This window comes from Serratia sp. Je.1.23.a (assembly GCF_051129805.1).
In the GTDB taxonomy this organism is placed as follows: domain Bacteria; phylum Pseudomonadota; class Gammaproteobacteria; order Enterobacterales; family Enterobacteriaceae; genus Serratia; species Serratia liquefaciens.
In genome coordinates, this window is the sequence record NZ_JBCPSR010000004.1 from 1 (window position 1) to 56,208 (window position 56,208).

The 56,208-nt window shown below is 49.0% G+C and carries 57 protein-coding genes and 3 pseudogenes (1 of these 60 only partly in view); 36 read left to right on the top strand and 24 right to left on the bottom strand.

Features of this window, described 5'->3' with window-relative positions; translation table 11 throughout:
- Positions 1-112: 112 nt before the first annotated feature.
- Both AAZT04_RS15525 and AAZT04_RS15530 read left to right on the top strand, forming a co-directional pair.
- Positions 113-1,702 (top strand): annotated as a pseudogene (locus AAZT04_RS15525) (conjugative transfer ATPase); the annotation flags it as partial.
- Positions 1,699-2,103: an acetyltransferase gene (locus AAZT04_RS15530; RefSeq protein WP_434680817.1), complete on the top strand. Its 405-nt coding sequence runs from the start codon at positions 1,699-1,701 to the stop codon at positions 2,101-2,103. The pseudogene AAZT04_RS15525 and the gene AAZT04_RS15530, both read left to right, overlap by 4 nt.
- Positions 2,104-3,321: 1,218 nt before the next feature.
- Here AAZT04_RS15530 and AAZT04_RS15535 read toward each other — a convergent pair.
- Positions 3,322-3,828, bottom strand: coding sequence for a CinA family protein (locus AAZT04_RS15535; protein WP_434680819.1), 507 nt, complete (start codon positions 3,826-3,828; stop codon positions 3,322-3,324).
- Between the two features lie 141 nt (positions 3,829-3,969).
- Here AAZT04_RS15535 and AAZT04_RS15540 point away from each other — a divergent pair, with 141 nt between their 5' ends.
- Complete coding sequence (locus AAZT04_RS15540; protein ID WP_434680821.1) at positions 3,970-5,304, top strand: cation:proton antiporter; 1,335 nt, start codon at positions 3,970-3,972, stop codon at positions 5,302-5,304.
- A 134-nt stretch (positions 5,305-5,438) separates the two neighbouring features.
- Here the strand turns inward: AAZT04_RS15540 and AAZT04_RS15545 are convergent, their stop codons facing one another.
- The 4 genes from AAZT04_RS15545 to AAZT04_RS15560 form a co-directional block, all read right to left on the bottom strand.
- The gene (locus AAZT04_RS15545; protein WP_434680823.1) at positions 5,439-5,624 is read right to left on the bottom strand and encodes a hypothetical protein; all 186 of its coding nucleotides are present in this window, start codon (positions 5,622-5,624) and stop codon (positions 5,439-5,441) included.
- Positions 5,596-6,774, bottom strand: coding sequence for a YbdK family carboxylate-amine ligase (locus AAZT04_RS15550; RefSeq protein WP_434680825.1), 1,179 nt, complete (start codon positions 6,772-6,774; stop codon positions 5,596-5,598). Before AAZT04_RS15550 ends, AAZT04_RS15545 begins: the two co-directional genes overlap by 29 nt.
- Positions 6,775-7,595: 821 nt before the next feature.
- Complete coding sequence (locus AAZT04_RS15555; RefSeq protein WP_434680827.1) at positions 7,596-7,796, bottom strand: hypothetical protein; 201 nt, start codon at positions 7,794-7,796, stop codon at positions 7,596-7,598.
- Positions 7,797-7,881: 85 nt separating this feature from the next.
- Positions 7,882-8,049: a general stress protein gene (locus AAZT04_RS15560; RefSeq protein ID WP_198642667.1), complete on the bottom strand. Its 168-nt coding sequence runs from the start codon at positions 8,047-8,049 to the stop codon at positions 7,882-7,884.
- A 435-nt stretch (positions 8,050-8,484) separates the two neighbouring features.
- Between AAZT04_RS15560 and katE the strand changes: the two genes are divergently transcribed.
- The 5 genes from katE (at position 8,485) to AAZT04_RS15585 (ending at position 13,424) form a co-directional block, all read left to right on the top strand.
- On the top strand, positions 8,485-10,761 hold the full coding sequence (katE, locus tag AAZT04_RS15565; protein WP_434680829.1) for a catalase HPII: 2,277 nt from the start codon (positions 8,485-8,487) through the stop codon (positions 10,759-10,761).
- A 129-nt stretch (positions 10,762-10,890) separates the two neighbouring features.
- Positions 10,891-11,373, top strand: coding sequence for a ferritin-like domain-containing protein (locus tag AAZT04_RS15570; RefSeq protein WP_434680831.1), 483 nt, complete (start codon positions 10,891-10,893; stop codon positions 11,371-11,373).
- Positions 11,374-11,458: 85 nt separating this feature from the next.
- Positions 11,459-11,746 carry a hypothetical protein gene (locus AAZT04_RS15575; protein ID WP_330761230.1) on the top strand — a complete coding sequence of 96 codons (288 nt, stop codon included), beginning with the start codon at positions 11,459-11,461 and terminating at the stop codon, positions 11,744-11,746.
- A gap of 48 nt (positions 11,747-11,794) precedes the next feature.
- Positions 11,795-12,649 (top strand): SDR family oxidoreductase, encoded by an 855-nt coding sequence (locus AAZT04_RS15580; protein ID WP_434680833.1) that lies wholly within the window; start codon positions 11,795-11,797, stop codon positions 12,647-12,649.
- A gap of 82 nt (positions 12,650-12,731) precedes the next feature.
- Positions 12,732-13,424 (top strand): DUF421 domain-containing protein, encoded by a 693-nt coding sequence (locus AAZT04_RS15585; protein ID WP_434680835.1) that lies wholly within the window; start codon positions 12,732-12,734, stop codon positions 13,422-13,424.
- Positions 13,425-13,651: 227 nt separating this feature from the next.
- Here the strand turns inward: AAZT04_RS15585 and AAZT04_RS15590 are convergent, their stop codons facing one another.
- From AAZT04_RS15590 to AAZT04_RS15600, 3 genes are all read right to left on the bottom strand, one after another.
- Positions 13,652-14,143, bottom strand: a complete 492-nt coding sequence (locus AAZT04_RS15590) for a ferritin-like domain-containing protein (protein ID WP_434680837.1) — start codon at positions 14,141-14,143, stop codon at positions 13,652-13,654.
- Positions 14,144-14,312: 169 nt separating this feature from the next.
- Entirely contained in the window at positions 14,313-14,765 is a 453-nt protein-coding gene (locus AAZT04_RS15595) for a DUF421 domain-containing protein (RefSeq protein WP_434680839.1), read from the bottom strand.
- Positions 14,766-14,775: 10 nt separating this feature from the next.
- Positions 14,776-15,294: a hypothetical protein gene (locus AAZT04_RS15600; RefSeq protein WP_434680841.1), complete on the bottom strand. Its 519-nt coding sequence runs from the start codon at positions 15,292-15,294 to the stop codon at positions 14,776-14,778.
- A gap of 615 nt (positions 15,295-15,909) precedes the next feature.
- Between AAZT04_RS15600 and AAZT04_RS15605 the strand changes: the two genes are divergently transcribed.
- From AAZT04_RS15605 to AAZT04_RS15625, 5 genes are read left to right on the top strand one after another with little or no spacing between them, the layout of a single operon-like run.
- A complete protein-coding gene (locus AAZT04_RS15605; RefSeq protein WP_434680843.1) occupies positions 15,910-16,314 on the top strand; it encodes a TIGR03757 family integrating conjugative element protein in 405 nt (134 codons plus the stop codon).
- 1 nt (position 16,315) lies between these two features.
- Positions 16,316-17,323, top strand: a complete 1,008-nt coding sequence (locus tag AAZT04_RS15610; protein WP_434680845.1) for a TIGR03756 family integrating conjugative element protein — start codon at positions 16,316-16,318, stop codon at positions 17,321-17,323.
- A gap of 10 nt (positions 17,324-17,333) precedes the next feature.
- Positions 17,334-18,818: an integrating conjugative element protein gene (locus AAZT04_RS15615; RefSeq protein ID WP_434680847.1), complete on the top strand. Its 1,485-nt coding sequence runs from the start codon at positions 17,334-17,336 to the stop codon at positions 18,816-18,818.
- 17 nt (positions 18,819-18,835) lie between these two features.
- Positions 18,836-19,207 carry a hypothetical protein gene (locus AAZT04_RS15620; RefSeq protein WP_434680849.1) on the top strand — a complete coding sequence of 124 codons (372 nt, stop codon included), beginning with the start codon at positions 18,836-18,838 and terminating at the stop codon, positions 19,205-19,207.
- Positions 19,204-20,715 (top strand): conjugal transfer protein TraG N-terminal domain-containing protein, encoded by a 1,512-nt coding sequence (locus AAZT04_RS15625; RefSeq protein WP_434680851.1) that lies wholly within the window; start codon positions 19,204-19,206, stop codon positions 20,713-20,715. Before AAZT04_RS15620 ends, AAZT04_RS15625 begins: the two co-directional genes overlap by 4 nt.
- Before the next feature lie 55 nt (positions 20,716-20,770).
- On the opposite strand, the gene AAZT04_RS15630 is transcribed toward AAZT04_RS15625, so the two are convergent.
- Complete coding sequence (locus tag AAZT04_RS15630) at positions 20,771-21,154, bottom strand: hypothetical protein (RefSeq protein WP_434680853.1); 384 nt, start codon at positions 21,152-21,154, stop codon at positions 20,771-20,773.
- 60 nt (positions 21,155-21,214) lie between these two features.
- Positions 21,215-21,374, bottom strand: a pseudogene (locus AAZT04_RS15635) (DNA polymerase III subunit theta); the annotation flags it as partial.
- A 223-nt stretch (positions 21,375-21,597) separates the two neighbouring features.
- On the opposite strand from AAZT04_RS15635, the gene AAZT04_RS15640 reads away from it, so the two are divergent.
- The 7 genes from AAZT04_RS15640 to hxlB all read left to right on the top strand — a co-directional run bounded on the left by AAZT04_RS15640 (position 21,598) and on the right by hxlB (position 27,132).
- Positions 21,598-22,566, top strand: a complete 969-nt coding sequence (locus AAZT04_RS15640; RefSeq protein WP_015697025.1) for a sugar-binding transcriptional regulator — start codon at positions 21,598-21,600, stop codon at positions 22,564-22,566.
- A 419-nt stretch (positions 22,567-22,985) separates the two neighbouring features.
- A complete protein-coding gene (gatA, locus tag AAZT04_RS15645) occupies positions 22,986-23,435 on the top strand; it encodes a PTS galactitol transporter subunit IIA (protein WP_434680855.1) in 450 nt (149 codons plus the stop codon).
- A gap of 18 nt (positions 23,436-23,453) precedes the next feature.
- Complete coding sequence (locus AAZT04_RS15650) at positions 23,454-23,747, top strand: PTS sugar transporter subunit IIB (protein WP_434681075.1); 294 nt, start codon at positions 23,454-23,456, stop codon at positions 23,745-23,747.
- A 24-nt stretch (positions 23,748-23,771) separates the two neighbouring features.
- Positions 23,772-25,025, top strand: coding sequence for a PTS transporter subunit IIC (locus tag AAZT04_RS15655; RefSeq protein WP_020439340.1), 1,254 nt, complete (start codon positions 23,772-23,774; stop codon positions 25,023-25,025).
- 24 nt (positions 25,026-25,049) lie between these two features.
- Complete coding sequence (gene rpe, locus AAZT04_RS15660; protein WP_038423125.1) at positions 25,050-25,694, top strand: ribulose-phosphate 3-epimerase; 645 nt, start codon at positions 25,050-25,052, stop codon at positions 25,692-25,694.
- 109 nt (positions 25,695-25,803) lie between these two features.
- Entirely contained in the window at positions 25,804-26,556 is a 753-nt protein-coding gene (locus AAZT04_RS15665; RefSeq protein WP_064387412.1) for an SDR family NAD(P)-dependent oxidoreductase, read from the top strand.
- A gap of 15 nt (positions 26,557-26,571) precedes the next feature.
- Positions 26,572-27,132: a 6-phospho-3-hexuloisomerase gene (gene hxlB, locus AAZT04_RS15670; protein WP_434680857.1), complete on the top strand. Its 561-nt coding sequence runs from the start codon at positions 26,572-26,574 to the stop codon at positions 27,130-27,132.
- 51 nt (positions 27,133-27,183) lie between these two features.
- On the opposite strand, the gene AAZT04_RS15675 is transcribed toward hxlB, so the two are convergent.
- The 5 genes from AAZT04_RS15675 to xylB form a co-directional block, all read right to left on the bottom strand.
- Entirely contained in the window at positions 27,184-27,468 is a 285-nt protein-coding gene (locus AAZT04_RS15675; RefSeq protein ID WP_434680859.1) for a DUF3892 domain-containing protein, read from the bottom strand.
- A 260-nt stretch (positions 27,469-27,728) separates the two neighbouring features.
- A complete protein-coding gene (locus AAZT04_RS15680) occupies positions 27,729-29,237 on the bottom strand; it encodes a sugar ABC transporter ATP-binding protein (RefSeq protein WP_020439335.1) in 1,509 nt (502 codons plus the stop codon).
- A 22-nt stretch (positions 29,238-29,259) separates the two neighbouring features.
- A complete protein-coding gene (locus AAZT04_RS15685) occupies positions 29,260-30,147 on the bottom strand; it encodes a substrate-binding domain-containing protein (RefSeq protein WP_434679681.1) in 888 nt (295 codons plus the stop codon).
- 134 nt (positions 30,148-30,281) lie between these two features.
- A complete protein-coding gene (locus tag AAZT04_RS15690) occupies positions 30,282-31,307 on the bottom strand; it encodes an ABC transporter permease (RefSeq protein ID WP_020439333.1) in 1,026 nt (341 codons plus the stop codon).
- The gene (gene xylB, locus AAZT04_RS15695; RefSeq protein WP_434680862.1) at positions 31,304-32,752 is read right to left on the bottom strand and encodes a xylulokinase; all 1,449 of its coding nucleotides are present in this window, start codon (positions 32,750-32,752) and stop codon (positions 31,304-31,306) included. The genes AAZT04_RS15690 and xylB overlap by 4 nt, the downstream gene beginning before the upstream one ends.
- Positions 32,753-33,411: 659 nt before the next feature.
- Here xylB and AAZT04_RS15700 point away from each other — a divergent pair.
- The 3 genes from AAZT04_RS15700 (at position 33,412) to AAZT04_RS15710 (ending at position 35,078) form a co-directional block, all read left to right on the top strand.
- Positions 33,412-33,969, top strand: a complete 558-nt coding sequence (locus AAZT04_RS15700) for an OsmC family protein (protein WP_290016629.1) — start codon at positions 33,412-33,414, stop codon at positions 33,967-33,969.
- A 184-nt stretch (positions 33,970-34,153) separates the two neighbouring features.
- A complete protein-coding gene (locus tag AAZT04_RS15705; protein ID WP_434680865.1) occupies positions 34,154-34,723 on the top strand; it encodes a TetR/AcrR family transcriptional regulator in 570 nt (189 codons plus the stop codon).
- A 16-nt stretch (positions 34,724-34,739) separates the two neighbouring features.
- Positions 34,740-35,078, top strand: coding sequence for a carboxymuconolactone decarboxylase family protein (locus tag AAZT04_RS15710; protein WP_007374386.1), 339 nt, complete (start codon positions 34,740-34,742; stop codon positions 35,076-35,078).
- A gap of 130 nt (positions 35,079-35,208) precedes the next feature.
- On the opposite strand, the gene AAZT04_RS15715 is transcribed toward AAZT04_RS15710, so the two are convergent.
- Positions 35,209-36,111 (bottom strand): LysR substrate-binding domain-containing protein, encoded by a 903-nt coding sequence (locus AAZT04_RS15715; RefSeq protein ID WP_434680868.1) that lies wholly within the window; start codon positions 36,109-36,111, stop codon positions 35,209-35,211.
- Positions 36,112-36,251: 140 nt separating this feature from the next.
- Between AAZT04_RS15715 and AAZT04_RS15720 the strand changes: the two genes are divergently transcribed.
- The gene (locus AAZT04_RS15720; protein WP_434680870.1) at positions 36,252-37,571 is read left to right on the top strand and encodes a 6-phospho-beta-glucosidase; all 1,320 of its coding nucleotides are present in this window, start codon (positions 36,252-36,254) and stop codon (positions 37,569-37,571) included.
- A 121-nt stretch (positions 37,572-37,692) separates the two neighbouring features.
- Here the strand turns inward: AAZT04_RS15720 and AAZT04_RS15725 are convergent, their stop codons facing one another.
- Positions 37,693-38,022: a thioredoxin family protein gene (locus tag AAZT04_RS15725; protein ID WP_434680872.1), complete on the bottom strand. Its 330-nt coding sequence runs from the start codon at positions 38,020-38,022 to the stop codon at positions 37,693-37,695.
- Between the two features lie 288 nt (positions 38,023-38,310).
- On the opposite strand from AAZT04_RS15725, the gene AAZT04_RS15730 reads away from it, so the two are divergent.
- Positions 38,311-39,156, top strand: a complete 846-nt coding sequence (locus AAZT04_RS15730) for a helix-turn-helix transcriptional regulator (RefSeq protein WP_434680874.1) — start codon at positions 38,311-38,313, stop codon at positions 39,154-39,156.
- Here AAZT04_RS15730 and AAZT04_RS15735 read toward each other — a convergent pair.
- On the bottom strand, positions 39,140-39,703 hold the full coding sequence (locus AAZT04_RS15735; protein WP_434680876.1) for a YbhB/YbcL family Raf kinase inhibitor-like protein: 564 nt from the start codon (positions 39,701-39,703) through the stop codon (positions 39,140-39,142). The two genes, AAZT04_RS15730 and AAZT04_RS15735, sit on opposite strands and share 17 nt — an antisense overlap.
- 367 nt (positions 39,704-40,070) lie before the next feature.
- On the opposite strand from AAZT04_RS15735, the gene AAZT04_RS15740 reads away from it, so the two are divergent.
- The 3 genes from AAZT04_RS15740 (at position 40,071) to AAZT04_RS15750 (ending at position 42,804) form a co-directional block, all read left to right on the top strand.
- Positions 40,071-41,177, top strand: coding sequence for an alkene reductase (locus AAZT04_RS15740; RefSeq protein WP_281160801.1), 1,107 nt, complete (start codon positions 40,071-40,073; stop codon positions 41,175-41,177).
- A gap of 88 nt (positions 41,178-41,265) precedes the next feature.
- The gene (locus tag AAZT04_RS15745; RefSeq protein ID WP_281160802.1) at positions 41,266-41,967 is read left to right on the top strand and encodes a DsbA family oxidoreductase; all 702 of its coding nucleotides are present in this window, start codon (positions 41,266-41,268) and stop codon (positions 41,965-41,967) included.
- A 63-nt stretch (positions 41,968-42,030) separates the two neighbouring features.
- Positions 42,031-42,804 (top strand): SDR family NAD(P)-dependent oxidoreductase, encoded by a 774-nt coding sequence (locus tag AAZT04_RS15750; protein ID WP_212558192.1) that lies wholly within the window; start codon positions 42,031-42,033, stop codon positions 42,802-42,804.
- A gap of 106 nt (positions 42,805-42,910) precedes the next feature.
- Here AAZT04_RS15750 and metC read toward each other — a convergent pair whose 3' ends face one another.
- On the bottom strand, positions 42,911-44,092 hold the full coding sequence (metC, locus tag AAZT04_RS15755) for a cystathionine beta-lyase (RefSeq protein ID WP_212558193.1): 1,182 nt from the start codon (positions 44,090-44,092) through the stop codon (positions 42,911-42,913).
- Between the two features lie 35 nt (positions 44,093-44,127).
- Positions 44,128-45,414: an amino acid permease gene (locus AAZT04_RS15760; protein ID WP_434680880.1), complete on the bottom strand. Its 1,287-nt coding sequence runs from the start codon at positions 45,412-45,414 to the stop codon at positions 44,128-44,130.
- A gap of 248 nt (positions 45,415-45,662) precedes the next feature.
- On the opposite strand from AAZT04_RS15760, the gene AAZT04_RS15765 reads away from it, so the two are divergent.
- Positions 45,663-46,634, top strand: a complete 972-nt coding sequence (locus AAZT04_RS15765; RefSeq protein WP_434680882.1) for a LysR family transcriptional regulator — start codon at positions 45,663-45,665, stop codon at positions 46,632-46,634.
- 37 nt (positions 46,635-46,671) lie between these two features.
- Here the strand turns inward: AAZT04_RS15765 and AAZT04_RS15770 are convergent.
- Both AAZT04_RS15770 and bhsA read right to left on the bottom strand, forming a co-directional pair.
- A pseudogene (locus AAZT04_RS15770) lies at positions 46,672-47,229 on the bottom strand (DUF2238 domain-containing protein).
- A 221-nt stretch (positions 47,230-47,450) separates the two neighbouring features.
- Entirely contained in the window at positions 47,451-47,708 is a 258-nt protein-coding gene (gene bhsA, locus AAZT04_RS15775; RefSeq protein WP_212558196.1) for a multiple stress resistance protein BhsA, read from the bottom strand.
- A 311-nt stretch (positions 47,709-48,019) separates the two neighbouring features.
- On the opposite strand from bhsA, the gene AAZT04_RS15780 reads away from it, so the two are divergent.
- The 3 genes from AAZT04_RS15780 to AAZT04_RS15790 all read left to right on the top strand — a co-directional run bounded on the left by AAZT04_RS15780 (position 48,020) and on the right by AAZT04_RS15790 (position 50,172).
- On the top strand, positions 48,020-48,667 hold the full coding sequence (locus AAZT04_RS15780) for a TetR/AcrR family transcriptional regulator (RefSeq protein ID WP_212558197.1): 648 nt from the start codon (positions 48,020-48,022) through the stop codon (positions 48,665-48,667).
- 105 nt (positions 48,668-48,772) lie between these two features.
- Positions 48,773-49,525: an alpha/beta hydrolase family protein gene (locus tag AAZT04_RS15785; RefSeq protein ID WP_212558198.1), complete on the top strand. Its 753-nt coding sequence runs from the start codon at positions 48,773-48,775 to the stop codon at positions 49,523-49,525.
- Between the two features lie 386 nt (positions 49,526-49,911).
- On the top strand, positions 49,912-50,172 hold the full coding sequence (locus AAZT04_RS15790; RefSeq protein ID WP_434680885.1) for a helix-turn-helix domain-containing protein: 261 nt from the start codon (positions 49,912-49,914) through the stop codon (positions 50,170-50,172).
- Positions 50,173-50,271: 99 nt separating this feature from the next.
- Here the strand turns inward: AAZT04_RS15790 and AAZT04_RS15795 are convergent, their stop codons facing one another.
- Complete coding sequence (locus AAZT04_RS15795) at positions 50,272-50,766, bottom strand: thioredoxin family protein (protein ID WP_434680887.1); 495 nt, start codon at positions 50,764-50,766, stop codon at positions 50,272-50,274.
- Positions 50,767-50,952: 186 nt separating this feature from the next.
- On the opposite strand from AAZT04_RS15795, the gene AAZT04_RS15800 reads away from it, so the two are divergent.
- The 4 genes from AAZT04_RS15800 (at position 50,953) to dsbG (ending at position 55,395) form a co-directional block, all read left to right on the top strand.
- Positions 50,953-51,801: a DMT family transporter gene (locus tag AAZT04_RS15800; protein ID WP_434680889.1), complete on the top strand. Its 849-nt coding sequence runs from the start codon at positions 50,953-50,955 to the stop codon at positions 51,799-51,801.
- 131 nt (positions 51,802-51,932) lie between these two features.
- A complete protein-coding gene (locus AAZT04_RS15805; protein WP_434680891.1) occupies positions 51,933-53,156 on the top strand; it encodes a MalY/PatB family protein in 1,224 nt (407 codons plus the stop codon).
- Between the two features lie 34 nt (positions 53,157-53,190).
- Positions 53,191-54,543 (top strand): glutathione-disulfide reductase, encoded by a 1,353-nt coding sequence (gene gorA / locus AAZT04_RS15810; RefSeq protein ID WP_434680893.1) that lies wholly within the window; start codon positions 53,191-53,193, stop codon positions 54,541-54,543.
- Positions 54,544-54,633: 90 nt separating this feature from the next.
- The gene (dsbG, locus tag AAZT04_RS15815) at positions 54,634-55,395 is read left to right on the top strand and encodes a thiol:disulfide interchange protein DsbG (RefSeq protein WP_434680895.1); all 762 of its coding nucleotides are present in this window, start codon (positions 54,634-54,636) and stop codon (positions 55,393-55,395) included.
- 466 nt (positions 55,396-55,861) lie between these two features.
- Here dsbG and AAZT04_RS15820 read toward each other — a convergent pair whose 3' ends face one another.
- Positions 55,862-56,208 carry the 3' portion of a hypothetical protein gene (locus AAZT04_RS15820; RefSeq protein ID WP_290016613.1) on the bottom strand. It continues 46 nt past the right edge of the window, so only the last 347 of its 393 coding nucleotides appear in the window; the start codon falls outside the window, past its right edge — the gene reads right to left on this strand; its stop codon occupies positions 55,862-55,864.

Here is a 56,208-nt window from a genome sequence, read left to right on the forward strand (position 1 = left end):
TACCCCTGCGGGAATCACATAGGAATGAAGACGACGTCTGGCAACATGTTGTAGCATCTAAAAAATGACTACGAAGACGACAAAGACCCCATCTGATCCAGATATTGACTGATTAGACGACAAACGTGTCGATCTGACCAACGTGCTGCTGGGCGCCGGCCTGCAGCCGATACGGCCGGAGTTTGATGTGGCGCCGCTCAATACCTACCTGCGGGCGTTACCGATGTGTTTTAACCCGGAGACCGACAAGAAACACTGGTATACACGCCTGACCTGGGTGCAGCATCTGGCAGGGTTGTTGCCGGTGACCGGCCGTGAGACCGGAACCGGTAATCCCGGTATGAGTTTCTTCAATCGTGGCGGGGATACGCTGACGGTTGACCCGCTTAACAAGCATGACCGCAGCCAAAATGCACACATGCTGTATTTTGGCCCGACCGGCGCGGGGAAATCGGCGACGCTGTGTGCAACCTTATCCCAGTTGATGGCGATACACCGGCCGCGGTTGTTTATCGCAGAAGCGGGTAACTCGTTTGGGTTGCTGGCCGATTACTTCGAGAGCCAGGGGCTCAGCGTCAACAAGGTGAGCATCAAGCCGGGCAGTGGTGTCTCGCTGCCGCCGTTCTCCTATGCGCACAAGCTGGTCGAAGATGCATTAACGACGTTGGCTCTGGATGAAAATGACCTGCCGGACATCGATGCCGATGGCGACGACGATGATGACAAGCGCGATTACCTGGGTGAAATGGAAATCTCGGCGCGCATGATGATCACCGGCGGTGATGCGAAGGAAGAGCACGAGTTGAAGCGTGCCGACCGGGCGATGATCCGTGAAGCCTTGTTGATGGCGGCGCGTCAGACCTACGACGAAGGGCGGCAGATGTTGCCGGCAGACCTGCAGAAGGCGCTGTACACCCTATCGAAAGACGAAGGGAGTGATATCCGTAATGAGCAGCGCCGGGCCAAGGCGGCTGAAATGGCCGAGTCGCTCGGGATGTTTACCCAGGCCGGCAGCTTCGAGGCGGAGCTGTTTAACCGCGAGGGTAGCCTGTGGCCAGAAGCGGATGTCACCCTTATTGACCTGGGACATCTGGCGCGTGAGGGGTATGAGGCGCAGATGGCGCTGACGATGGTGAGCCTGACCAACACCATCAACAACATTGCCGAACGAGACCAATACTCGGAGCGGGACATTGTGTTTGCGGTGGATGAAGCGCATATCGTGACGGTGAACCCGCTGTTGGCACCCTATATGACCAAAATCGTCAAAATGTGGCGCAAGCTCGGCGCCTGGCTGTGGCTGGCGACACAGAACCTGAAGGACTTCCCGGACATTGCCGAGAAGATGCTGAACATGGCGGAGTGGTGGGTCTGTCTGACGATGCCGCCGGAGGAGGTCAACGATATTGCCCGTTTCAAGGCGCTGACCGAGGAGCAAAAGGCAGTGCTGCTGTCAGCCAGCAAGCTGTCCGGGTGCTATACCGAAGGCGTGGTGCTGTCGAAAAAACTCGAGGCGCTGTTCCGTGCGGTACCGCCAAGCCTGTATCTGGCGCTGGGGATGACCGAGAAAGAAGAGAAGGCCGAGCGCCGCGCACTGATGCAGGAGTTTGGTTGCAGCGAGCTCGAAGCGGCCCGCAAGGTGGCGCAAAAGCTTGACCGCCTGCGCGGCCTGGCGGCGAACGGGGAGGATCGGGCTGCATGATGACCCTGAAATACCCGGAACCTGTTGTACGACCGCACGGCCAGGTCTGTCGTGAACCGTCGTTGTTTACCCTCCCTCCGCAGGGTGTGGCCACTCTGAGCGAAACGGATGCGCTGGCGCTTGAGACGTTCTGTGTGGCTATCCGCGATCGGCTATGGGGACCGGTCACACTGACCGCCCACCCGCATCGCATCGGGAGCCGTACCAGCGTGGCGTTGCATCTTGAGGGCCGGCTGGGGCGCTGCATCGATGTGCTGATCACGGTGACTGGTAGTACGCTATGGCCCCTGCCGGAGGAGTACGATCACCCGCGCTGGTATGTCACCGTACCGGACGCGGCCGATGTGGTGTATCTGTTGCTTCATCTGAGCGAGCTGTGCGAACGGCTCCGGGTTAATTAGTTTGAACGGCTATTACTCTGTGACCGGCCAACTGGCCGGTTTTTGTGGAGTCATACAATTTAAAAACGTATACAGCCCTCTGAAAAAGAGGGGCGGGTGGCGGCATAGGCGATGCCTTTGGTTCTGATGTTCAGCATATGATTGTCCGACATATGCTATGAGTTCAACGAGGTGAGGCAATGCTATCTTTAAACGATGTTGTTCCGACCGGAAAGCGGTTTGCCCTGAACTTGATGCATTTGCACGCTACGTGGGTGTACCGGGGAGGATCAAATTGCTAGGTTTCATTGTTACGTATGGCCTTTTTTCTGGTCAACCAGTTCAGGCCTCCGGAATGCACGGCACCATTCGATAGACTCACACTTAATTTTGACTTAAAACTTTGGTGGAATGAAATCGGCGATTGAAGCCCGGTCATAGAGAAAAAAAAACCGACTTATTAGCCGGACTTGCAATGCAAGAGGGAAATCGGGATATGTCGCCGCTAGCGCCTTACGTTAGGGGGCCCTAGTCCATGGGCCATGACATGGGTAACAAGAGACACTAGCTTGTCGCTATACGACATTAATAGTTTAGGACAAACTTAACAAATTATGCAAAATATAGGAATATTCCTAATGGCCATTCATTGGTTTTTTTACATCAAAAACATGGTTGTTATTTCTCATTTTTAGCATAACAAAAACCCGAACAGCCATTATAATTTCTATGTTAATGAACCGAAAGGAAACTCAATGAAGATAGAATAACTCATGATTGTGCTTTGATTTTTTTTAGGAAAAAACCTTTTATAATTATCACTCATTCCGTAGGAACTGCATTTAAACGAGATATTAACAGCATTGCAAAGAAACCACTTGATATAAACTTGCATTGCTAATCATCATTGGTGGTGTTACATATTATTGCACTCTTTAATATATTAACACTAAATTTCACATAAAAACTCACCCATAGACTATCATTAAGTTGATTCTATAAAAGGTAAGTGTTATGAAATAACTGGCCTCTAGAGCTATCAGAAAAGCACAACTTTTAATGTAATTTCTGCGGGCTTTCTTAGTGCCTTCTGCTATTTGGTGGAAAAGCAGTATACTCTGGGGCATTATTATCAACATTTACGCAAATACTGTGGGTCACTTTGCGGGATACACTGCGGCGAGAACCGATGAAACTGCTGAACAAAAGGTGAAAACAGCATAAATTAGAACCAGTCGTTCATACATTTGAAGGGGGTGAATTTTTTATCAAAAAGGTCAGTCTCTCCAACGCATAATATGCCGCCTGATAAATAATATCTTCGTCATTTCCGGAAAACTGCTTTGATTTGGTTTCGATAATATTACCCAAAATCGCCCAAGCGAACCAGACGGTACCGACCGGCGTTCCATCAGGTCCCCCTTCAGGGCCCGCATAGCCGCTGATGGATAAACTTACGTCTTCTTCTGCCACTGTGAGTGCACCCAATGCCATTTCGCAAACTGTATTTTGGCTAACAGCGGTATAAGTATCTAAAGTTTCTTCTCGCACAGATAATATTTTTTGCTTCGCTCTATTTGTATAGGTTACAAAACCACTGGTGTAAAAGTCGCCGCTATCTTTGCACGCGCAAAGTGCCATGCTGACCAGCCCACCGGTACAAGATTCTGCCGTAGCCAGTCGCCACTCTCTTTCCTTCAGTACTACACTCAAACGCTCTGCAATAACAACTAATTCGTGACGCATGGTTTTCTCTCCAAGTTAAGCGCTATGCTTTAATTATAGTCCATTGTCATTACGTTAATTGAATATCAATTATGTCATTGATGAAAAAATCATAACTTCCCCTGGCACTGAACAGGGCTTGCTATATTAAAAGGAGCGCATATGCAATTTTTGGGTTGGATCGCAGCAGCAGGAGCACTATTCCTCAGTATGTCATTGGCTTCCGCATGGTTCCGACGCGGGCCAGTTACTTCATTCAGTTTATATTTACTCACAGGCATCCTCTGTGGACCCTGGATAGCCGATGTCATACGGATAGACATCGTTATTCATGCCGAATGGGTTAGACGAATTACAGATATCGCTATGGCCGCATCGTTGTTCATTACCGGCTTAAAGCTTCGGCAATCGTTGACGGCCCAGCCTTGGCGAATAGGTGGATTGTTGGCCTTTCCAGCGATGGTGATGACTGTGTTTTCAATGGCGATAGTCGCTCATTACCTTGCTGGGCTTCCCTGGGTAATCTCGCTAGCATTTGGCGCAATTGTTGCCCCTACCGATCCCGTTCTTGCCAGCCTGATAACAGTGAATAATGCTCGTGATGATGATTCATTGCGCTCAACCCTTTCCGTTGAGGCTGGCCTCAATGATGGCTCCGCCTTGCCTTTCTTGATGTTAGCTTTGCTTTTATATGGCAACCCCCAAGAATTGATGTCATGGACATTTTTTCCAAAATGGGGGTTGATTCATGTGTTATGGGCACTAAGTGCCGGTTTAATCGTGGGGTACCTTTTGGGATTGGGCATTGGTATGTTGGCGACACGCATGCGGCATATTTATCAAGACATTGCCCCTAACGATCTCATCGCGCTGTCCTTGATTGCGTTAAGCTATGCTGTAGCGCAATATATTGACGCTTCAGGTTTTCTTTCCGCTTTCGCCGCAGGAGTGGGCCTTCGGCGTGCAGAAAAAAATATTATTTCCCAGAATCCTCGCGATGAAAGTAAAGGTGATGAAAGAACACCGCCAGCCGAAGAGTTAGTCAATCCAAATACGCGGCATAACCTCGAAAGCAACGGGCCCGTCAAGTCTGTCGGGTTAGTTGTCGGTGACGCAATATCTTTTGGTAGTACCCTAGAGCGACTTTTCGCTGCCGCCATCGTTATAATGCTGGGCATTACCCTGTCTCAACATTGGGATCCTCGTGGTATTTATTTGGGATTAATTCTTTTTTTACTTGTTCGTCCCGTAACCGTGTATTGCATGACTTTTTGCACACAACTCCCCCGCACACGGCGTGTTTTACTCGGCTGGTTTGGCATCAAAGGTATTGGCAGTATTAATTATATTGCGTATGCCTATGTACATGGACTCCATGGTAGCGCCAGTGCTGAAATGATTAACATCGCGATAACTTTGGTCGTTACGAGTGTCATCATCCATGGGATAACAGTGGCCCCTGTATTACAATCGCGAAAATTGACAGGTCGGGACTAACAATAATGGGCTATGAAGGCAAAACCCTACGCAATGAATGACAGTTTTGCCTTCATAATATGGTGCCGTGGCAAGCTGCATCACTTGAATGAGTCACCTTCATACACGTGCTCGCAAAGAAGCGTGATGCCGGTTTAATGGCAATGTTCCTCCAGACTAATCATCTGCGCTTCACAAAGTACCGACCCGGTGATCTGAGGCTCGGCCAAACGTTTAAAACACTTAGTTGCCATGGATGCCAATTGTTGTCGAGCGTGTGCCTCATTTTCCGCCACCATGTAGAGTGAATATTTACCCACCAATACTTCGTATAGTTTCATGAGTGAGCCTCCTGAATGGATGAATGTCGGTATAAGACAGATGTTCAGCAGGCACGAGTAAGTTCATCATTGTTTTGATGATGCTTGATTCACTCATCCCGGCATGTGCCATTCTACGCAATTGTTCTGAGTCGTTAATGCCTTGCTTAAGGTAGGCCTCCATATAACGTAATACCCTGATATCATTATCATCTGCTAATTTTTTTAAAGTCTCAATCGTTTGCTGAATATGCACATTTAATTTGATCTTGGCGTTGCTGGACGTATCTATGTAGTCTGCCGTAAAACCGTAACGCTGAGCGTTAAATGTGTTTGAATGCGTTACAGAATCATATACTTTCGCAATCGGTTTCTTTCTTTTTAATAAATATTTTACCAGTAACTGCGCATAACCGCCCAGCATGGCAGCATGAAAAAGTGTTAATGGGGTATCGCAAACGCGTATTTCAATAGTACCAAACTCCGGCTTGGGTCGTATTTCCCAGTAGATATCTTTAAGGCACTGTATAACCTCCAGATTGACCCCTGCCTCAACATATTCTATAAAGTCACGCCAGGTGGTAATGTCATGTTCTATATAACCAAAAGTATGAAATGAATTTAGGGCACTGAAACGCGAACTGGCGAAAAAGGTATCTACTGATTGATAATAAGGCGAGGACGCACTCAGTGCGATAAAATGCGGCAGATAAGGAATTAACGCATGACTGAGGTAAATGGCATCATCGCCACTTTGCACACCGATATGAATATGCTGTCCAAAAACACAGGATAATTTTGCAAGGAATCCCAAGTGATGATGCACTTCTTGATAGCGGTCCGTGGGCGTGATTGTCTGATCTTTCCAGTTACTACTGAAATGCCGTCCGCCACCACATACCCCACAATTTTTGCAGGCGGCGATATCTGCCAGCTTACGTGCAATGACATTCAATTCTTCATACAGGGTAAAAGGTGTGGCGTGAACAGACGAGTTAAGTTCAATAGTGGACAGCGTTAATTCTTTTTTTACATGACGCGCATCATTATATAGACCGATGATTTCCATAGCTTTATCAGACAGTTCGTTACTTACTAAATCAATTAATTGCAATTCAAGTTCCACGCCAATGCTGTTTGTCGGTGATGTGGTAAAAGGTAGATCTAACATATACTAACCTCATAAATGAAATGAAAAGGCTAAAAAGTAGAGGTGGCATACTAAAATAACCAACAAGGAAGCCCCCTCAGTTAATATTCACTTAAAGAAAAATACTCGACACTTTCAACTTGATGGCTCATTATCACTAACCTAAGCTTTAGTATATTATTGCTTTGCATACCCTCTTTATTAATCTCCATTTTTTATATAAATGACAATAATTTCTTTCCACGGTGAAACCCAATATCCCTGGCCCATCACGCCCTTGCAACAAAGGCAGCAAAATCAAACTGCCATGTGAGGTACTTTCATTGATGGCGGCGTAAATCAGACCAATATAACGTCGTCCTGAAATCAACGTAATGGAAATTATTTCATTCATTTCCATGCTATTATAAAGCATATTGCCAACCCCATCCGCCTTGGTGAACTCTTGATATAAATGTACCCGGGTAGTATTGCTCAAGTTTTTTTTGGCGAAATGGTAGTATGAAAAATGCACAGTAACAAAGAGAATAACAGCATGGTTAACAAGGGAACCTGAAAATGAAAGAATGTCAAATTCATAAAATCGCTGTGTAAGCTCAGTTTCCCGATAATCTCATCAATGCTAGAAAATTGATTTAAAATCGAAGAAATAATAAATAAAAGCAACCAAATAAGTATAACGAGATTAAACCCCTGAAAAACAAAAGCACTCCCATAGAGAGCAACCAGGAAGTAGACTTCCCAGCCAGATGTTCTTTTTAATCGAAGGCGTGACTTACCATCTCGAGTGGCATACCAGTAACCACACACCAACAGAACCATAAAGATAGTCGTTCCCATTGCTAATAACGGCTCAGAGCTTGTATATGACGGGCGAATACACGCTGGAATTCTTCATCATCAACGTTAATAAATGCATTCCCATTATCATCGATATGGGTTGTCTCTCTACCCCCTCCACTTTTAGCATGATTTTTTTCATGTCGCGGTGCGATAAAACTATCAGGTCCAGCGATAGTTAACAGTTTCAATAGGTTAAGCATAATAAATCCTCCTGTCGGCCGATTCATTTTGAATCGGCCTTAGGTGCTACATGGTTATTGACAATATTTACCCTTTTTCAGAGAGCTAATCATTGTCATGACTATGTTGCCCGCCCTTTTTTCCGGCTTCGGAGGCGCGCTCGGGGTCATTCTTAAAATTCCCCCCACTTTCTTTACCGCCTTTCTTTCCTGCTTCGGAAGCACGCTCTTTATCTTCTGCAAAATTACCAGAACCGCCACGATGTTCGGCCATGATATCCTCCTCACATAATAAGTTAATAAAAACAATAAAGAAGTAAGGATATTTATCTCACTATATTAATGAAATTCAAACCTTACAATTAAAACTGTAGACTCTATGATTTTATTTACCAGAAAAAACCCAGTTCTTTAATATAAAAAAACCATTGAACACATCTTGAAATACATAGGTAACCTGTGGTTAACAACAAAAATTAAATAATTATCATACGAATGCATCCAGTTAAATTAAAAAGGAAAAACTAAAGTATTGGTGGTAGTCCTATAAGTAAACCTCACAAACCATGCCCGATTAAATGGAGGAAATGTTCAATAAAAACAAAAAAATATAATCATTGTTGTTGGTATATATCATATGGTCTACTCTTTAAACTTACGCTTTATTACTTGGCATGTTACCAACTTGCTATTATCTGAGGTTATATAGATGATTGGTAAAAATAAATCTTCTAAGCACCCCCTCGAAAAAGAGACATTCCCAGGCTCGGGTTCGATGTCAGCAAAGCAAAGCCTGCATCTCCAAGATACTGCGCCGTCGGACAACTCTCATTTGCCAGCCAGAGAACCGACCTCACCGGGAAAACAACCCACAGGGCCCGGTAATATGAAGGAAACCGGTGCACAAAGTGAAAAGCTCCAACAGTTGGAACATTATCGCAAAAGTGGCAATAACGACCCCCTTACTACCAACCAAGGTACTAAGGTGTCCGATGATCAAAACTCATTAAAAATGGGCGTACGAGGGCCAACGTTACTAGAAGACTTCATCATGCGTGAGAAAATTACGCATTTCGACCATGAGCGCATACCGGAACGCATCGTTCATGCCCGCGGTTCGGCAGCACACGGCTACTTTGAGCTGTATAAGAGCCTGGCTTCGGTCACGAAAGCAGACTTTTTGCAACACGAGGGCCAACAGACGCCGGTGTTCGTGCGTTTCTCGACCGTGCAAGGTTCACGTGGCTCCGCCGATACGGTACGTGACATTCGCGGCTGGGCCACCAAATTTTACACCGACGAAGGCATTTTCGATCTCGTCGGCAACAATACCCCGGTATTTTTCATTCAGGATGCGATCAAATTTCCTGATTTTGTCCATGCGGTAAAACCGGAACCACACAACGAGATACCGCAGGGGGCTAGCGCCCACGACAGTTTTTGGGATTATGTTTCCCTTCAGCCGGAAACCTTGCACAACGTCATTTGGGCGATGTCTGACCGTGGGATCCCACGCAGCTATCGAACGATGGAAGGCTTCGGCATACATACGTTTCGGTTGATCAATGCCCAAGGTAAAGCCACCTTTGTGCGTTTTCATTGGAAGCCGGTTGCAGGAAAAGCCTCTCTGCTCTGGGACGAGGCGCAGAAACTGGCGGGTAAAGACGCAGATTTCCATCGCCGGGATCTCTGGGAAGCGATAGAGGCTGGAGATTACCCGGAATATCAGCTCGGTCTGCAATTGATACCGGAAGAAGACGAGTTCAAATTCGATTTTGATTTATTGGATCCGACGAAGCTCATTCCCGAAGAATTGGTGCCCGTGCAACTGGTCGGGAAACTGGTGCTCAATCGCAATCCGGATAATTTCTTTGCCGAAACCGAGCAGGTGGCCTTTCATCCGGGGCATATCGTCCCCGGTATCGATTTCACCAACGATCCACTCTTACAGGGGCGGCTGTTTTCCTACACGGATACGCAAATCAGTCGTCTGGGCGGCCCGAACTTCCATGAAATCCCCATCAACCGCCCAACCTGCCCTTATCACAACCTGCAGCGTGACGGCATGCACCGCGTCGAGATAGATACCAATCCGGCCAACTATAGCCCCAACTCGCTCAACAATAATTGGCCCAGAGAGACGCCTGCAGCGGCCAGCGGTGGTGGTTTCTCCAGCTACGCAGAGCGCGTGGATGCCCATAAAATCCGCGAAAGAAGCGAGTCTTTCCTCGAGCATTACGCCCATCCAAGGCTGTTTTGGTTGAGCCAAACGCCGGTCGAACAACAGCATATCGTGGACGCCTTCTCTTTCGAACTCGGTAAAGTGGCGCGCCCCTATATTCGCGAACGGGTGGTGGAACAACTGGCGCATATCGATACCACCCTGGCCGGCCAGGTTGCCGCCAACCTGGGTATCACCTTGTCTGCCGAGGTATTGAATACCTTGCCGCCCAAACCGGTTAACGGACTGGAGCGCGATGCAAGTCTTAGCCTGTACGCTTTGCCGGGGGGGAGCGTCAAAGGTCGCATTGTCGCGATTCTGCTGGCGGATAAGGTTATGTCGACAGATGTATTGACGATATTGAAGGATCTAAAAAAGCGCGGCGTTCATGCCAAATTGCTGGCACAAACCCAGGGCCGAATAACGGCAAACGATGGTTCGACGATCCCGGTTGACGCGACCTTCGCCGGCACGCCATCAATAACGCTTGATGCCGTCATCGTGCCGGGCGGGGTAGCTGAGGCCTTATTAGACAGCGGTGAAGCGAAGCACTACCTGCTGGAAGCGTACAAACACCTGAAGGTCATTGGGCTCAGCGGCGATGCGAGTCGTTTAAAAAAACTGTGGCAGAACGAATCCGCCGCCGAGGAAGGGATTATCGAATCGCCAACGGTGAAAGGCGAAATGATGGAGCGTTTTATCGAAGCCCTGGCCGGCCACCGTATTTGGAGCCGAAGTGAGAAAGTTGCGGCCGTACCGGCATAGGGCCACTATCGAGTTTCGCTATCAGGGGGATGCGTTGTCCCCCGGGAGTAGGGAGCGGTCACCGTCATCATCAATGTAGGGAAAAGGTATTTTCGAAAAGACCTGACACTAACAGAAGAGGAGTAAAATATGAGCGACTTCAGAGAGCACTTTATTGACTGGCTGCGCGACGCGCATGCCATGGAAGAACAAGCGGAAACCATGCTGAATGGGATGAAGGATCGCACAGAAGATTATCCGCAATTGCAAACGCGAATAATACAGCACCTGGAAGAGACCAGACAGCAGCAAGTGCAGCTCAAGGCGTGCATAAAAAGATTAGACGCCTCAACCTCCGGTATAAAAGACTTTGCCGGTAAAGCCGTTGCCCTGGGGCAAAGCTTAAGCGGTATGTTTGTCGAAGATGAAATTGTTAAGGGCGTAATCAGTGCTTATGTATTTGAACACATGGAAATCGCTTCCTATAAAACGCTGATAGCGGCCGCCGGGCGAGTAGGGGATGCCGAAACACAACATGTGCTGGAAGGTATTCTGCAGCAGGAACAGATGATGGCCGACTGGCTGATGGAAAATATGCCGACTATCACCCTGGCATATTTAAATAAAAAATAATGTCGTCTTTTCCTGCAATGTCTCTCATTCAGGAGAATGTTTTAGTTCATGCGTTCAACTCATTGCGTTAGACAGAGGAATGATCATGGCTGACATAGTGAAGTACCAGAACAATGTGGTGAAAGGAGCCGAACTGATACCGCCACCTCATCCCATGGACGGCAGTTGCAAAAGCAGCATCCTGATATATTGCGATCGGGAGCCTGAACTCAGCAAGACTTTGCAAGCGCTTGGCGAATGGGAAGAGATCGTTTTCGACGTCAATGGCGAAAAAGTACGTTGTCAGGTGGAGAAATTCGATCGGCAACGCAATGTCATCATGCTGAAAACCGAGCAAGAGCAAAGCGGTGCTGATATTCCGTATCAACAGTAAACCTATATTCGGTAATGAATGTACCTTTGATATTTAAACGGAGGAAACATGGAACAGACGCAACAACCAGCGCAACATCAGGATCGACAACCTGGCCTGGAAAGTGACATGACCCCCGCACCTAAATACGACGATCCGCTTTATCGGCCCGGCGGGAAACTCACCGGCAAAGTGGCGATTGTCACTGGCGGCGATAGCGGTATCGGGCGTGCCGTTACTCTGGCGTTTGTCAAGGAAGGCGCAAAAGTCGTGGTCGTTTACCTCGACGAGGATCATGACGCTAAAGAGACGCAAAAAAATGCGGAGAAATACGGCGGGGAGGTCCTGTTGCTGAGGGGGGACATCGGAGATAACGCTTTTGTTCGTGAAATCATGAATAAAACCCTGGAAACTTTCGGCCGCCTGGATATTTTGGTGAACAACGCTGGGGAACAACATCCGGTCGAAGAACCGGAGATGATCACCGAACGACAATTGGAAAAGACTTTCCAAACCAATTTTTTCAGCATGGTCGCGCTGTCGCTGGCAGCACTGGAACATTTGCCGGCGGAGGGGGCCATCATCAACACTTCATCGGTTACCGCTTATCACGGTAACCCGGCCTTGATCGATTACTCCTCAACTAAAGGGGCAATCGCTGCCTTTACACGTTCTTTGGCCATTAAACTCAGTGAACGGAAAATTCGGGTTAACGCCGTGGCGCCTGGTCCTATCTGGACACCGTTGATCCCCTCTACGTTCAGCGCTGAAAAAGTCGCGGCATTCGGCAAGGACACGCCGATGAAACGGCCGGGGCAACCTTGCGAACTGGCTGCTGCCTATGTTTATCTGGCATGTAATGATTCGTCGTATATGACAGGTCAAACCTTGCATATCAATGGTGGCATAATTGTGAATGGCTAACACTTTACCCATGGCCTGAGAAATTATTCTCAGGCCATTCCTACCTTCTGATGAGAAAACTCTTTTATTTGGTGGATTCACAATGCAAGTTTTCGACATAGATCGAATTTTAATTAACTCATATCCATTCTCTTATCTCCTGGAGGTAGCATTTCGTTCGGCCTTTACTTTCTTTATAGTTTATATCTTCCTGCGTCTTATTGGACGTCGGGGCGTTAAGCAGATGACCCTTTTTGAAATCGTTATCATCCTCACTTTGGGCTCTGCTGCTGGTGATGTAGCATTAAATCAAGACTCTCCCTTGTTACCCGTAATAGTTACTTTTGTCATTATCGTCGGGCTTTATCGTGTCTTTACGTATTTAATTAACAAAAAAACCTACTTACAGTTTCGTCTTGAGGGAAAACCGATTGTTTTGATAAAAAAAGGACAGTTACATTTCGATAATGCATCAAAACAAAGTTTTGCTTATGAAGAGTTCGTCATGGAACTCAGGGAGAAAGGCGTGGAACATTTTGGTCAAGTTAAACTGGCATTGTTAGAAATTGATGGCAATCTTAGCGTTTACTTTTTCAGTGATGAGGAGGTAAAACCTGGCCTCTCGATACTTCCCACCTCAATGATAAAAACGTGTAATAAAATCGCAAGCTCAGATATTTATTCATGTATAAAATGCAGTTATACCTTGCATATTGATACATGTGATGTATTTATATGTCCCGTTTGTGGCGGGAACTCGTGGGCAGTATCTAGCACAAACCGCCGAATAACATGATTTATTTATTGAAAGCCATTACCAATACATAATACTGTAAAAAATAAGAATGATAAGGATAATCAAAGCAAGGACATAACCTTGATAAGGTCTCAAGCCCTTGAATCCACTTTTTGAAGCTGAATTTCTCGTCGACTTACTCTTTTTGTCAAACATGGGTTACCTCGTTAACGAAGTTAAAAAAGGCCGGTGTAATCCGGCCAAAAAATGACGCCCAAGGTATACCGTTACGCTGCCTGCGTATTTACTTTTTTCTCAGCAATCAGCGTGAGTTTTTTATCGGTACTTTTTTCTTCTTCTAACGTTTCACCCAACAGTTTTTTAGCTGTTGTGTAGCCTAACTTTTCGGCTAAAGCGCACAACGTGCCATACGTGGCAATTTCATAATGCTCAACTTTTTGCGCAGCAGCTATCAACCCGGCATCTCGCACTGGTCCGGGGACAATACTGTCGATGACTTCCTGGCCTTCCTCAACCAGACCTTCCATAGCCAAACATTTAACTCGTTTGATCCGAACGTCCGGGGTGTTTTCGACCAGTTCATCCAGCCGTTCGATCTGACCTTGTGTTTCTTCCAGGTGAGTCTTAAAAGCATTAACCAGATCTTCCTGATCGGCAGCTCGAGCTAATTTGGGTAATGCTTTGGTCAGTTGTTTTTCAGCACTATAAACGTCGGAAAGTGCATGGATAAAAAGATCGTTTAACGTCTTAATTGACATAGTGTCACTCCTGTATAAAATTCGGTGTTATTCTATGTAATGAACACAGGTGTGTGTTCAATTTATAATTATAGACTATAAAATAAGATTCCGCATAATTGTGGTGATGGTACAATGACATTAGGAATATTCCTAATTACATTTATGCAATAACACTATTGCGTTATCATCAATCCTTGCTGGGATTCTTTATAATTGAAATGTCACCATTTTTTTCCATTATGGCAAATTTAATCTGACTTATACACTCTATCCCTTGCTTGGTTCTGGCTATCTCCATAATATCGTCCTGAGTTAAATGCACTTTTTTCATACGCCAGGACAGTAACCTTCCATATTCAATCAGGATAATAGGGGAACCATCGAAAATTTTATCCGCAAGAGGGATGTTATTTTTTATCAAAGAAAAAATGATATCAATACAAAACAGCGTAACAATGGCAATAATTGCTGACGTGACGGATAAATCATCTGGCAACATAGCCTGCTGTGTAGCCTCACTGACGATAAGAAGTAAAATGAAATCAAAGGATGTCATCCTTAATAACGTGCGATTACCGGCAATCTTTAATACGATGTATAACGCAAAGTAGATGGCTGCGGTACGGATAACTATGTCCATCTGAACCTCCTTATGGATAGATCCACTGATTGATTGTGACAGGCTTACCATCCGCTCCTGTTATCCTGGCTTGAAATTCCCCCCATTCTTTTGAGCGTAAAATAAAGGTAAAAGTATGCCACTGCTGACTTGCATTCTTCGGACTGGTAAAGTATAGATTATTATCTTGGTGACTGACTTGTAATGATTGTGGTACAACACTTTCAATCATATAAAAATTGTCAAGCTGATCAGAAATAATGACTGTGATATATTTATTTTCGTCGTTTTTCATTCTTATTTTCAGTTCTGTTTGGGTGCCGTTTCTCACAAATTTTTCATAATTTATTTTTAGCGTTTTACTTTCATTAAATTTCTCTTTATCGCTTAATATACCATTTGAAAAAAAACCAAGTAACGCTAAAAATACCACGGTAAATATAACAAAGTATCCTAATTTTTCCAGGTGCCACGAGACTCGCAATAAGGGGAGATGCTCAATTACCGGAACGTTGCGGCTTTTTTTCTCATCGTCACGATCTTTTTTCATAATTACCTCAAGCACTTATAATGAACTGAGATGGAAGTTCATAATGCCTTGTTAACGGTTTTCTAGGAAACATAATTATAGACTATCTATACGAAACACTCGCATCAAATAGAGGTTTGTATATCTCTATTCTCGCATCGCTCCTGGATATGAAACAAATAAACATGTGAGGACAGATTGCTTTGGTGACTTTACACTCGGATTTATCTTCTTGTTTTGTTGGTAACAATTCAAAGATAATGCATTTTTTCTCAGGCTTTTGTTTAAAACTATACTAATAATCGAAAATCCATCTTTGGTATGGGCATTTCAAGTTTGCTGGCAACGGACATCTGAACTTAGCTTTGACATGGTTGTTCCGAATATTAGCGAATATGTAAAATATTAACTATCGACAATGCTGCTTGTCCCCAAAAACCAGCCGTATCAGACCGGTTTTTTATGCCACCAAGAACAACTTCAAGCCGCGACTAATGCAGATGACGAAAGTGATGATCTAGATCGGTTGCAGTATCAACGACTAAAATTATCATAATCCAATAAAGACTTCTTTGCTGCCTTTCTGAGCTGCCCGTAGCACCCTATGTGGATTCAATCCATGCAGGAGTTCAGGCCATGAAAATCAGCATGTTGCTGACGTTATTTCCTCTGCTGATGCCGGTATCGGTGTTTGCCGGCACGGTACTTTATACCGATTCTCACCATCCCCCGAGTAACGTCGATGCCTCGGTATCCGTTATTTATCTTGACGGTCCTGAACAGCTGCAGGCGCAGACGTTTGGAGAGCTGTCGTCGAACCCGGATGAAGCCGAGCGCCAGGCTAAAGCCGTGCTGCAGTCACCGCAATGGCAGGCTCATGAACAGGAACTGGCCACGGTCTACCGTGCGGTGGTGCGCGCCTGGGAACTGGGCGTGACAAAAGTACCGGCCGTCGTGTTTGACGGTAGGGACGTGGTGTATGGCACGGCTGATGTCGCCCAGGCTATGGCGCTGCGCACCCAGTCACAAGGGAGGCAGTGATATGCAGCGAACCCCTTTGCATGGGATGCCCCCGGAGCAACCCCGCCTTACCCTCAAATCCCTCAGTGTGGCCATGATGTTGTCCGCGGCCAGCGTGCCGGCAGCGAACGCTGCGCTCAACAGCGCGCAGATTGTCGCGAGTGCGGTATCGCAGGTCTGCATCAGCTGGCGCGTCAGCGGAATTTGTTATTGGCTGTTGTGCACGCCGTTTGGCTGCAAGGTGCGGACCTCCGTCAAAGTCACCCACTTTATCCCGGAAGCCGTGGTGTCGACGTACAACTCGCAGGGGAGTAATCCCTGGAGTGAAATGTCGATGGTAAGTCAGGCTGCCGGCGGGCTGGAAAGCAGTATCACCAGCGCACTGAGTGGCGTGTCTGCCGGCGGCGGCAATAACGAGCTGAAAACCCCCGGGGAACGTAAAACCAACCTCCACTTCAAGTATGCCGATGCCATTGGTCATCCGGCAACGTCCCTGATTGGCGGCAGCATTGCCGGCTATTCGTGCCGCAGCGCGGCGACCCCCTTTGTGCCGTATTTCCTCAGCACGCTGGACAGCCTGGCATGGCGTACCGGTATTCCCGAATCCCTCTACCCGGAGGCATTGGTGCCGGGGATGCGTGAGGTTGGCAGTCAGGCGGCCGCGAATATGTGGGGCAATGTCTATCCCCGCTCGGGGTTTGTGACCCAGGTCGATGACGACAAGGCCGGTGCCCTGGTGGCGCAGCGAGTGGCGGACATCATCACCCGTTCTGGCCAGCCCCACGTCTATCAACCCCTGATGGGCCAGCGCTCTGAGGGGTACTGGCCTCCAGGCGCGGTGACGGAGAACACCGGTACCAACAACCACAAGTGGCAACGTCTGGCGCCGCAGCTCAGCCAGTCTTGCGCCGTGTTCCCGGACGGCGACCATCCGCCGGCAGCGGATGCGAACGCTGCCTTTGCCCTGTGGCAACCCTACAGCTGCTGCCAGCGCCGCGGGCAGCGTTTCCTCTCCAGCACGGACTTTTGAGGCATGAACGATGAATAACACGATGAATAAACGCACTTTCCGAGGCCGGCGCAGCCTGCTGTCTCTGTGGGTTGTCAGCAGTCTGATGCTGGTCGGCATGAACGCGCACGCTGACGACAATGATGATAACGGTACTTTGTTTGGCATTTCGTTGCCCCAGGTGAATGACAGCAATATCGGTTACGGGAAGAGCGCCAGCGGCGCGGTCTCGGACAAGCTGTTTTATTCCCTGGGCGGTGGCTCGGTGATCTCACAGCCGGCGACACGCGGCAACATGCAACGCCTGGGCATGAACCTGGGCTGGAGCTCGGATTTGATGTGCGGCAACTTCGATCTGAAAACGACGATCGGTAATCAGCTTAATGGTGTCACCGACGGCTTCAAGAACCTGATGGGCAGCGTTATCCAGGGCGCCACCGGCGCGGTGGCCAGCCTGCCGGCGATGGCTATCCAGCGTGCCAACCCGGGACTGTATGAAATGCTGACCAACGGGGTGCTACAGGGCGGCGTCGCGTTCGATAAAGCGCAGCTGAACTGTCAGAACCTCTCGAAGCGCATGATGGACATGGCGGATACCGGCGGCTGGAGCCAGGCGGCAGCGATGGAGGAAGCCAAGAGTCTGGTCAATAACGGGGACGCGGATGCGGTGCGTTCAATGAACGCGACGGAGAAGGTGACCGGGCAATCGGGGCAGACCTGGATCGGCGGTCAGAAGCGAGGTGGCTCCGGTCAGCCGGCCATCAAACCGACGCACGACCTGGCGGCCGCCGGCTACAACATGATGAATGCGCTGCCCGTCACCAGTACCTCCAGCGTGTCTGGCAGCAACTGCACTGGCGGCGCCTGTGCCAAATATGCCAGTAGCGAAGAAGCGGCAGCAGCAGTAGTGAAGGTGCTGGGCGATACCTCACTGCGTACCTGTAAAGATGCGGCGCAATGTACCAGTGGAGAAGGGAGCGAACAGCCCGGCAGTACCGTGGCCGGCACCGGTTTTGCGCCGATGCTGGAAGAGGCGACAAAAGCAAATAACGAGCAGTTGGCCAAACTGGTCAACGGGGCAGAGAAACCCACCACGGGCAACCTGGCCAAGCTCAAAACGGGCAGCCTGGCGGTGACCGCCGGGGTTATCAAGGCGCTGCAGCGTGACCCGGATAATGCTGCTCTGGTCGGCCGTCTGGCCAGCGAACTGGCGATGGCGGATACCATTGAAACGGCCTTCATTATGCGTCGCATGATCACTACCGGGATGTCCGAGCCCAATGCCTCCGCACAGAAAGTGGCGATGGAAGAGGGGGATCGTCGTATCGAGGCGCTGGATCGTGAGATCACTGCGCTGAAGAATGAAATGGAAATGAAGCGCGAGATTTCCCGTAACGCGGTACTGACCATTATCGATCGCGAGAACAACCGCGCGGAAACCAACCCGCAGCGTCAGTCGGTTGACAGCCCGGATACCAAGTTTAACCAGCTGGCCGTACCGGAAAGCGACCAGTAACCGTGGGGGATGCATTAATGACTGGAACAGAGAAACAAGGCTTGTCGCCCCGCAGGGGCGGCCGGCTCGGTCACCGGGCAAAGCGTGCCCTGCAGATGCTGGGCATGCTTGTGATTGCGATGATAGTGGCGCTGGGCATGGCCCACTGGGGTGTCAATCACCCAGGAGAGAGTGTCGCGCTGCGTGACTGGGTGCACAGCACCCGTTATGGCTGGCTGAGCTGGCGTCTGGCGCTATACGCTATGCTGACCTGGGGATTCTGGAAGATCTGGCATGCGCCGGGGTGCAAACCAGAATACCGGCAACCGCTCAAACGCATGGCCATCGCCTGCGCGGTATTTGCCCTGGCGTGTGAATACAGCCTCTTTGGCGGAGGGCTGACCTTATGATGACCAACAGCTATCTGGAGTATTTCCTGACGCTGCTCGGCTGGCTGATTAACAACGGCCTGTGGGAGCTGCTGGTCAGTACGGGGCTGTTTGTGCTGCCGCTGCTGTTCAAGGTAGCGGCCATCTGGCTGAAGGTCCGGGAGGAAGGTGAGGATGAGGGCAACAAAGGGATGCTGTCCCTGCCGCGCATCGAGAACCTGCTTTATGGTGCGTTCTTCGTGATGCTTGCCTGCTGCCTGCCGCTGATGAATGTCAGCCTGGATACCATCAAATATGACAGCAGTCGGGCGGCAACCTGCGGTACCTGGACACCCAAAAAACCGGATGAAACCGGGTACGCCAATATCATGTCGAGTATGAACGGCCAAACGGCGAAGGTGCCGGTGTGGTGGTTGGTAGTGCATAAGCTGTCGAAGGGGATCACGTCGGCGGCCGTGGCCACCATTCCGTGCCGGCCGGATCTGCGGCAGGTCCGCTTTGAGGTCCAGCACAGTCGGGTCAACAACCCGGCGCTGGCGAAGGAGCTGCAGGACTTCACCAACGACTGCTACGCGCTGGCGCTGTATACCTGGCAGAACCGCGACCAGGGGCAGACGACGGACAAGGCCACGCTGCGTGATATCGAGTGGTTGGGGTCGAAAACCTTCCTGAACGGCGGCTACTACAACAACCTGCAGTCGAAAACGCCGCGCGCCAGTTTCCCGTGGAATGAAGGGCGGGACAGCGGTCGGCCAAACACCGGACGGGGTGGGTACCCGACCTGCAGCGAGTGGTGGTCAGCCGGCGATACGGGCCTGGAGGCCAGGGTAGTGAAGCAGGTCGACCCGGGCGTGATGCTGCGGATGTCCGCCGCGCTGAAGATGATGGGACAATCTGACTCGGACTATAAAGAAGCGGTGGTGCGTCGTCTGGTCAGCCCGGATAACCTGACGGTATCTCAGGGTGGACGGGCGTATGCCGGCTATGGCGGCAACGCTGACTTCACCCTGGACAACTCGGTTAACCGTATTGCCTCGATGGGCGGGACCGCACTGGGGAGCCTGGCGGCGTATCCGGCATTTGATGCGATGCGTCAGGCATTGCCGATGGTGCAGGCGGTACTGTTGATGGCGGTGTACATCATGGTGCCACTTATCCTGGCATTCGCAGCCTACGAGTATAAGACGGTGATCACCGTGACGTTCGTGGTGTTCGCGCTGAACTTTTTGACCTTCTGGTGGGAGCTGGCGCGCTGGCTGGACAGCTGGCTGCTGGAAGCGCTATACGGCTCGGATACACATAGCCGATGGAACGTGGCCGGTTTTCAGAACAGTTCTGATGACCTCATTATGAATTTGGTGATGGGGTGTATGTTCTTGGTGCTGCCTGCTGTGTGGCTTGGGGCATTATCATGGGCAGGGATTAGTGTCGGTCAAGCCGTTGGTAGCGCACTAAGAACTGGCGTTTCTAAAGCTCAAGAGACTGGTGGTGATGCAGTTAATACGCTTAAAAAATCGGTAAAATTATAATATCTATGGGTACGGGGGAAGCTGCAAAAATGCTCCCCCTAACTCTTGTTTTTGCTCAGTCTAATCGCTCTGAAGTGAGGTCATCAGAACTAGTGTAGTAGCCGTACCCGTCATTACCATGCCTGATTGATGGCCCAGAACCCCTATCATCATCAAATACATTCTCATTAGAGGTGTTTACATTCTGAAGAATGATAGCTATAGCCCAAATGAAAAGCAGGCTGCCTGCAATGATGATGCCACCAAACAGGGCGGCGGCGGCTGAACCTAGAAACGCAACAGCAATGGGTACATGCCCAATCCAGCCAGGAAGCTTGTGCTTACGAGCTTTAGACACACAGAATGTATCCCATCTCAAAATCGTGCCTTTAAGACGCTTCCACATACGTGCTATCCGAATACCCCGTTGGTAGGCTTGCTGCTTTCGAGTTTGGCTCATAATGCCACCCTATATCTTGTTAGGCCTTTCCGCCACTATAGCCTAGATAACAACCAGTGGCTATTTGCTGGGCTCTGTAGGCGACAGTCGCCCAAGTTTGTCTTTCTGAGCACGATGATGCAGCCAACCGCTCTCTGAGGTATGCTCGCAAATGCGCTGGTTGCTCCACTTCGACATGTTCCAGGATCACCGGCATGTTGTAGCGCTCTTTGAATATGACGGCACTTACAGAAAGATAGTGTCAGTTTGGAGAGAGGGAAAGACCTGACACATAGCCCCTCTTGTTTTACTTCAAAACAGAACAGGGTCAGTCCACTCAGCCAAAAGATAAAACTCATTTGCTCATGTCAAAAGAGCAGGTAAAAGTGTACTCTTATGAGTAAATTGCAGGGGTAACAGTTTAACTCAGCTGATATTGTCTTTGGATGAAGATGGAATGCTCTATGCCTAAACGTATAAAAAACAGCCGCTGGTCAGGTTACGATCCCCGCTATATCTATTCTCTCGTCGTCCGACGTTACTTTGTTGAGATGAAGACCAAAACTGAGATTGCTGAAGAACTCGAGATTTCGAGATTTAAAGCGGCGCGTCTTATCGATGAGGCAATTAAGGAAGAGTATGTGAAGTTTCTCTTTCCAAAGCAGCAACTGCTTGACGAAGAGATCGCACTTAATCTCTGCGGAAAGTATGGTCTGCAGAAGGCAATCGTGCTTTCCGTGTCCGAATCCTGGTCCAATCAGGAAGAACTGAATGAGAAGCTGGGTGGTATCACTGCAAGTTATCTCAACAATAATCTCGCTGAGGGAATGAAGGTTGGTATTGCATGGGGACGCGTTTTATCCAGCACAGTGAGTCAACTCACCAGCTTGCCGGCATTAGATGTTGTTCAGCTATCTGGCGTTCATCCCGGCATTGAATTTAGCCAGGGCCCGATCGACCTTATCCACAGACTGTCGACTATCTCTCAGGGCAAGGCTCATCCTATGTATGTGCCGATGTGGGTGGATGATGAAAGCCTGGCCCAAAAACTGGCCAGTGATCCGGCTGTGGTGGATACCCAACAATATTATTCTCAGCTGGATGTTGTCATCACCGGTATTGGCGCCTGGAAAACGGGCTCATCCAGTTTGTGTGATATTTTTCCCGAGTCGTGGCAAAAAAATCTGTTTGAGAAAGATATCGCTGCGGATGTCTGCATTACTCTCGTTAACAGTAAAGGCGAGATCCTTGATAGCCCGATGAGCCGTCTTGGGTTTGGTATTTCAACCGAACAATTGCGTAACACGAAAACCGTGATTGGTGTGGCGGGGGGAGAACAGAAGTATGAAGGCATCGTCGCTTCCCTGAAGTCAGGCCTTTTAGATGTGTTAATCACTGACTTCGATACTGCGGTGAAGCTTGTCAATTCCTGATTGAAATAGATCCCGGAACATCAGCAACAGGGGCGTAGCCCGCGCCCTTGATCACCTTCCTCTCAGGCATGCATTAGGCACTGCTATCAGTCATTCTGTAAACCCTCATGACTTAGATCAGAGCATGGCCAAATCCTCTGACATAGGTCAGTTCGCATATATAAACCTTCAAAAAATCTATTATCCGTCTGATTTATAATAAAAATTTTACTTCCCCTCTCCGGTTGACTTGATTGTTCTAAAAGATGAATTACTCGATATTGCTCATATGAGCAATTATATGTGTGCACTTATGCATTTATTTTGTGATCAGCTTATAACTTTTGCATGTTTTCTGTTTGCGCGGAAAATTGGTATGCTATAACTGCTCATATGATCAATTATGTTTGCTCTAATGAGCAATAAAGCGAGGTGAAAAGGTGAGTACAGTCGCTATTAATGTTGCAGATGGTGCAGCATTCAAAAATTACGATGAGGTGCTGCAGCACATCCATGAAAAGCTGTATTCAGAAGGGATAGTGAAAAAGACCTATCTGGCAGCACTGCGCGAACGCGAAGTCATGTATCCAACCGGTATTTTGCTTGATGGTTATTCTGTGGCGATCCCACATTGCGATAGCAACCAGGCCAACAGCCCGTCGATTTATATTATTCGCTTACCTGAACCGGTTCAGGTTGATCAGGCTGATGGCGACGATAAATTGTGGGTCAAACTCATTATCAATTTGGTCGTTACCGATCCGGCTAATCAGTTGCAACTGCTGAAGGCCCTTTTTAGTAATCTTCAAATGGAAGACTTTTATCAAAATTTACTTGAGCTTCCTTCCGAGAAAGCGCAGGCACTTTTTATTTCTACCGTCATGCAATAAGAGTTCAGGAGCATAATGATGATTAATATCCTCGTAGCCTGCGGGAGCGGTGTCGCAACGTCAACTATCGCTGCTGATGAAGTGAAATCCGTGTGTACAGAATATGGTATTACTCAGTTCAAAATAAATAAATGCAGCATGTCAGAACTTCCTTCTGAATTACAGAGTGCTGATGTGATTTTAACCACGAATAACTACAAAGGTGATATCGGAAAACCGCATATGAGTGTGGCCGGGTTTATCACCGGGATTAATGAAGCCGTGTTACGAAAAAAACTAGGGGATTTATTAACAGAGCTGGCTAAAAACTAATAAGAAAACACAGGGGATGACAAGATGGACATGTTAAAAAACATAATGCTAACGATAACAAGCATGGGGGCAACGGCAATCCTACCACTTGTCATCTTCATTTTGGGTTTGGTTTTCCGCATGAAAGTCGGTGCTGCCATTAAGTCTGGTATCACCGTGGGTATCGGTTTCATTGGTTTAGGTTTGGTTGTTAATCTGTTGAGTACATCCCTGCAGCCGGCAATTGCCTACTATTCAAAACTGGGAAGCGGATTCACTGTGGCTGATATTGGATGGCCTGCGGTGGGAGCGGCCGCATGGGTGGCACCCTTTGCCGCTTTAGTTGTTCCAGTGGGTATTATTCTTAATTTGCTACTTGTTCGTCTTAAATTAACCAAAACGCTGAACGTTGATATCTGGAATTATATGCACTTCCTGGTTCCCGGCGCGCTGGCCTATTTCGTGTTTGACAGCTTCTTTATCGGTTTTGGCGTGGCAGTCGCACTTAGCGTTATCGCTCTGTTTATTGGCGATTTAATTGCTCCCCGTTGGCAGAAATATTATGGCCTGGAAGGGACGACCTGTACCACCATGATCCACATAGGCTGGACATTACCTTTTGCACTGCTGGTCAATAAAATTATCGACCTGATCCCCGGACTGAACAAGCTCGACGTTGATTTGGAGAGCGTACAGAAACGTCTGGGTGTGTTTGGTGAACCCGCTATCATCGGTGTCATTGTAGGTTGTCTGCTTGGACTGCTGACGAAACAGCCTGTGACCACTATTGTCCCGATGGCAATGGGGGTGGCTGCGGTAATGGTGCTCCTGCCTAAAGTGGTGGGTGTCCTGATGGAAGGACTGTCTCCAATTGGGAAAAGTGCCAAAGAGATTATGCAAAAGCAGATGGGTAAAGACGCCGAACTGAACATCGGTATGGACTGTGCCCTAGCACTGGGCGACCCAGCGACCATCACCGTCACCGTTATCACCATTCCGTTGACCATGCTTTGCGCACTGATTTTACCGGGGATCATGATTTTCCCCATCGGCGTTCTGATGTCAATCATCTATATGACAACCATGACCGTAATGGCCAGCAACGGAAACGTCATCCGCTCAATTATTTCAACCTTACTGTTCAGTATTGTCGTGATGTATTTAGGAGGATATGTGGCTCCGGGTGCAACCCAATTCCTGCATGGCGCAGGCGTCGGCTTGCAGGGGCAGGGTACTGACTTTGTACTGACCGGCCCGTGGGAAGTATTGACGTATTGGTTGAGCACTGTATTCCATTGATTTTAAAAATGAGGTTTGCTTACCATGGCACAGATTTTACCATCAATTTTTGGCGCGAATATCTTAAGTCTGCAAGATGAGCTCCGTTTTTTAGAAGAGGAGAACACTGAAATATTGCATGTTGATTTAATGGATGGAACCTTTGTAAATAATATTGCCTTTGGGCCGAATCAAATTTCTGCAATGAAAAAAGCCAGCAAAATGACTTTCGACGTACACATGATGCTGGCTAATCCTGAAAGACATATTGATGATGTTATTAATACCGGCGCAGAAATGATCTCAGTGCATTATGAATCAACGCCGCATGTGCATTTTATTTTACAGAAAATAAAAAAGGCCGGGCGAAAAGCCGGTGTGGTCATCAATCCGGGTACGCCTGAAAGTGTTCTGGAATATTTGTTGGACGATATTGATTACATCCTGATTATGACCATTAACCCGGGGCAACCCGGGCAGACTTTCATCGAGAAAAGCCTGGAGAAAATCAGGAAAACCAGAGAAATGATTGCTGGCCGGCACATTAAAATTGAAGTCGACGGTGGCGTTAATCTGGAAATAGCGAAAAAAGTACAGGAGGCGGGTGCTGATTTAATTGTTGTCGGTGGCGCATTATTTAATGACAACCCTAAAGCAAGCTATCAAGCATTAAAGTCTGTCATGCATTAAGTATCCAACATACATTCACGCGCTCTTAATTGAGCGCGTAATCATTATGTAGACCGCAGACGTGGGGGATTTCTCTCACGTTAAGTACAAAGATTCAGGAGAACAACCGATGAGTCATTTTGAAGGTAAAGTTGCGCTAATTACCGGTGGTGCGCATGGGATTGGTAAAGGAATTGCAAAACAATTCGCCGAACGCGGTGCGCATACCGTCATTGTCGATTATAACGAGGCTAATGGCATCAAAACTGCGGAAGAACTGACCTTTGGCAATGTTAAATCGCTCTTTGTCAAAACAGACGTCTCTGATCCGCAGGCGCTGGTTGAAGTGCGCAGAAAAGTTATCGAGGCTTATGGCCGTATCGACATTCTGGTTTTGAACGCAGGTGTCGCTTTTGCTAATAAACTCAAAGATATTACTTTCGAAGAGTGGAACAAAACACTCTCAATCAACCTGACGGGTTTATTCAATACGGTCAAAGCATTCTACGATGACTTCTTAACTAACCAGGGTTCAATCGTTTACATCTCCTCCGGTTCTGCGCTGTCAGGTACCGGCGGGGGGGTGAGCTATCCAGCCAGTAAAGCGGGGGGGGAAGGCCTTATTCGTGGTCTGGCGAAGGAGTTGGGTCCAAAAGGTGTTAACGTCAACGCTATCGCGCCGCGTCTTATCGACACCGGCGAAATGATGCGTGTTAATTACCCGACGCAGGCAGATTTAGACGCAGTACTGGAGAAAATTCCGGTCCGTCGTCTGGGCACAATCGATGATGTCGCAAACCTGGCCATTTTCCTTGCTGATAAGTCAAATTCTTACATCCAGGGACAGACGATCCTCATGGATGGTGGCCGTACAATTGCCTGACCGGAGGAAAAGAAAATGGGTGTTCAAGAAAACACTGTCAGTATTCTCAGGGAACTAGAACAAAACGCGCTCAATATCGACAATGATCAGGCACAGCATTTTATCGGGAAGATCCGTAATGCGAAGCATATTTTCCTGCAAGGTGCAGGGCGCAGCGGTATTGCCATCCGCGCGTTCGCTAACCGTTTATTGCATTTAGGCTTCTCGGTCAGCGTAGTCGGGGAAATTTCATCACCTCATACAAAAGCGGGTGATTTGTTAATTATTGGTTCAGGCAGTGGCGAAACAGGCAGTCTCAAGAGCCTTGCGCAGAAAGCCGTTGAGTGTGGTGTCGACGTGGCGCTGGTCACCATGAAGAAAGACTCTGCGATTGGCCAGTTGGCCAACTGCGTGCTGGTATTATCGGGAACGGTCAAAACTGAAAACGATCGCACTCTGGGCCAGTTTTCGCAGCCAATGGGTTCCTCTTTCGAGCAACTCTGCTTTATCACCTACGATGCCATCGTGCTGGAACTCATGGACCAACTGCGTGAAACCAGTGAAACCATGTTTAAACGACACGCTGATTTTGAGTAATGACACTGAGCGCTTCGCTGGAAGCGCTCATTCGCTTATAACATCGCATCATTAAAAAGTGGGCAAATTACCCAGGTTATCGCGTTTGGTATCATTAGGATCAGTCGTGAGATAAATCCCATCAATAACATGAACCATTGCCCCATAAACCCACTTGTCATTCACGTAGGTAATTGTTTTAAAGCTTGTCTTACCGGCATTTATCAACTCAGCGACAAACTGACGCGAGTTAATTGATGCGTCCTTCTCCCCATTACCGGCTTTGATGATTTTAACGTACTGAATGTGTTGCCCTGCATTGTCTCTGCGTATACCCGAGATGTAAAAGTCTGCCATTTCTCTTGCCCCTTCTGCGCTATGCCGTATAGCCACTTTGCACAACTTAATATCTGCCCTGTTGCAAATATACCAATGACAGATTGCACAATTTTTCCACTCATTTTGCGCCAGCGCTCAGAGCCTGTATGCGGGGTAACTCACTTGATGCAATTTGTTTGGGTCTTCTGCAGGAGGGCAACTATAACGTTAATCAAATGCTGAAACAAAAACGGCCAGCTTAGCTGGCCGTTGGATGCGTTCTGTTCGGAATGAGTGCCCTAAGCCTGGGCTTCAGCATGCTCCCATGCGGCTTTGCGAAGATCTGCGGGTTTAAGGTCGCGTGCAGGAATGATCACACCATCGCATTTACCCTGTCGGAACACCGTAATGGTATCTGCCACGTCCAGCAATTCCTCTTCCTCACTCGATACCACGATGACGCAGCAGCCTTTATCTGCCAACTGATGAATGATGCGATAAATATCCGCTTTTGCCCCAATGTCGACGCCTTTGGTCGGCTCATCCAGCAATACCAGATTGGCGTTTTGCGCAATGACCCTGGCGAGCAGAACTTTTTGCTGATTGCCTCCGGAAAGCGATTTAATCGGTCCGCTCAGCGTTCCCAGCGTATTCATCTTGCTCAGCAACTCAGCGGCGGCCTGCCGCGCAGCGCTGTGACTGACAAATCCGCCAGAACGGAATTTTTTCAGAACCGGCAGCATGGCGTTGGCATAGCTCGACATCTGAGGAATGAAGCCATCTTTTTTACGTTCTTCTGTCAGGTAAGCAATCCCCTTATCAATGGCTTTTGCCGGTGAAGAAGGATGGTATTCTTTGTGACCCAGCCGGATGTCACCACCGGTAACGGTTTCCAACCCAAACAGCGTCTGGCACAAGCGCGTTCGGCCTGCGCCAGCCAGCCCGTATATACCCAAAATTTCCCCGCGATATGCCTCAAGGTTGATGCCTTTCAGGCGATCAGTCTGCAGGTTTGTGACCGAGAGCCAGGGTTTGCCCATCGCGCCGCGGATCAGACTACGGCTGTTAGACGGCGCCTGATAAGCATTTGCATCGCCCACAATAGCGTCAATGATGGCGCTTTTGCTCAGCGTCTTTTTGCCTTCGTTATAAATCACTCGGCCGCCGCACATGACGGTTGCTTCATCACAAACACCCAACACTTCGTCTAATTTATGAGAGACCAGTACTACGCCAATCTGCTTTTCGCGTGCGATACGTTGTACTGCCTGCAGCAGTTCTTCTGCCTGCGCACCTTCCAGCGCGGTCGTCGGTTCATCGAGGAAAAGAAAACGGGCGTCGCGATCAAGGTTAGAAACCACTTCCAGCATCTGCTTTTCAGGATGTGACAGATTTTTGACCAGCGCGGTAGCGCTGAAACTCAGATGGTAATCATTTAGTACTTTCTCGGTATGCGCGATCATACTTGCATCATCTATAAAGCCACTGCCTTTACGACATTCACGTCCGAGAAAAAGGTTTTGCCAGACGCTCATGCCGGGAATGAGACGGAGTTCCTGATACACACAAGCAATACCTTTGTTGAGTGCATCCCGTGGCGAAGCAAGGTGCACCGGTGTTTCGCCGATCATCAGCTCTCCGCTATCCTGCGTGTTAACGCCCGCCAGGATTTTCAGTAGCGTTGATTTACCCGCTCCATTATGGCCAAAGAGGCCGTGGATCTCGCCAGGCTTTACGCTGAAATCCACACCGTGGAGAACCTGCACACCCGAAAAACCGATTTTGACCTGCTTCGCCACATAATTCATCATTCTTCGCCTTTCACTTAAGTCAGTATGCTGAACCCATTACCGATGCTGCGTTGTCTTTGGTGACCAGCAGCGGTGGGTTGTTGATCATGGCTGGAACCTGTTCACCGTTCAGACTCTTCCTGGCATTTTCAACCAGCAACTGAGCCAGTTTAACCGGCTCCTGAATCGCACCGGCTTTCAATATGCTGTTGTTCTGAACGGCTTTGACGCCTTCTTTATCCACAAACGCATACAGCTTCACTTTGTCACTGACCCCCAGTTGCTGGATTGCCGCCAGTGACCCGAGCGCGGAAGGTTCGGTATCTGAGTACACGACGTTAATTTCTGGCCTGCCCTGCAGCATTTCAGTGGTGACTTTCAGGGAGGTTGTTTCTTCTACTTTGCCATTGACCAGCGCGACGAACTTAATGTTTTTGTTGGATGCCACGGCTTCCTTGAAGCCTTCATCACGTGCATTTGCGGCAATGGATGTTGGTTCTCCCACGATACCCACTGTCGCAGTGCCATTTTCACCAATGTCTTTCAACAGCTGCTGGCCAATGAGCTTGCCGCCTTCACGCTGATCGGTCTGAACACCTTGAACCAGCGTGACGTTTTGCTGCTTCATCCCCTCGGTATCCGGAAGGATGTTGATGGCAAACGCCGGAATTTTTGCCTGATTAAGCTGGTTTATGATCGACACGCACGGACCTGAGGAGACGCAGTTCACTGCGACCGCATCCACCTTCTGTTCAATGAAGTTCTGCACCTGCGAAAGTTGCTTGGCGTCGTCATTATCAGCAATCGAAATTTTTACGTTCAAGCCCTGTGCCGCTGCATTGTCTTCAAAGCTTTTTTTCATGGCAACGTAATAAGGGTTGGTGAGGTTCGGCAGCGTAACGCCCAATGTTTTTTTGCCGGCACCCACGGTGCTTTCAGTATCCTCACGGTTACAGCCGGCGAGCATGCAGGACAGTGCGACTATCGCTGCACCTGCGGTGATTGTGGTACGGAGTTTCATGTTTATCTCCTGGATATACGTAGGTCAGGGTTTAAGAAGCGTTATTGTTGTGTTTTGCGTGACTTCCTGACTTTGAGCCAGGGGATCACGATTTTTTTTGAGGTACGTAAGGTATCGAAGGTGACGCCGAACAGGATGATCAGGCCGATGACCAGCGGCTGCCAGTAGGCACTGACGTTCAGCACGTTCATTAGATTCGATATTGAGGCAATAAGCATGGCGCCAATCATCGCGCCGATAAGGCTGCCAGTGCCGCCAAACAGACTGACGCCACCTACCACCGCACCCGCTATTGAGAAGAACAGTTCGTCACCACGGCCCGCCGTCGGATAGCCTGTCATCAGACGCGATCCATAAATCAGGCCGCCGCATGCCGCACAAAGCCCGGAAATTGCATACACCAACAGGGTGATGCGTGGAATGCTGATCCCCGATAAGCGTGCAGCATCTGCGTTACCGCCTACCGCATAGATGTGAGTCCCGGTGATGGTGCGGCGCAGGAAGATGACACCAATAACAATGGCCAGCAGCAGCGCTATGACAGGGAACGGAATACCCATCGGTTTTGACTGACCGATGAGGCTGTAACCAATTTGCGTCACGCGTATCGATTCGGCGCCGGTGATAATTTGTGGTATGGATGCCGCAACCCCCATCATCGCAAAAGTGACAATGAATGGCGGCACGCCGGTGCGTTCGATTATCAGACCATTTACCAGCCCACTCAGCGCACCCACCGCCAAAACGATGGGTACGGCAAGCTGCCACGGAATGCCAAATTTCTCCATCAGCAAAGCCGCAACCACGCAGGTCATCGCCACGATGGAGCCGCAGGAGAGGTCGATACCCCCGGTCAGCAGGACAAAGGATTGTCCCAGGCAAAGGAAGCCGATGACCGCGCCGTTCAGAAGCAACACCATCATGTTCGAAACAGTCAGGAAGTTAGGCGTGGCGATAAACCCGCCCAGCATGACCAGTAAGAAAACAACGGCGATACCCGCTTCTGCAGGGACTTTGAGCGGCTGCTTAGGCGGTTTGATTTTTGCAGGGGTAGTTATTGAACTCATTGCAGCTCTCCTGATAATGCATTGGCATAGGTAACGTAAGCGTCCAGGACATGGCGCGCATCTTGTTGTGGCTCGGCCACTTTCTCAAGCGGCACACTCCAGCGATCGGCCATTTCAATATTTGTGCATCCCAGCACGGCAGCGGCAGCCTGAATGGCTGCACCCGCGGCTGCCGTTTCACCCACCGGAGAAATCCAAACGGGCTTGCCCGTCAGGTCAGCCAGAATCTGACGATAGGCTCGTGACTTTGCGCCGCCGCCGGTGACAATAATGCGACCGTCGTCAGTGAAGCCATGTTGTTTTAGTACCAGACCGCCCGCCAGCAGGCCGCACAGTACGCCTTCCACGGTGGCGCGAGCCATATCCTGCATCGTTGTGGTGGTGCGTAATCCGCGCATGTGTCCCGTGGCGTCAGGAAGGTTGGGGGTGCGCTCGCCGTCCAGCCACGGAACAAGCTGAAGACCGTTGGCGCCGGGTGGCGAACTCAGCGCGAGCTCGTCGAATTCGTCAGGGGTAACGCGCAGCATTTTGCGAAATGTATCGGTGACTTTGGCGGAGTTCAGTGTAGTAATCATGGGGATAAAGCGATCGGCCGCATCGGCATAACCGTTGATGGTACCGGTGCTGTCGGTAATCCCTTTCCTGGTGATGCCATATAACGTACCGCTGGTCCCGATAGAGATACCGGTATCACCGGTTTTCAGGTTCATACCCAATGCGGCAGACATGTTATCGCCGGTCCCGACACCCACGATTGCACCCGCCAGTTCCTCCAGCTCAGGCATCAACTTCACCACGCCTGCAGGTTGATGCGACGGGATGATAGTGGGCCAGCGGGAAATCCAGTCAATTTGACTGTTAACCACCGCAGCCAGCTGTGGTTCCCAGCTATTGGTGAAGGGGTTGAAGTAACCCGTACCGGATGCCCCGCCGCGCTCGCACACAAAGCTACCGCTCAGACGGTAAACCAGATAATCAAACGGCAGCATGATGCGGTGGGCTTTTTCCAGCAGCCCCGGATAATTTTGTTCTGTCCAGGCCAGTTTAGAAATGGTCATTGCTGGCCCCGGAACGGAACCTGTCAGGCGTGCCCATTCTTCCGGAGCAATCTTCTCGCACAATTCACGCGCCTGCGGTGCAGACTCCGTGTCATTCCACAGCTTCGCAGGACGCAGCGGGCGATCGTGATTATCAAGCATGACGAGGCCGTGCCCCTGGCCACCGACAGCCAGACCTGCAATACGTGGCCACCATTGTTTTAATTCAGTGAGCGCGGAGACTAATGCATCCCACCAGGCTTGCGGATCCTGCTCGCTACACGGCGGCGTGGTCAGTGGGTGCAACTTACGAGCCTGTGCGATCACCTTGCCATTTTCAAGACTACGCAGCATGACGGTACAAGACTGGGTGGAGGAATCTATACCTGCAACAAGGTCCCGTTTCATTCAATTTCCCCTAAACTGTTTCGACAAAATTTTGAGCTGACAACGGCATTTGAGCAAAAGAACAACTTAGGGGAAGATAATCACTAAATATTTTTGCTCATATGATTATTATACTTTGCTCATATGATTGATTTAAACAATACCCATGCCAAAGTAATCGTCAACAACTGTGCTTCAGGAACGCAACGAAGCTCTCATTTTTGACGTATTTAACAATTTTAGGTTTGTGCGATTTGAGGTCCAATACTACCGGATCAATAACCCGGCACTGGCGAAGGAACTGTAAGGCTTCACCAACGACTGTTACGTACTGGCGTTGTATGTCTGGCAAAACTGCGAACAAAGGTAGACGACGGCGTGTGGTATCGAGTGGCTAGCCAAACACTGGGCGAGGTGGGCAATCGTTGTATCAAGATGAAGAGATAAACAATGCTTGTAGCATACATATTAAGGTTACGGCAGATGTATTTTAACTCTCATTTCAATTATAAAATCATTATAATTCAATTTGTTGCTTTTTTTATTTGTTATGTTTTCAGAAGTCCATCCCAATAGTGGTAGACAACATTCCAATCATGGAGTAATCTACCATCTAGTAGGTTGGTTGTGGCTTGTACGAACCCTACATTTGAAATCACACTACATCTTCAGGAGTTGACATGACTAGTTCAAAAAAACCTTTTGCTGACGCTAATGTTATTCGCGGTACACGAGAAGCTATTCGCCAGCAGCCAGAGCTGGGCAATCTCACCTTTAACATGAAGAGTAAATCCAACGGTGGGGTATCCGTCCGTGTGGAAACTCATGCGACTATCCAGAACGGCCAGGTTGATACCAGTCGCTCCGGAAAATTTGCTAATGTTGGCGATGAACCTGCTGATTTATCGGGCACTGATAGCGGTATGGGCCCAGCTGAGTACATTTTGCAGGCACTTGCCGGCTGTTATACTGCGACTCTGACCGTGATGGCGGCAGAAAAGGGCATTGAGCTTGATGGTATTGAACTTGACCTGAACTTCGACATTAATCTGAACGGTTTCCTGGGTCTTGACGAAAAAGTTCGCAACGGGGCGAAAGCGATCCGTGTTGGCGTTAAGCTCTCCAGTCCGACTGCCAGCCGTGAACAGCTTGAAGAAATGGTTCGTGCACTGCCAGAAAGCTCGCCGATCCATGATACGTTGGCGAACCCGGTCAGTATTGATACCCGGTTGGTGTAGGTAAACCTCAGAGAGGGAAATGCCTGAACACTGTCATTTCCCTACTGCCTGATGGCTATTAACCCCGACAAAAACGCGTTATCAGAAGAAGGTTAAATCGCTGTTGTGAACTGATGTCCCCTTGCAGGGAACAACCGGCGCAGATAATATCTACCAACTAGTAGATTATAATTGTGAGGATTATATGTCAGTCATGACACGAGAAAGGCTTCTGAATGAAGCGGACCATCTGATGCGCGAACGGGGTTACTCTGCATTCAGCTATGCCGATTTGTCGAAAAGCATTGGTATCACCAAGGCAAGTATTCATCATCATTTCCCAACCAAAGATACTTTGGGCGAGCAGGTGGTGATTCATGCCTATGCTGAAACCAAACATCGGTTTGAACAGATTGAAGCGACAGAGAATACGGTCGCGCAGATGCTTATCGCCTATGTGGAGCTTTTCATCGAAAGCTATCGCACGTCGCGTATGCCGTTGTGTAGTGCTTTGTCTTCGGAAATGGCCAATCTGCCACCGAATATCAGAGTTCAGGCGACCGAATATTTCGACATGCAGATTGCCTGGCTGACCAAGATTGTCAGCCGTGGCGTTGATGCAGGGGAGCTGACAGCCGACCTATCGCCATCAAAGATGGCGCTGCTTATTTTGAATTTATGCGAAGGCGCTAGCGTTGTTTCCCGGGCGATTAATAAGCCTGAGCTTTTCAACGATACGCTTGAACAGATCCTAATGATTGTTAAAAGAAAATAATTCTGGAGATGACCCCATGTTAGATTGGAATGAATACCGCTCAGAAGTGATGCAACGTGTTGGTGATCTGGGTAAGTTGACCCCGGAAACGCTAAAAGGCGTCATGGCTTTGGGCAACGCCGGCAATAAGACCAACCTCTTGGGTGCGAAAGTGCGTGAACTGATTGCACTGGCTTGTGCGGTGACGACTCGCTGTGATGGTTGCATCGCCGTCCATGCCGAAGCTGCCGTTAAAGCTGGCGCCACAGAAGAAGAAATTGCTGAAGCCCTGGGTGTGGCGATCAACCTGAATGCAGGCGCTGCCGTTGTCTATTCAGCACGTACGCTGGATGCGATTAAGCAACTGAAAGCGTAATAGTTATCGCGCTGAAAATATAAAAGGGCATGACTGCCCTTTTTTCACTTCTGACAGACATTTTCATCATGCTCTCTGGCATTAGGTCTGATATGGCTTACATTGGCCCTTATCAGAACGAAAACAGACTTTATTTCTCGTTAAACACATTTCTTACCCATTCGGCTAAAGCCTGAACGCCCGGTCGGTTAAGGTTTTCTCGTGGCATAATGAGGTCATATCCTCGCCCGGCGGGTATTTCTATTTCAAAAGGGGCAACCAGTCGGCCCTCATCGAGGTAATGTCGAATGAGTCGTTTTCTGCCCATGATGATACCGCCGCCATTGAGTGCCGCTTCAATCGACATCTGACAATTGTTGAAGCTCAAAAAATTATCTTCAACAGGCAGGTTTTTGCCAGACTCCCTGCACCATTCTCGCCATTCGGAAAAAACATTCTGGGAGTCAACGGATTCAGACGTATGAATGAATGGGACTTCAGCTAACCAATGGTTTGCTTGCCTGATTTTTTGTGCAGTAGATGGAATACAGACGGGAACCAGCGTCTCTTCAGATAACCGTTCGCAGTAGAGATCGGGGTATTTCAGATTACTGTAGTAGATAGCGACATCTACCCGTTCAAGATTAAAATCTACCAGACCGGCTCTCACTCTGAAATTGATATTCAGCCCCGGCCACCGTTCGGTAAATACCGGTAAGCGCGGCATCAGCCAGAGAAAAGCGAAGGTAGGTGGAAGGCCGACAGACAAGGTTCCTCTCAGCCCCTGCACGCGAATATCTTCTATTTCATCACTGATGCGTTTAAGTGAAAACGCGAGTACGCCAAGTAAACGCTCCCCTTCATCGGTCAACTGAAGCTTTCTGGTCATTCTGATAAACAGTCTGAATCCGAGCATGGATTCAAGAGAACGAATGCGTTGGCTAACGGCCCCTTGCGTCAGATTGAGAGTAGTTGCTGCCTTGGTAAAGCTCATATGCAGTGCTGCCGTTTCAAACGTATGCAATAGTGCCAGTATGTTCTGTTGAGCGAGCATTCATCATTTTCCTTCTTAATTTTCTTATGCATTATTTACAGTAATGCATACCCCGGAATTGATCGTTTGTCCACTAAGCCCCTTGTCCTCTTTAATTGGCCCAACAGACGTCCTGACAACAACGATGAGGGGAATATCTAATGAAGGGTCTTAAGTTAGTGGTTATTGGAGCAGGTTCAAGCTACACACCTGAACTGATGGAAGGCATTATCAAGCGTCAAAATGAATTTCCGATCCGCGAGTTATGGCTGGTTGATATTGAGGATGGCCGTGAAAAAATGGCGATCATTGCGGGCCTCACCCGACGGATGCTGGAAAAAAATGGGCTGGATATACCGGTTTATGAAACCCTTGACCGCACAGAAGCACTGCTCGGTGCCGATTTTGTTTGTTCTCAGTTCAGGGCCGGCTGCCTGGAAGCACGGATCAGCGACGAAAGGATATCGCTGAAATACGACATGATCGGTCAGGAAACCAATGGACTGGGTGGGTTTGCCAATGCATGCCGCACTATCCCGATTGCATTGGCTATAGCGAAAGAAATGGAACAACTGTGCCCGGATGCCTGGTTGCTGAACTTTACCAACCCGTCGGGAATGGTCACTGAAGCGATACTGAAATACAGCAAAGTCAAAACCGTAGGGCTGTGCAATGTGCCTGTTATCATGCAAAAAGGTATTGCCAGTGCTTTAGGTGTCAGTGACATCAATGAATTTATCATGCAGGTCGCGGGACTTAATCACTTCATATTTGCGCGTCATATTTATCATGAAGGTAAGGATAAGCTGCCTCAGGTTATTGAGCTGATTTCAGAGGGGAATGATCCGTTGGTGCCTAAAAATATTCCTCCTTTCAAATGGCCGGATCGGTTGTTGGCGAATATGGGAATGATACCTTGCCCCTACCTGCGTTATTACTACATGAGCGACGACATGTACCGACAGGAGCTTGGCGAAGCACAAGGGGAAGGGACTCGTGGTGAGATCGTAAAGGAGCTCGAAAGAGAACTATTCGAAATTTATCGAAACCCGGAACTCGCCGAGAAACCGAAAGCGCTGGAAGGTCGGGGAGGGCAGTACTATTCGGATGCGGCATGTGAATTGATGAGCGCAATATATAACGACAAACGCATCATCATGCATGTCAATACGCGAAACGATGGTGCGATTGCGGGCCTGCCGGATGACTGTGCGGTTGAGGTCAGTTCAATGATCACCCGTTCAGGACCTATACCACTGAATGTCGAACCTTTCCCGGAAGATGTACTTCGTCTGATTCAACTGATGAAAAGCTTTGAGCAATTGACCATTGAGGCAGCCATCAGTGGTAATCGGTATACGGCATGGCGCGCTTTGGTTATTAATCCCTTGGTCAAAAGCGGCCAACTGCTTGAAAATGCATTGGATGAAGTGATCGAACATAACAAAGCGTTGATGCCGGCCTTCCAACGCAATAAATAACGCTAAGCAGACTGGTCGGTTATTTTATAACAAAGCGGTTATCACTCTGAAAGAGGGGTAACCGCTTGCCGATGAGGCATCAGACCGCTAAGAGACTTTTTTAAACATAGATAAAAGGGCATTACTGCCCTTTTTTCAGCTCTGACAATACTTGCTGATAAAACCCTGCCGATTTAACACCCGGTATACGCTGGACCAACTGCCCATCCTTGAACATCAGTACGGACGGCAGGCCCCAAATTTCATATTTGGTGGTCAGCACCGGTGCCAGATCCACATTCACTTTGCCGACTTTGACATCGCTTTCAATCTGCTCGGCAAAATGGTTGAAAATGTCTTCGCTCATCTGGCAAGGTGGGCACCAGGGGGCAGAGAAGCGCACCACAGCAACTCCTTCATGCCTCTCGATTTCTCTAAAATTATCTTCATTGTAAAGGGTTAATTCACGCATCATTCACTCCTGCAGGATGTCACTTGGTAGTGATTCTACCTACCAGTTGGTAGATTTAATTAACATAAAAAGCTATCATCGATAGAAAGGTACTTAAGCGAAGACAATGCCATGTTCTATCAATGGCTAAGCGTCACGTTATGTGGAAGGCGTGCTGAGGATTATGATATTTCACTCCATCTCAATGAGAAAACTGACGTATTGTAAAATTGGGATTACTTTATAAAAAAGCAAGCCTATTCATAAAGGGGCAGCCTACAGGGCAGGCCTATTCCTTTTCGGAAGGCGATGATGGAAAGAACACTATCCAGTCGTATCAATGTGGGCAGTACAGCGCATGTGCTGCATACGCAGCCCCTGATGATGCGTCATATCACTGTTGATGAACCCACAATTATCCTGGTCCGGCATGGCAGGAAAATAATCCGCTGGGCGCAAAAGGAGATAACGCTGGAAGCGGGTGACGCGGTGGTCATCGGTGAGGGGCACTCTTTTGATATCATCAATACACCATCACCTTTAACGGGTACGTATGAAGCATCATGGCTGAGTTTTTGTTCCGATTTCGTCCAAAACTACTGCCTCATGCATGTGCCACGTATGAGCATACACGAAGCAAATAAAATGGCGGAGCCAGGCAACAGTTTTCGCCAGGCCTTTCATCACACCGCAGAGGCCATTACAGATACTGAAAACATACCTGAAAGTATCGTGGCCAGGCGTATGGAAGAGATGTTGAGTTGGCTGGATGAATACCGCATTTTCTTCGCGCTGAAACAACATACCGGGCTGGCGATAAAAATCCGCAAACTCGTTGCAGCAGACATATCACAAGACTGGAATGCTGCGCAGGTAGCGGCTGAATTGGGTATGTCGGTAACCACCCTGAGACGCCATCTGCATGCCGAAAATACGTCATTTACCCATCTGGTGACTGACATCCGTATGTGTCGCGCCCTGACACTTTTGCAGGTGACCGACCTTTCTGTCACCCGCATCTCCCTGGAAGTCGGCTATGAAAATCCGTCTAAATTTGCTGCCCGATTTCGAACCCGCTTCGGGTTCAGCCCCAGCCTGGTCCGGGTTTCCTGCCAGGCTATCGGCAACCAGGCTGCGGTTAGCGGCCCTGCGTAATCTGCAGATGCGCTTCGCCCAGTGAGTTCGCTTTTGTTATAAAGCCGACCAGGGCAGGCGTCGAGTCCGCCGTTATTCCCGGCAGTTTGTCGACACGAAGTGCCGTCAGCGTGATCTCATAACGGTGCTTTTCGCCCTTCGGCGGGCAAGGGCCGCCATAACCCGGGATACCGAAATCAGTTCGGGTCTGAAGAGCCCCTTGCGGGAGATTTTTGTTATCCGCCGTTATCCCGGTCGGCAACGAGTGAAGTGATGAGGGAATATTCACCACCTGCCAGTGGATCCAACCCAGACCTGTCGGCGCATCCCTATCATAAATTTTGAGAGCGAAGCTTTGCGTTCCTACCGGCGCGCCGCTCCAGTTAAAAGAGGGGGCAAGGTTTCCACCACTGCACCCAAATCCATAAGGTGAACTCAGGGTCTGAGCCGCGGGGAAATGATTTTTTTCAAGCTCATGGCTTGTCAGCGTAAAACCAGCCGCAAAAGCCACCTGGCTCGACAACGCCAGGCATAATGTACTGATAACAGTAAGGTGAAGTCTGGACATTTACTCTTCTCCATCGGGGTGATTAACATCCCAATGATAAGGGGAGAGAAAGATCCCGCGCCGCCCTGAATCGGCCAGTCTTAGCTCCATAACGCCCAATAATGATATTTGTAATTCCCTGATTTCACAGGATGGCGGCCATCTCGCCGACGGCAGCTCACCTTGCGCAGCATTCCCTGTGTCCGTGTCCGGTGACAAAAGGATAGCATGATTTGTTCTTTTACCTATTGACCAATCAACTAGTAGATAGGTATAGTGCAGCCATACGCTCAACCGGCATCAGGAACTGACAGACAGTTTCTTTGCTTTCTGAGCATAACTCCGGCCCCAGCGGGGCTTTTCTCTCTTTCGCCTTGCGAGGTACACGATGAGTAAGTTGTTCACCCCCTACAATCTGTCCGGCATGCAGTTAAAAAACCGCGTGGTCATGGCCCCCATGACCCGCACCCGCACCATGAACGACGTGCCGGATGACGTCGTTGCACTTTACTACGCCCAGCGCGCCTCTGCGGGGCTGCTTATCACCGAAGGCATGCCTGTTTCTGAAGAAGGGCGCGGTTATCTGTATACCCCGGGGATCTACAACGCTGCACACGTTCAGGGCTGGCGCAAAGTGACCGATGCGGTACATGCGAAGGGCGGCCGTATTTTTGCTCAGTTGTGGCATGTGGGCCGGATGTCTCATATCTCAATTCAGCCGGGCAACATCGCGCCAGTTTCCGCCGGTACCGTACAAGCGGTTAACACCACCGTCTTTGCACTGACCGAGTCTGGCGAACCGGGGCCTGTCGTTCCAAGCCAGCCGCGTGCGCTGGAAACCGCAGAAGTCCGACGCGTTACCGCTGACTTTGTTCATTCAGCGCGTCTGGCAATGGAAGCCGGGTTTGATGGCGTGGAAATCATGGCGGCGAACGGCTTCATTTTCGACCAGTTCCTTAGCAGCGAGTTGAACAATCGTACGGACGAATACGGCGGTTCCGTAGAAAACCGTCAACGGTTCCTGCTGGAAACCGTTGATGCCATTTCTGCGGCCATTGGCAGCAATAAGGTGGGCTTACGCATTTCACCGTTCGGGCGGATTTACGACCTGGCGCCTTATGAAGGTGAAGCGGAGATTTGGGCAAGTATCGCTGCGGCCCTCGGCCAGCGTGAGCTGGCTTATGTACACCTTTACTATCAGCCTGTTTACACCAAGGCACCGGTTCCTGACGGTTTCAAATCCGCGTTCCGTAAAACCCTGGGGGGCACTGTTATTGCCGCTGGCGGCTTCACCCGCGAGATTGCCGAAACTGCACTTGAGGCCGATGAACTGGATCTTGTCGCGTTTGGCGTGCCGTACATCGCCAACCCTGATCTGGTCGAAAGAATGCAGAACGGCTGGCCGCTGGCTGAAAGCGATCGCACGACGTATTACGGCGTGACGGGTTCGCCGGAAAAAGGCTATACCGATTATCCCGCCTGGGAAGTCAACTAACACCACGCCGCTGTCGGTATTCGCGGTGCCCGCATGCAGGGGCGCCGCAAACCGAAAGCGGACATTAATGAGGTATTCAGGAGCCAATATGCAAGCCCTTAAGCCGATTATTACGATAGATATTTGGTCAGATCTGGTCTGCCCATGGTGCTGGATCGCCAAAAAACGTTTCGAAAAGGGCCTTACCGCCTTTGAGCATAAGGAACAGGTCGTAGTCCGCCACCACAGTTTCCGTATTTCCGGCGACCGGCCTGCCGTGCCGTTCCGCAAAGCCCTTTACAAGAAGTTTGGCGGGGAACATGGGGCGGAACTGATGATGAATCAGGTGGGCACGGCCGGGAAGGCTGAAGGGCTCCAGTATAACTTTGACACCATGCTCTTTGGCGATACCGAAGATGCTCACACGCTGCTCGCGGCTGCACGTCACGCCAATATGGGCGATGCTATGGCAGAACGGTTTTATCGGGCTAGTGTTACTGAGGGGCGTTCCATTTTCGATCCGCAGGAGCTCATTGCGTTAGCTACCGAAGTGGGCATGCCCAGAGCCGACGCTGAAAGCGCCCTTGCTAATGAGGATTTCCGTGCATCGGTGACCGAAGATGAAGCCCATGCCCGGTCGATCGGGGTCAGCGGTGTCCCGCTGTTCCTGCTCAATGAAAAATATGCCATCAGCGGCGCGCAATCTGCGGACAACTTTCTGAACGCGCTGAAGCAAGTCTGGGAAGAAAAAGCGGCTGAATTGGCAAAAACCGACGGCCAGACCTGCGGCGCTGACGGTTGCAGCATCTGAAATCTGAACGGACCGGCGGTATGGCTTGCCGGCAAATCTACCCTGCAAATAACGGAGTTCAAAATGAGCGATTACTTTAAAGGCAAAAAACTGCTTGTCGTGGGTGGCACCAGCGGCATGGGTCTGGAAACGGCGCGTATGGTGCTGAAAGCCGGCGGCAGCGTGGTACTGACGGGCAATAAAAAAGACAAGGCAGAAGCGGTTCAGAAAGAGCTGAGCCCACTGGGTTCCGTGTCCGTGATTGCGGCAAACCTGATGACCGAAGAGGGTATGAACGCCATTCGTCAGGAGATCAATGCCAATCATCGCGATATCAGCCTGATGGTCAACGCGGCCGGGATTTTCATGCCGAAAGGCTTTACCGAGCATCAGGAAGCGGATTACGACATGTACCTGACACTGAACCGGGCAACCTTCTTCATCACGCAGGACGTGGTGAAGAATATGCTGGCCGACGGCCGTGAAGGGGCAATTGTTAACGTGGGCTCTATTGGGGCGCAAGCCGCACTCGGCGACTCACCGGCTTCCGCGTATTCCATGGCCAAAGCTGGCCTGCACGCGTTTACGCGCAACCTGGCTATTGAGCTGGCCAGTGCGGGTATCCGCGTGAACGCCGTTTCGCCAGGGATCGTGCATACCCCGATTTATGAAGGCTTTATGGCGAAAGAAGACATTGCCGGCGCGATGCAATCGCTGAACGCTTTCCATCCGCTGGGGCGTGTCGGCACGCCGGAGGATGTGGCCAATACCATCTTCTTCCTGTTGTCCGACAAAGCCTCTTGGGTGACTGGCGCAATCTGGGATGTCGATGCCGGTATCATGGCCGTTCGCAGATAAGTTTTTCGTACCCTTGCCAAGCCGCCTTATGACAGGCGGCTTTTTTACATTTGCCTTCCCAGTCGCCACTGAATGAGTGTCATCATATTGAATACACGACCATCGTTTAGGCGAACATTTTTAACCGCCCCAACCCGGCGACCAGATCGGCTTTCAGGTCATCCATATCTTCCAGCCCGATTTGCAGGCGCAGTGCCCTACCGCCAGGCTGCCACGTCGTCACTGTACGGTATTCCGCACAGTTGAACGGAATTATCAGGCTCTCGAAACCGCCCCAGGAATAGCCCATGGCGAAAATCGACATGTTATCGAGCATGTGATCGACGCTGGCTTTGCCATATTCCGGTTGCAGAATAATGGAGAACAGGCCGGAGGACCCGGTAAAGTCGCGCTTCCAGATCTCATGACCGGGGCAGTCCGGGAAGGCCGGATGCAGTACTTTCAACACTTCCGGTCGGGATTGCAGCCACTGCGCCATTTCCAGCCCACGTTTCTCCGCTTCTTTGAGGCGCAAGTACATAGTGCGCATTCCGCGCAGCGCCAGGAAACAGTCTTCCGCACCAGGTAACATTGCCATCAGGTCATAGGTTTTACGTAGTTCAGGCCACCAGGTTTCGTTAGCGGAGACGACCCCCATCAGCAGATCGGAATGGCCGCCGAGGTATTTGGTCCCTGCTTCAACTGATAAATCGCAGCCGTGCTCGTGGGCACGAAAAAAAACCGGCGTCGCCCAGGTATTATCAATGATGGTGGCGATACCGCGTACTTTCGCCAGTGCTGTCATAGCGGGTACGTCCTGGATCTCAAAACTCTGCGATCCGGGTGACTCCAGGAACAACGTGCTGGTATTCGGGCGAAATAAAGTCTCAATGCCCGCGCCGATCAGCGGATCGTAATACTGGGTTTCGATGCCCATTTTGGCCAGCAAGCTCGCACAGAACAAACGCGTGGGTTTGTAGACGCTGTCTGGCATCAGCAAATGGTCACCCGCTTTTACCGTGGTAAGCAGCGCCAGGGCGATAGCACCAAGGCCGGATGGTGAGAGCACAGTTCCTACTGCACCTGCCAGTTCGCTCCATGCATTTTCCAGATTGGCTATAGTTGGTGTACCCATAGTACCGTAATTGAATTCAGCACGGTCGTTTTCGATATCGCTAACGGTGGGGAAAATTACCGTCGAACCGCGAAACACTGCGCTGTTCACGAAACCTTTTTGCTCTGCCGGGTTTCTGCCTATTTGGGTAATGCGCGTACCGATACTGAAATTAGAATTTGTTTCTTTACTCATTAGATACCTCTTCAACCAGCGTCATGTTGACCGTGTTATTCGAAAAATTTAAAGAAAGGAGCCAGGCACAGCAAGATGCCAAAAAAGGTGATGAACCACACGCCCGGACCTTTAAACTGATGCAGCGTTTTTACTTTGTAGACTAAATAGCAGGGGATCAGACAAGAGACTAACCCGAACAGTGGGCTACCGAGTTGCATAAAAAACAGGATCGAAAATCGAGTTGAAATCCATGCCCACAACCCAAGCACAACAATTGCGCTAATGGCGATATGCAATACTTTCTGGTTTATTTTTTCTTCAGGTATAAAACGGCTAATAATATTTATCACAATCCCTTTAATTGCTTCATGGAATCCCAGATATATTCCGAGGAATGCCGTTAATATTGCAAAGATATTCAATAGCGCACTCATTATTTTTACCGCGGAGCCAGGAATAACCTGCGCGGCAATTGCCAGTGCTGAGATGTTTTGCTCGTATGCTGATACGGCCTGGTCATGACTGATTGCAAAAGTGAATGAAAAGGCAAAAAATAAAACCGCTACTGCCAGTATAATATACGCTATCCTGTTAGCGCGAATGGCGCGGTAGGTCGCAATACGTCTGTCTGCCTCCACTTTACGGTAAGCGATATTCATTGGGCTGAGAATTTGCACAAACAGAATGGAAAATAGGGTAAATGGTAGCGTTAAGAATACATCGCGAAAAAATGGCCCCATCGGCGGAAACGCGCTAATATTATTAACATTCCAGTGTGGCACCATTACCAGACCCAGCGCGACAATAATACCGAATTTCACACAGACCATTGGCCCGGACACCTTGAATAACAGGCGTTCACCCTGCGAGGCGATACTCACCAGTACGATCAGGATAACCAGCCCGTACCAGACGGAGTCTGACAGCAAATCTGTTGTTAACCCAAAGGTCTGAATATACGAAGCGCTGTCGAAGGTGACGGCCAGTGAATAAGAGAACATTCCGTGCAGTAACATTAAAAAATAGGCTGTCCCCAGCCAGAATCCCCAGTTTTTACCAAGGTACTGGGTAATGATATTAACATAACCTTCACAATCTTCACTTTCTGATAGCGTTTTTAAATATAAGCTCTGCAATAAGTAAATAGCGGGGTAGGCAATAATAACCGAGGCGATAAGTACCCATATACCCTTTATGCCAATTTGCACTGGCATAAAAACAATGCCGGAACCAATTGCCATGCCAATACACAGAACCACCCATCCCGCGTCATATTTAGTAAACGGAACGGATTCATTAAATTTTTCGTAGCCTGGTAGAGAGTGATAAATGTTATTCATAATGTTTTCCTGTCGTAACTTATTAAAATAATAGTGGTGCATGATGGTAACGACGGTAATAATTATTAAGATAAATAACCTTCTGAGTGCAAGAACATGGTATGTAATGTCAAGCGAAACGAAAAGAGGTCGGCGGTGCTAAGTATTAATAAGACTTGTGCGTAAACTGCAAAAGTTGATGAGTATCGCTGTTTGGGTAAGTCGCATTATGCTGGGGTATGGTTGATTCATTCTGGTGAGGGGCGTTGATGAACAAGCTTTTTATGCCATTTAAAGCAAAAATTGATAACCATGCGATCTTCCGTCAACTGGAAATTTTCATCAAAGTTGTTGAATGCAATAGTTTCTCTGTTGCCGCGCAAAAACTGAATCTGACGCCGTCTTCAGTGAGCCGCAGTATTTCGCAACTGGAAGAGAGTCTCGGGATCGTGCTGTTAAAAAGAACCACCCGAACCCTGATCCTGACCGAACCGGGTAAATACTTATTGAGCCGTGCGCAGCGGCTGCTGGGCGATCTTGATGATTCGTTAATCAACACCTCCAGTTTTCACCAACACCCGCAGGGACAGCTAAAAATTACCTGCTCCATTGCTTTTGGTGTGTCGCATCTGATGCGGCTGTACAGCGAGTTCCGGGCGCTGTACCCGGATGTGCGCTTGTCCGTCGATCTTAACGATCAGAACGTGAATTTGAATGAGGAGAATTTTGATATCGCCTTGCGCATTACTGCTCGCCCGCCAAACAATTTTGCCATCCGGGAAGTATGTAAAATCAACTGGGTGTACTGTGGCAGCAAAATCTATTTCGAACGGCGTGGTATTCCTAAGTTGCTAGCCGATCTGGAACAGCACGATTGTTTAATTAACCCGAACGTTTCGGATAACTGGTATTACATCGATGAACAACATCAGGTCAGGGCATTGAAAGTTAATAACATTATCGAGGTTAACAGCACGCTGGGGCTACTGAACGCTGCTCTGCAACATCAGGGGATTGTCAGCTTGCCGACCTATTTGCTTGGTGACTATATTGCGCGGGGCGAGCTGTTGCCGGTACTGCTGGACCATGAAGTCAAACAGCATGAATACAGTTTGTATGCGCTTTATCATCCCGGATATCACCAGGACCCCAAGATACGAAGTTTTATCGACTTTATCGTTGAGAGGATTTCCTCTTCGCCAGCATGGGATAAATGGTTGGGGGAAGGGGGGCCGGTGTAGCTCGCTAGAAGTAAAAACACCTTGCGGTGGGCTAGCTTCATAACTTTCCAAGTTGCCACGAATGCCAGGGGGCGAGAATAAACACTGAGATCATCGAGCTCAGCAGAGCGCGCAGCATATCGGATTGAGTATCACATGGGGCACCCTGGCCGAGAATCAGTTCCACCCACCATTCAATCAACTCATAGAACGCGCTGATTGCTGGCACGATACGTCACACCAGGAAAACCAGCATTTTGCGGCCGTTGATGTAACCGCTGCGAATCAATACTTTCTGCGCCGCCAGCACCGGGACTAAGCCCTGGAACAGGTGGCTGGGTTTGTCGTAGGGGTTGTGGCTGAGATTAAACCACTCCTGCACTTCAAACCCGAGGGGCACTTTGGTATACGAGTACATCCCGCCGACGATAAGGGAAATGTAGCCGATGAAAATCAGTGAATAATAGAGTATAGGAGGCTGCGGATAGCGTTTTGCGGTGATCTACAGCACTGACGCGATAATAAAAATCGGTATGACTTCAAGTGGACAAGTAATCCTGCGGTCGGTTCTAAAGGCTGTGAAAGACAGCAGTAACGCAATAAGCACAATGCCCAGTAATACATAGAGCGGACGGGGGTTATCAGCGAGCCTTTATGGTGGTGAAAGTAGCTTTTAGCTGAAAAGAGGGAAAGTGCAAGGTGTTGGTGTTTGGCGTGTAAGCATCCCGCTTGCAGGATCAGTTTGGTAGGAAACTATTACCTGAAAATTAAAAATCAGGCCGCCTCAAGAAGGCGGCCTGATAATAAGGTTCCAATAATAAAAAGCGTTGGGTGGCCTTATTTGTAAATAACAGCAGTACCATGAAGTTTGTTTGAGCCAGAAACCGAAGTGATCAGAAATGCTTCTGCACCGGCAGCCTCTGCTTTTTCCTTCAACTGGGCTTCCAGAGTAGACAGAGTACCTGCATTGCTGGCTGAAACGACGCCCACTTTTTCTTTATTCACTGGCGCGCTGTTGACTTGGTCAGCAGCAAACACGCTGAAGCTCATAGAGGCGAAAGTGGCGGCAAGCAGAACATTTTTTACATTTTTCATGATGTTTCTCTCAATTCATGTAACTACGATAGGGTTGCGACGTTATTTAATTAACGATCGATAATTAAATGATAGGCTCATGCAGTGCTGCCGTCAACATGTTTTTTTAATGATCATTAATAAAATGTTTATCTAATTGTATTTATTGCATTTTATTGATTTTTATGGTGGGCGAGTCTTTCCTCAGTATTTTGCAAGTAGGGTCTGGTTTATGGAGGTGCTCTTCTTTTTACGGATTTTTTAGATAGTTATTGCATGTTTTATTAATGATTGTTAATTTAATAAAAACATACATGGCTGAGGAGAAACTTATGCAAGCCATATCGGAGAAGCCCGCAAAAAGTGCGCGTGGCAGACCGAAAATATTCAATCGGGAGCGGGTACTGGACAAGGCGATGATGCAATTTTGGGCATACGGCTATGAAGGGACATCTTTGTCGCATCTGGTTGATGCCACAGGTGCTAAAGCACCTACGTTATATGCTGAGTTCGGTAATAAAGAAGGCCTCTTTCGCGCGGCGATGGATCGCTATCTGGAGGTTTTCGAGGATCTTAGAAAAGGTGCGCTGGATCAGTCAGAGTATTCTGTCTCCCAAGGTATTGAAGTCTACTTGCGTTCAACGGCACGCAGTTTTACCGACAAGAGTAAACCTGCGGGGTGCTTTGTCATCTGTAATTCAATGGTGCTGGCTGCTTCATCAACTGATGTAGCAAAGATGTTGCGTAAACAACATCACACGCAGGAAGCTATACTTGAAACGTATTTGCAAGTGCGCCAGCAGCGGCAAGAGTTACCAGCTGATGTTGATGTCTCTGCTATCGCCCGGTATCTATCCTGTCTTTTGCAGGGAATGTCCGTACGTGCCCGAGAAGGTGCCACGTTGGCGGAACTGGAAGAGATTATTGCCACCTTTATGGGGCAGTGGCCAGCACTCACAGGTCTTACTTACAAGGGCTGATCTTCAAGGATACGAGCAGTCCAAACCATGCAGAAAAGACGCCGTTAATCATTGAAGCTTACGGGTTCTCTGCCTACTGAATCAATAATACTGAAAATTAACATAATGAAAAAATTAAAATTTACCTTTAAAAATGCAGAAGGTGAAGAACTTGCCGGGTTGCTTGAGTTGCCTGAAAACCCAAAAGCCTTTGCACTGTTAGCGCACTGCTTTACCTGTGGGAAAGATCTGAAAGGTGCTGCACGCATTGCGAAGAAACTGACAGAAAATTCAATCGCGGTGCTTCGCTTTGATTTCACTGGGTTAGGCAACAGTGAAGGTGATTTTTCCAATACCAATTTTTCCTCGAATATTTCCGATCTGCTGTGCGCGGTCGATTATCTTCGTCGGGAATACGAGGCTCCTTCGCTGCTGATTGGTCACAGCCTTGGCGGTTCGGCAATCCTCTCTATTGCAGCCAAAGTGCCTGAGGCCAGAGCGGTCGTAACCATCGGTTCGCCGGGCGAATTGACGCATGTACAGCGGTTGTTCAAAGACAATATCGAAGATATCAGGAATCATGGCGCTTTCCCGGTAGAGCTTGCGGGCAGGGTATTCACGATCAAAAAGCAAATGCTGGATAACATTCAGGAACATAAAATAGCGGAAAAGGTATTTACCATGAATAAGCCGCTATTGATTTTTCATGCTCCCAATGATGATACCGTACTCATTGAACAGGCAGAGAAAATTTTTAAAGCCGCCAGACACCCCAAAAGCTTTATCTCCTTGGGGAAAGCGGATCATCTTCTGACTCATCCTCAGGATGCGGAATACGTCGCTGGCATTATCGTTGCCTGGAGTTCTGCTTATCTCTAGTTAGAAGTGGTTTTTAAAAACATGGCTTGTGTGGGAGGCATAAGCTGTGAGGAATTGCACTTCATTTCGATAATAGGGATCGTTAAGGCGTTAGTAAGTTAAAGTCGTCGGGTTGGCAAGAGTAGCGTTGGTTCCTATGTTGGCCGGAATATACGAATTTGTATAACGTGTTTTGTTTGCTTACTTAAAAAAAAGCCCTGGTGATATTCAGGGCTAAAGTTCTTAATTATATTTTTGATTATTATTATTTCCTGGTGTTGCTCAACTTCAGGCTCTCTGGCCTAGAGTTGAGATTTGCTACTTTGTTGAGCATCAAAAGCTATTACTTTTACGTAGCTATCGTACCTGTTTTGGGTACGGTGGTAAAGTACCTGTAAAAGGTACGAGTGACAAAAAGCATCCACTCTCCAGAAATGCAGGCGCTTCTTAACTGGCTTCGAGAAATTCGTGAAGACCAGGGTATATCCATGCGTGAAATGGGGGAACGTATAGGTCGTCCTCACAGCTTCGTGCAAAAAGTTGAAGTGGGAGAACGGCGCCTGGATGTTGTTGAGTTCATCTGGTACTGCGAGGCGCTAGGTGTTCAGCCTCAAACCGGTATGGATATTGTTCAGAGTTACCGGGCACGGTTAAAAAACACTTTTTAAAATCTTGTTTAAACCCGCAAGTGTACTGCGTTGTTTTTCACCCATAAGTATATGTTCCAGGGAGAGGTAGGCTACCTGCTTTATCTTCCTGAGAGACCATCACTCCTGAAGAAAAATTGAGGTCACTTCACGGGCGGTATCGGCCAGAAGTTCACCGTTTTTGTAACTCTCAGTCACTTCCCCATTCTTGCCGATAGCGGTTTTAGGTCGTTCAATAAACTGCCCCAGCGGAGTCGCATTCTCATCCAGTACCACCGCAAATGGAATTTTGACTTTATCGACACCAAAGTGTGCTTTAAAAACGGCTTTAGCCTTGTCGCGGGTGATAATACCCAGACGTATTGCCGGCGCTGACGCGGCAATGGCATGGATAACGGGCAAGTTTTTATGGCAGTCGGGGCACCACATTTCAGCAGCTACCAGAATGCTGTTCGAACCCGGAAGTTGCGAGAGCTTACTAATGACATCGTCAGGTAATGCCTCGTTGGCAAGCCCCTCAAAATGCCGCAATGCGTTGCGGTCTTCTTCTGCTCCGCTGCCAACAAATTCGTTGTAATCCGATGCTGCTTCGAGCAGTACTTTGAAATCTTGCATGTGTTCTCCTTTGTTAGTAAAGGGTATACGGCTGCACATAAACCTGGCAATCATAAAGACCAATGGTCAGGCATGACCTGAAGAGGCGTACCATTTCAGTGTCTGGCTGCCATAAGTAGATATTGCCATTCTACCTACTAATTGATAGATTATCACGTAATTTGTTAATTTTGAGGCGTAACGCTGATGGGGCGATCTATTGGATTCAAGATAGTGATAGCAATGATGGCATTTGCAGCCAATTCTGTGCTCTGTCGGGTTGCGTTGAAAGGCGAACATATTGATCCGGTGACGTTCAGTGACCTTCGCCTGATGAGCGGGGCGGTGGTCTTGTTACCACTGTTGTTGAGACGTGAGGGGAAAAAGCAGGGCGTCTGGAGCTTGAAAAGCGGGTTCTTTCTTATGGCCTACGCCCTGTGTTTCTCCCTTGCCTATATTCATTTGGATACAGGCACAGGTGCTTTGCTCTTGTTTGGCGTTGTGCAACTGGCGATGGTGGCCCATGGCCTTTTCCATGGGGAAAGGCTGTCGTTTTCCAGAGCAACGGGGCTTGGGCTGGCTGTAGCCGGCATGGCTGCTCTTCTCTTACCTGGTGCCAAAGCGCCCCCCCTGGGCAGTGCTGTTCTGATGGCACTTTCAGGCCTTGCCTGGGCGGCTTATACCCTTTGCGGAAAGCGCTCTCCTGATGCTGCGCAGGTCACTGCGGCAAATTTCATCCTTGCTGTGCCTTTTGCCCTGGTGTTGTCGCCGTTCATTAGCCAGGGAGCGCACTTTGACAGTTTCGGAATTCTCCTGGCAGTGCTCTCTGGTGCGGGTGCTTCTGCCGGAGCCTATGTGCTGTGGTATTCACTTTTACCTCGTCTTGAGTCTGTTGCAGCCAGTACGGTTCAGTTGAGTGTGCCCTGTCTGGCGATGCTGGGAGGCGTAACATTTTTGGGCGAGTCACTGAGCCTCAGAATGGCATTTTCAACGCTGGCAGTCCTTGCGGGCATTCTGTTGGTGATCAAGGCACCGGGTCAGAAAATACGGCACTGATATCAACGTGCCAGTCATGACTTGATCACTCTACAAATTGGTTTTTTAGGTTTTAAAGCAATGGAATATCTAATCGTTAGAAAAATCAGTGACGCTGTGACCTCTTTGGATAAACTAATCGGGTAACCTCTATGAAATACGATTTTGATGAAGCAGTGGACAGGGCAGGGACAGACAGCTTAACCGTCGACGGCTGGCGTGAATATATGTTTGGTGCCCATGAAGGCCCCGTGCCGGAAGTACCGGCCAATGGTTTTATAAACCTCTGGGTAGCAGACATGGCTTTTTCCACCCCCGAGCCGGTGCTTGAAGCCATACGTTCCCGGTTAGATAAAAAAATTCTTGGCTACACCCGCATTTATGACAGGGATTACTATGAGATTTTTGGGGCCTGGTGTGAAAGGAATTACGGATACCGGTTTCAGGAAGAAAGCATTGTTTTCTCCCCGGGTATTATCCCTGCGCTTAACCGATTGGTGCCGTTACTGACCCACGAAGAAGACAGCATCCTCATCCTGACCCCTTCTTACGCACCGTTTAAAAAAGCCGGAGACTATAGCGGTCGTCGCGTCGTCGATTGCCCGCTTAGAAATAACGAAGGCCACTGGGCGGTAGATTTTGAGGCAATGGAACAAGCCCTGAGCGATGACCAGCAGCGAGTTAAAGCCTTCTTTCTCTGTAACCCGCATAATCCCACCGGGCGAGTTTGGCGACGTGATGAGTTGCAGAAAATGATAGCGTTATGCCTTAAACATGATGTGTGGGTTATTTCTGATGAAATCCACTGTGATTTATCCCGCTCGGGCGTCACGCATATTCCCGCCGCGTCAATTTTTCCTGAAAATCATAAAATTATCACCTGCATGTCGACCAGCAAAACGTTCAACCTGGCGGGTAACCTGCTGGCAAACATCATGATCCCTGATGCCTCAGTGAGAGCCGAATGGCTTCGCCTGCATGATGATTTTATCTCTCCGCTGAGCCTGGTGGCTAACAAGGCCGCCTGGTCCGAGTGCGATGAGTGGTTGACTCAGGTCAGGCACTACATTGACGAGAACTTCCGTTTTCTGCAGGACTACCTGGGGACATATCATCCGCTGGCCCGTTTTATCATTCCGGAAGGGACTTATCTTGCCTGGATTGATATCTCTCGTCTGGTAGATGTCAGTAATCAGGAAGAGGTAACCCTCTTTTTTGCCAGACATGCGGGTGTATTGCTTGAAGGGGGGCAAATGTTTGTCAGTAACGGCGACGGGCACATCCGCCTTAATCTGGCTTGTCCACGCGCTATGCTTGCTGAGGGACTCAACCGCATAAGCAAGGCATTGAGTGCCAGTTCTAGCGATGCTACCTGAACGATGACCGCAGCGATGCTGCCTGGAGAACAAAATGACGAAACACTATGACTATATAGCGATTGGTGGTGGTAGCGGTGGTATCGCCTCAATCAACCGTGCGGCGATGTATGGGCAGAAATGCGCTTTGATAGAAGCCCGGGAGTTGGGCGGGACTTGCGTCAATGTGGGGTGTGTACCGAAAAAAATAATGTGGCACGCTGCGCAAATCGCAGAGGCCATTCATCTTTATGGCCCAGACTATGGCTTCGATACCACATTAAACCGCCTCGACTGGGCTACCTTGCTAAAAAACCGCAGTGCCTACATCGATCGTATTCATACTTCATACGAAAATGTGTTGGGTAAAAACAAGGTAGATGTCATCAAAGGTTTTGCCCGGTTTGTGGACGGGCATACGGTGGAGGTCAACGGGGAAACGATTACCGCTGACCATATATTGATAGCCACCGGTGGTCGCCCTAGCCATCCCTCTATTCCGGGGGCGGAATACGGAATTGATTCAGATGGTTTTTTTGCGCTTGAGGCGCTACCGCAGCGCACTGCAGTTGTTGGTGCAGGCTACATTGCTGTTGAACTGGCAGGTGTTCTCAATGCATTGGGGTCAAAAACCCATTTGTTCGTACGTAAGCATGGGCCTTTGCGCAGTTTTGACCCGTTGCTCACAGAAACACTGGTTGAAGTCATGAACGACGAAGGCCCAACGTTGCACACCCAAGCGATCCCCACTGCAGTGGTCAAAAACCAGGACGGCAGCCTGACACTGAAGCTGGAAGATGGTCGTGAACAAACGGTTGACTGTTTGATCTGGGCGATTGGCCGCGAGCCAGCCAATGACAAGTTGAACGTTGAGATGGCGGGTGTTGAACTCGATGAAAAGGGGTACGTCAAAGTTGATAAATATCAAAATACCAACGTGCCGGGTGTTTACGCGGTGGGTGATAATACCGGTGCGGTTGAGTTAACACCGGCAGCTGTTGCTGCGGGCCGTCGCCTTTCAGAACGCTTGTTTAACAACAAGCCGGATGAGTATCTGGATTACAACAATATTCCCACAGTCGTCTTTAGCCACCCGACAATAGGTACCGTTGGCCTGACTGAACCCCAGGCGCGCGAGGAATATGGTGATGATCAGGTGAAAGTTTATCAGTCATCTTTTACCGCCATGTACACCGCCGTGACGCGTCATCGCCAGCCATCCCGCATGAAGCTGGTATGTGTGGGGACGGAAGAGAAAATCATCGGTATCCACGGTATCGGTTTAGGCATGGATGAAATACTGCAAGGCTTTGCCGTTGCGCTGAAAATGGGAGCAACGAAGAGAGACTTCGACAATACCGTGGCAATTCACCCAACTGCGGCAGAAGAATTTGTCACGATGAGATAATGGTGAGTAGTGCCATTTAGCATGTGACGGGAGGGCCGAAGGTTTGTTAAACAACGGCCCGTAATGAGTACGTATTATATGGAGATAAGAATGAACAAATACATCCTCGCGTTATCTGCTGCGCTTTTCGGCTCGCAGGTTCAGGCAGCAACGCCCGCAGCGCTTCCCGCACCGGTCAAGCAATTGGAAAAACAAGGTATAGAAATAATCAAACCCTTCACGGCTCCCGGTGGGGTTCAGGGCTGGTTGGGAAAATATCAGGGAACGGGGGTGACAATTTATCTGACCCCCGATAAAAAACATGCCATATCAGGTTATATGTACGATGAGAACGGAAATAATCTGAGCGAAAAAATCATAAAGGACGAGATTTACATCCCTGCCGGCAGGAAAATGTGGCAAACACTCTTAAAAGCTCCAGGTATCATGGAGGGAAGTGATAAGGCAAATTGCCAAATTGTCGTGTTTGCCGATCCCTTCTGCCCTTACTGTAAAAAATTCAGGCAGGAAGTTCAGCCCTATATCAAAGACAATAAAATCGCCATGAAAACCCAGTTGGTTGGTGTCATGCAGCCTGACAGTGGTCGTTATGCGGCGGCGATGTTGTCTGCTGATAATCCTGCGAAGGCCTGGCAGGATTTCGAGCTGTCTGGCGGTAAAAGTAAGCCGGCGCTTCTAGAGAAAACACCACAGCCGATTTTTTCCCAGATCCAGTACAACCAGAAATTGATGGACGATCTGGGCGCCAACGGCACACCGGCAATTTATTATCTGAACCACGCCAACACGCTTCAACAGATCGTCGGCCTGCCGGATAAAGATCAAATGGCCGATCTTGTGGCATGCAAGTAGTTTTCACGTCGATTATCGCTTAGGTTTATCCTGAACAACAGGTGGTGGTGCATTTTCCAGCCAGCACCGCACTGGTAGCCTCGGACGATGAGGGTAAGGCTCTCAAAGCCAAGTGCTAGGGTAAATCGCCTAAATCTGAAATTGAAAAATGGCCGTATGGTGTCGGACAAGGACCAGATTGCCTATGCGTCAGCCAATATCAGGCATTCAAAAACCTGCAAGGGCATTCACTAACGTTCATCACCTTGGGCCTGGGGTGATCGGCGGTATTTAGGGACATTGTCCACTTACCGTATCGACGATATGAAAGGCAAAGTTTGGACGGTTATGCCCGTTACTGAGAAGACGCCTCTATAATGATGAAGCTCCATTTCGGGGGGATAGTTATCCGTTAACGGGCGTTTAGCTGTTGATCCTGCTTGGCATTGATTGATGCCGGTTCTGTGAGACTCAGCTGCAGGAGTGCCTATCCGCGCTGCCCTGTTGGCACGGCGCTGTATTCAACCGTCAGCGCCTTACAATCCAGTATCCCGATATAATGACGAGCATCTTGTTGGAAGGGAGCCATCCACACCTCGCCATTGCGTTCGATGTCGGACAAGGGTAAATCAATCCCTTGCAGATGAGACAACGCTTCGGCCTGGGTGAATACCGTTATTTCGTCTTTGGGCGCTAACCTGTCGTTCAGGATCACCGTGGCCACTTTTTCTCTAGAGTAGGCAAGGCATGCCTGTTTTTTTGCCGGATCACTGTACGTCATCGTCCAATATCGGTAGCCGATAAAAAAGCCATAAACGGCAGTGAGCAGCAGGG

What these genes read in the sequence shown, in the direction of transcription:
- AAZT04_RS15530 (WP_434680817.1), top strand. Translation starts at nt 1,699, where the DNA reads ATGATGACCCTGAAATACCCGGAACCTGTTGTACGACCGCACGGCCAG.
- AAZT04_RS15535 (WP_434680819.1), bottom strand. Translation starts at nt 3,828, where the DNA reads ATGCGTCACGAATTAGTTGTTATTGCAGAGCGTTTGAGTGTAGTACTG.
- AAZT04_RS15540 (WP_434680821.1), top strand. Translation starts at nt 3,970, where the DNA reads ATGCAATTTTTGGGTTGGATCGCAGCAGCAGGAGCACTATTCCTCAGT.
- AAZT04_RS15545 (WP_434680823.1), bottom strand. Translation starts at nt 5,624, where the DNA reads ATGAAACTATACGAAGTATTGGTGGGTAAATATTCACTCTACATGGTG.
- AAZT04_RS15550 (WP_434680825.1), bottom strand. Translation starts at nt 6,774, where the DNA reads ATGTTAGATCTACCTTTTACCACATCACCGACAAACAGCATTGGCGTG.
- AAZT04_RS15555 (WP_434680827.1), bottom strand. Translation starts at nt 7,796, where the DNA reads ATGCTTAACCTATTGAAACTGTTAACTATCGCTGGACCTGATAGTTTT.
- AAZT04_RS15560 (WP_198642667.1), bottom strand. Translation starts at nt 8,049, where the DNA reads ATGGCCGAACATCGTGGCGGTTCTGGTAATTTTGCAGAAGATAAAGAG.
- katE (WP_434680829.1), top strand. Translation starts at nt 8,485, where the DNA reads ATGATTGGTAAAAATAAATCTTCTAAGCACCCCCTCGAAAAAGAGACA.
- AAZT04_RS15570 (WP_434680831.1), top strand. Translation starts at nt 10,891, where the DNA reads ATGAGCGACTTCAGAGAGCACTTTATTGACTGGCTGCGCGACGCGCAT.
- AAZT04_RS15575 (WP_330761230.1), top strand. Translation starts at nt 11,459, where the DNA reads ATGGCTGACATAGTGAAGTACCAGAACAATGTGGTGAAAGGAGCCGAA.
- AAZT04_RS15580 (WP_434680833.1), top strand. Translation starts at nt 11,795, where the DNA reads ATGGAACAGACGCAACAACCAGCGCAACATCAGGATCGACAACCTGGC.
- AAZT04_RS15585 (WP_434680835.1), top strand. Translation starts at nt 12,732, where the DNA reads ATGCAAGTTTTCGACATAGATCGAATTTTAATTAACTCATATCCATTC.
- AAZT04_RS15590 (WP_434680837.1), bottom strand. Translation starts at nt 14,143, where the DNA reads ATGTCAATTAAGACGTTAAACGATCTTTTTATCCATGCACTTTCCGAC.
- AAZT04_RS15595 (WP_434680839.1), bottom strand. Translation starts at nt 14,765, where the DNA reads ATGGACATAGTTATCCGTACCGCAGCCATCTACTTTGCGTTATACATC.
- AAZT04_RS15600 (WP_434680841.1), bottom strand. Translation starts at nt 15,294, where the DNA reads ATGAAAAAAGATCGTGACGATGAGAAAAAAAGCCGCAACGTTCCGGTA.
- AAZT04_RS15605 (WP_434680843.1), top strand. Translation starts at nt 15,910, where the DNA reads ATGAAAATCAGCATGTTGCTGACGTTATTTCCTCTGCTGATGCCGGTA.
- AAZT04_RS15610 (WP_434680845.1), top strand. Translation starts at nt 16,316, where the DNA reads ATGCAGCGAACCCCTTTGCATGGGATGCCCCCGGAGCAACCCCGCCTT.
- AAZT04_RS15615 (WP_434680847.1), top strand. Translation starts at nt 17,334, where the DNA reads ATGAATAACACGATGAATAAACGCACTTTCCGAGGCCGGCGCAGCCTG.
- AAZT04_RS15620 (WP_434680849.1), top strand. Translation starts at nt 18,836, where the DNA reads ATGACTGGAACAGAGAAACAAGGCTTGTCGCCCCGCAGGGGCGGCCGG.
- AAZT04_RS15625 (WP_434680851.1), top strand. Translation starts at nt 19,204, where the DNA reads ATGATGACCAACAGCTATCTGGAGTATTTCCTGACGCTGCTCGGCTGG.
- AAZT04_RS15630 (WP_434680853.1), bottom strand. Translation starts at nt 21,154, where the DNA reads ATGAGCCAAACTCGAAAGCAGCAAGCCTACCAACGGGGTATTCGGATA.
- AAZT04_RS15640 (WP_015697025.1), top strand. Translation starts at nt 21,598, where the DNA reads ATGCCTAAACGTATAAAAAACAGCCGCTGGTCAGGTTACGATCCCCGC.
- AAZT04_RS15650 (WP_434681075.1), top strand. Translation starts at nt 23,454, where the DNA reads ATGATTAATATCCTCGTAGCCTGCGGGAGCGGTGTCGCAACGTCAACT.
- AAZT04_RS15655 (WP_020439340.1), top strand. Translation starts at nt 23,772, where the DNA reads ATGGACATGTTAAAAAACATAATGCTAACGATAACAAGCATGGGGGCA.
- rpe (WP_038423125.1), top strand. Translation starts at nt 25,050, where the DNA reads ATGGCACAGATTTTACCATCAATTTTTGGCGCGAATATCTTAAGTCTG.
- AAZT04_RS15665 (WP_064387412.1), top strand. Translation starts at nt 25,804, where the DNA reads ATGAGTCATTTTGAAGGTAAAGTTGCGCTAATTACCGGTGGTGCGCAT.
- hxlB (WP_434680857.1), top strand. Translation starts at nt 26,572, where the DNA reads ATGGGTGTTCAAGAAAACACTGTCAGTATTCTCAGGGAACTAGAACAA.
- AAZT04_RS15675 (WP_434680859.1), bottom strand. Translation starts at nt 27,468, where the DNA reads ATGGCAGACTTTTACATCTCGGGTATACGCAGAGACAATGCAGGGCAA.
- AAZT04_RS15680 (WP_020439335.1), bottom strand. Translation starts at nt 29,237, where the DNA reads ATGAATTATGTGGCGAAGCAGGTCAAAATCGGTTTTTCGGGTGTGCAG.
- AAZT04_RS15690 (WP_020439333.1), bottom strand. Translation starts at nt 31,307, where the DNA reads ATGAGTTCAATAACTACCCCTGCAAAAATCAAACCGCCTAAGCAGCCG.
- xylB (WP_434680862.1), bottom strand. Translation starts at nt 32,752, where the DNA reads ATGAAACGGGACCTTGTTGCAGGTATAGATTCCTCCACCCAGTCTTGT.
- AAZT04_RS15700 (WP_290016629.1), top strand. Translation starts at nt 33,412, where the DNA reads ATGACTAGTTCAAAAAAACCTTTTGCTGACGCTAATGTTATTCGCGGT.
- AAZT04_RS15705 (WP_434680865.1), top strand. Translation starts at nt 34,154, where the DNA reads ATGTCAGTCATGACACGAGAAAGGCTTCTGAATGAAGCGGACCATCTG.
- AAZT04_RS15710 (WP_007374386.1), top strand. Translation starts at nt 34,740, where the DNA reads ATGTTAGATTGGAATGAATACCGCTCAGAAGTGATGCAACGTGTTGGT.
- AAZT04_RS15715 (WP_434680868.1), bottom strand. Translation starts at nt 36,111, where the DNA reads ATGCTCGCTCAACAGAACATACTGGCACTATTGCATACGTTTGAAACG.
- AAZT04_RS15720 (WP_434680870.1), top strand. Translation starts at nt 36,252, where the DNA reads ATGAAGGGTCTTAAGTTAGTGGTTATTGGAGCAGGTTCAAGCTACACA.
- AAZT04_RS15725 (WP_434680872.1), bottom strand. Translation starts at nt 38,022, where the DNA reads ATGCGTGAATTAACCCTTTACAATGAAGATAATTTTAGAGAAATCGAG.
- AAZT04_RS15730 (WP_434680874.1), top strand. Translation starts at nt 38,311, where the DNA reads ATGATGGAAAGAACACTATCCAGTCGTATCAATGTGGGCAGTACAGCG.
- AAZT04_RS15735 (WP_434680876.1), bottom strand. Translation starts at nt 39,703, where the DNA reads ATGTCCAGACTTCACCTTACTGTTATCAGTACATTATGCCTGGCGTTG.
- AAZT04_RS15740 (WP_281160801.1), top strand. Translation starts at nt 40,071, where the DNA reads ATGAGTAAGTTGTTCACCCCCTACAATCTGTCCGGCATGCAGTTAAAA.
- AAZT04_RS15745 (WP_281160802.1), top strand. Translation starts at nt 41,266, where the DNA reads ATGCAAGCCCTTAAGCCGATTATTACGATAGATATTTGGTCAGATCTG.
- AAZT04_RS15750 (WP_212558192.1), top strand. Translation starts at nt 42,031, where the DNA reads ATGAGCGATTACTTTAAAGGCAAAAAACTGCTTGTCGTGGGTGGCACC.
- metC (WP_212558193.1), bottom strand. Translation starts at nt 44,092, where the DNA reads ATGAGTAAAGAAACAAATTCTAATTTCAGTATCGGTACGCGCATTACC.
- AAZT04_RS15760 (WP_434680880.1), bottom strand. Translation starts at nt 45,414, where the DNA reads ATGAATAACATTTATCACTCTCTACCAGGCTACGAAAAATTTAATGAA.
- AAZT04_RS15765 (WP_434680882.1), top strand. Translation starts at nt 45,663, where the DNA reads ATGAACAAGCTTTTTATGCCATTTAAAGCAAAAATTGATAACCATGCG.
- bhsA (WP_212558196.1), bottom strand. Translation starts at nt 47,708, where the DNA reads ATGAAAAATGTAAAAAATGTTCTGCTTGCCGCCACTTTCGCCTCTATG.
- AAZT04_RS15780 (WP_212558197.1), top strand. Translation starts at nt 48,020, where the DNA reads ATGCAAGCCATATCGGAGAAGCCCGCAAAAAGTGCGCGTGGCAGACCG.
- AAZT04_RS15785 (WP_212558198.1), top strand. Translation starts at nt 48,773, where the DNA reads ATGAAAAAATTAAAATTTACCTTTAAAAATGCAGAAGGTGAAGAACTT.
- AAZT04_RS15795 (WP_434680887.1), bottom strand. Translation starts at nt 50,766, where the DNA reads ATGCAAGATTTCAAAGTACTGCTCGAAGCAGCATCGGATTACAACGAA.
- AAZT04_RS15800 (WP_434680889.1), top strand. Translation starts at nt 50,953, where the DNA reads ATGGGGCGATCTATTGGATTCAAGATAGTGATAGCAATGATGGCATTT.
- AAZT04_RS15805 (WP_434680891.1), top strand. Translation starts at nt 51,933, where the DNA reads ATGAAATACGATTTTGATGAAGCAGTGGACAGGGCAGGGACAGACAGC.
- gorA (WP_434680893.1), top strand. Translation starts at nt 53,191, where the DNA reads ATGACGAAACACTATGACTATATAGCGATTGGTGGTGGTAGCGGTGGT.
- dsbG (WP_434680895.1), top strand. Translation starts at nt 54,634, where the DNA reads ATGAACAAATACATCCTCGCGTTATCTGCTGCGCTTTTCGGCTCGCAG.